56 protein-coding genes and 1 other RNA gene (2 of these 57 only partly in view) are annotated in these 57,164 nt (G+C 52.4%); 34 read left to right on the top strand and 23 right to left on the bottom strand.

Annotation, left to right across the window (positions count from 1 at the left end):
• The 3 genes from AC0Z7K_RS14335 to smpB all read right to left on the bottom strand — a co-directional run.
• A protein-coding gene (locus tag AC0Z7K_RS14335; protein WP_485614952.1) for an integrase domain-containing protein crosses the window boundary here: on the bottom strand, positions 1–529 show its beginning. Its footprint begins 671 nt before the window's first position; only the first 529 of its 1,200 coding nucleotides appear in the window; the start codon lies at positions 527–529; its stop codon lies beyond the left edge, outside the window.
• Between the two features lie 192 nt (positions 530–721).
• Positions 722–1,085: a transfer-messenger RNA gene (gene ssrA / locus AC0Z7K_RS14330) on the bottom strand.
• A gap of 49 nt (positions 1,086–1,134) precedes the next feature.
• Positions 1,135–1,617 (bottom strand): SsrA-binding protein SmpB, encoded by a 483-nt coding sequence (smpB, locus tag AC0Z7K_RS14325; RefSeq protein ID WP_112164228.1) that lies wholly within the window; start codon positions 1,615–1,617, stop codon positions 1,135–1,137.
• A 154-nt stretch (positions 1,618–1,771) separates the two neighbouring features.
• Between smpB and AC0Z7K_RS14320 the strand changes: the two genes are divergently transcribed.
• Together AC0Z7K_RS14320 and AC0Z7K_RS14315 are read left to right on the top strand one after the other, a co-directional pair.
• A complete protein-coding gene (locus AC0Z7K_RS14320; RefSeq protein WP_112164229.1) occupies positions 1,772–2,206 on the top strand; it encodes a type II toxin-antitoxin system RatA family toxin in 435 nt (144 codons plus the stop codon).
• Entirely contained in the window at positions 2,199–2,483 is a 285-nt protein-coding gene (locus AC0Z7K_RS14315) for an RnfH family protein (RefSeq protein ID WP_485614951.1), read from the top strand. Before AC0Z7K_RS14320 ends, AC0Z7K_RS14315 begins: the two co-directional genes overlap by 8 nt.
• Before the next feature lie 78 nt (positions 2,484–2,561).
• Here AC0Z7K_RS14315 and bamE read toward each other — a convergent pair whose 3' ends face one another.
• The 3 genes from bamE to nadK form a co-directional block, all read right to left on the bottom strand.
• Positions 2,562–2,906: an outer membrane protein assembly factor BamE gene (gene bamE / locus AC0Z7K_RS14310; RefSeq protein ID WP_413528283.1), complete on the bottom strand. Its 345-nt coding sequence runs from the start codon at positions 2,904–2,906 to the stop codon at positions 2,562–2,564.
• A 112-nt stretch (positions 2,907–3,018) separates the two neighbouring features.
• On the bottom strand, positions 3,019–4,680 hold the full coding sequence (gene recN, locus AC0Z7K_RS14305; RefSeq protein ID WP_485614950.1) for a DNA repair protein RecN: 1,662 nt from the start codon (positions 4,678–4,680) through the stop codon (positions 3,019–3,021).
• A 95-nt stretch (positions 4,681–4,775) separates the two neighbouring features.
• Positions 4,776–5,654 carry an NAD(+) kinase gene (nadK, locus tag AC0Z7K_RS14300; protein ID WP_485614949.1) on the bottom strand — a complete coding sequence of 293 codons (879 nt, stop codon included), beginning with the start codon at positions 5,652–5,654 and terminating at the stop codon, positions 4,776–4,778.
• Positions 5,655–5,791: 137 nt separating this feature from the next.
• On the opposite strand from nadK, the gene grpE reads away from it, so the two are divergent.
• Positions 5,792–6,379, top strand: a complete 588-nt coding sequence (grpE, locus tag AC0Z7K_RS14295) for a nucleotide exchange factor GrpE (RefSeq protein ID WP_056770817.1) — start codon at positions 5,792–5,794, stop codon at positions 6,377–6,379.
• A 63-nt stretch (positions 6,380–6,442) separates the two neighbouring features.
• Here the strand turns inward: grpE and ung are convergent, their stop codons facing one another.
• On the bottom strand, positions 6,443–7,126 hold the full coding sequence (gene ung, locus AC0Z7K_RS14290) for a uracil-DNA glycosylase (RefSeq protein WP_413528013.1): 684 nt from the start codon (positions 7,124–7,126) through the stop codon (positions 6,443–6,445).
• Positions 7,127–7,468: 342 nt separating this feature from the next.
• Here ung and grcA point away from each other — a divergent pair, with 342 nt between their 5' ends.
• Entirely contained in the window at positions 7,469–7,852 is a 384-nt protein-coding gene (gene grcA, locus AC0Z7K_RS14285; protein ID WP_112164236.1) for an autonomous glycyl radical cofactor GrcA, read from the top strand.
• Between the two features lie 88 nt (positions 7,853–7,940).
• Here grcA and srmB read toward each other — a convergent pair whose 3' ends face one another.
• A complete protein-coding gene (srmB, locus tag AC0Z7K_RS14280; RefSeq protein ID WP_485614948.1) occupies positions 7,941–9,269 on the bottom strand; it encodes an ATP-dependent RNA helicase SrmB in 1,329 nt (442 codons plus the stop codon).
• 156 nt (positions 9,270–9,425) lie between these two features.
• Between srmB and trmN the strand changes: the two genes are divergently transcribed.
• Complete coding sequence (gene trmN, locus AC0Z7K_RS14275; RefSeq protein ID WP_485614964.1) at positions 9,426–10,172, top strand: tRNA(1)(Val) (adenine(37)-N(6))-methyltransferase TrmN; 747 nt, start codon at positions 9,426–9,428, stop codon at positions 10,170–10,172.
• Positions 10,173–10,217: 45 nt separating this feature from the next.
• On the opposite strand, the gene nadB is transcribed toward trmN, so the two are convergent.
• Complete coding sequence (gene nadB / locus AC0Z7K_RS14270) at positions 10,218–11,819, bottom strand: L-aspartate oxidase (RefSeq protein ID WP_413528015.1); 1,602 nt, start codon at positions 11,817–11,819, stop codon at positions 10,218–10,220.
• Positions 11,820–12,033: 214 nt separating this feature from the next.
• On the opposite strand from nadB, the gene rpoE reads away from it, so the two are divergent.
• The 4 genes from rpoE to rseC are packed head-to-tail and all read left to right on the top strand — an operon-like array spanning position 12,034 to position 14,739.
• Positions 12,034–12,609, top strand: coding sequence for an RNA polymerase sigma factor RpoE (gene rpoE, locus AC0Z7K_RS14265; protein ID WP_485614963.1), 576 nt, complete (start codon positions 12,034–12,036; stop codon positions 12,607–12,609).
• 30 nt (positions 12,610–12,639) lie between these two features.
• Positions 12,640–13,287 carry an anti-sigma-E factor RseA gene (gene rseA, locus AC0Z7K_RS14260; RefSeq protein ID WP_485614947.1) on the top strand — a complete coding sequence of 216 codons (648 nt, stop codon included), beginning with the start codon at positions 12,640–12,642 and terminating at the stop codon, positions 13,285–13,287.
• The gene (gene rseB / locus AC0Z7K_RS14255) at positions 13,287–14,240 is read left to right on the top strand and encodes a sigma-E factor regulatory protein RseB (protein ID WP_485614946.1); all 954 of its coding nucleotides are present in this window, start codon (positions 13,287–13,289) and stop codon (positions 14,238–14,240) included. Before rseA ends, rseB begins: the two co-directional genes overlap by 1 nt.
• Positions 14,241–14,256: 16 nt before the next feature.
• Positions 14,257–14,739, top strand: coding sequence for a SoxR-reducing system protein RseC (gene rseC / locus AC0Z7K_RS14250; protein ID WP_485614945.1), 483 nt, complete (start codon positions 14,257–14,259; stop codon positions 14,737–14,739).
• Between the two features lie 62 nt (positions 14,740–14,801).
• Here rseC and AC0Z7K_RS14245 read toward each other — a convergent pair whose 3' ends face one another.
• Positions 14,802–15,617: a DUF6585 family protein gene (locus tag AC0Z7K_RS14245; protein WP_485614944.1), complete on the bottom strand. Its 816-nt coding sequence runs from the start codon at positions 15,615–15,617 to the stop codon at positions 14,802–14,804.
• A 420-nt stretch (positions 15,618–16,037) separates the two neighbouring features.
• Between AC0Z7K_RS14245 and lepA the strand changes: the two genes are divergently transcribed.
• From lepA to acpS, 7 genes are all read left to right on the top strand, one after another.
• On the top strand, positions 16,038–17,840 hold the full coding sequence (gene lepA / locus AC0Z7K_RS14240) for a translation elongation factor 4 (RefSeq protein WP_112164243.1): 1,803 nt from the start codon (positions 16,038–16,040) through the stop codon (positions 17,838–17,840).
• A 28-nt stretch (positions 17,841–17,868) separates the two neighbouring features.
• Positions 17,869–18,846, top strand: coding sequence for a signal peptidase I (lepB, locus tag AC0Z7K_RS14235; protein WP_485614943.1), 978 nt, complete (start codon positions 17,869–17,871; stop codon positions 18,844–18,846).
• A 273-nt stretch (positions 18,847–19,119) separates the two neighbouring features.
• Positions 19,120–19,800: a ribonuclease III gene (gene rnc / locus AC0Z7K_RS14230; protein ID WP_112164245.1), complete on the top strand. Its 681-nt coding sequence runs from the start codon at positions 19,120–19,122 to the stop codon at positions 19,798–19,800.
• Positions 19,797–20,702 (top strand): GTPase Era, encoded by a 906-nt coding sequence (era, locus tag AC0Z7K_RS14225; protein WP_112164246.1) that lies wholly within the window; start codon positions 19,797–19,799, stop codon positions 20,700–20,702. The genes rnc and era overlap by 4 nt, the downstream gene beginning before the upstream one ends.
• A gap of 11 nt (positions 20,703–20,713) precedes the next feature.
• Positions 20,714–21,451, top strand: coding sequence for a DNA repair protein RecO (recO, locus tag AC0Z7K_RS14220; protein WP_112164247.1), 738 nt, complete (start codon positions 20,714–20,716; stop codon positions 21,449–21,451).
• Positions 21,452–21,555: 104 nt separating this feature from the next.
• On the top strand, positions 21,556–22,287 hold the full coding sequence (gene pdxJ, locus AC0Z7K_RS14215) for a pyridoxine 5'-phosphate synthase (RefSeq protein ID WP_413528022.1): 732 nt from the start codon (positions 21,556–21,558) through the stop codon (positions 22,285–22,287).
• Positions 22,287–22,667 carry a holo-ACP synthase gene (acpS, locus tag AC0Z7K_RS14210; protein ID WP_413528023.1) on the top strand — a complete coding sequence of 127 codons (381 nt, stop codon included), beginning with the start codon at positions 22,287–22,289 and terminating at the stop codon, positions 22,665–22,667. Before pdxJ ends, acpS begins: the two co-directional genes overlap by 1 nt.
• Before the next feature lies 1 nt (position 22,668).
• On the opposite strand, the gene AC0Z7K_RS14205 is transcribed toward acpS, so the two are convergent.
• Complete coding sequence (locus AC0Z7K_RS14205) at positions 22,669–22,923, bottom strand: YfhL family 4Fe-4S dicluster ferredoxin (protein WP_413528024.1); 255 nt, start codon at positions 22,921–22,923, stop codon at positions 22,669–22,671.
• Between the two features lie 100 nt (positions 22,924–23,023).
• Complete coding sequence (locus AC0Z7K_RS14200) at positions 23,024–23,872, bottom strand: MurR/RpiR family transcriptional regulator (protein WP_485614942.1); 849 nt, start codon at positions 23,870–23,872, stop codon at positions 23,024–23,026.
• A gap of 154 nt (positions 23,873–24,026) precedes the next feature.
• On the opposite strand from AC0Z7K_RS14200, the gene murQ reads away from it, so the two are divergent.
• From murQ to yfhb, 3 genes are read left to right on the top strand one after another with little or no spacing between them, the layout of a single operon-like run.
• On the top strand, positions 24,027–24,920 hold the full coding sequence (gene murQ, locus AC0Z7K_RS14195; protein WP_485614962.1) for an N-acetylmuramic acid 6-phosphate etherase: 894 nt from the start codon (positions 24,027–24,029) through the stop codon (positions 24,918–24,920).
• Between the two features lie 28 nt (positions 24,921–24,948).
• Entirely contained in the window at positions 24,949–26,313 is a 1,365-nt protein-coding gene (locus tag AC0Z7K_RS14190) for a PTS transporter subunit EIIC (RefSeq protein WP_485614961.1), read from the top strand.
• A 4-nt stretch (positions 26,314–26,317) separates the two neighbouring features.
• Positions 26,318–26,956 carry a phosphatidylglycerophosphatase C gene (gene yfhb, locus AC0Z7K_RS14185; RefSeq protein ID WP_413528026.1) on the top strand — a complete coding sequence of 213 codons (639 nt, stop codon included), beginning with the start codon at positions 26,318–26,320 and terminating at the stop codon, positions 26,954–26,956.
• A 107-nt stretch (positions 26,957–27,063) separates the two neighbouring features.
• Here yfhb and yiaY read toward each other — a convergent pair whose 3' ends face one another.
• Positions 27,064–28,215 carry an L-threonine dehydrogenase gene (yiaY, locus tag AC0Z7K_RS14180; protein ID WP_485614941.1) on the bottom strand — a complete coding sequence of 384 codons (1,152 nt, stop codon included), beginning with the start codon at positions 28,213–28,215 and terminating at the stop codon, positions 27,064–27,066.
• A gap of 288 nt (positions 28,216–28,503) precedes the next feature.
• Here yiaY and tadA point away from each other — a divergent pair, with 288 nt between their 5' ends.
• Complete coding sequence (gene tadA, locus AC0Z7K_RS14175) at positions 28,504–29,055, top strand: tRNA adenosine(34) deaminase TadA (RefSeq protein WP_485614940.1); 552 nt, start codon at positions 28,504–28,506, stop codon at positions 29,053–29,055.
• Positions 29,056–29,064: 9 nt separating this feature from the next.
• Here the strand turns inward: tadA and mltF are convergent, their stop codons facing one another.
• On the bottom strand, positions 29,065–30,525 hold the full coding sequence (gene mltF, locus AC0Z7K_RS14170; protein ID WP_413528029.1) for a membrane-bound lytic murein transglycosylase MltF: 1,461 nt from the start codon (positions 30,523–30,525) through the stop codon (positions 29,065–29,067).
• Positions 30,526–30,803: 278 nt separating this feature from the next.
• On the opposite strand from mltF, the gene purL reads away from it, so the two are divergent.
• From purL to AC0Z7K_RS14140, 6 genes are all read left to right on the top strand, one after another.
• The gene (gene purL / locus AC0Z7K_RS14165) at positions 30,804–34,694 is read left to right on the top strand and encodes a phosphoribosylformylglycinamidine synthase (RefSeq protein ID WP_485614939.1); all 3,891 of its coding nucleotides are present in this window, start codon (positions 30,804–30,806) and stop codon (positions 34,692–34,694) included.
• 101 nt (positions 34,695–34,795) lie between these two features.
• Positions 34,796–35,419, top strand: coding sequence for a lipid IV(A) palmitoyltransferase PagP (gene pagP / locus AC0Z7K_RS14160; protein WP_485614960.1), 624 nt, complete (start codon positions 34,796–34,798; stop codon positions 35,417–35,419).
• Positions 35,420–35,773: 354 nt separating this feature from the next.
• Complete coding sequence (gene pagP, locus AC0Z7K_RS14155; protein WP_485614959.1) at positions 35,774–36,292, top strand: lipid IV(A) palmitoyltransferase PagP; 519 nt, start codon at positions 35,774–35,776, stop codon at positions 36,290–36,292.
• A gap of 173 nt (positions 36,293–36,465) precedes the next feature.
• Positions 36,466–37,767, top strand: a complete 1,302-nt coding sequence (agp, locus tag AC0Z7K_RS14150; protein ID WP_413528033.1) for a bifunctional glucose-1-phosphatase/inositol phosphatase — start codon at positions 36,466–36,468, stop codon at positions 37,765–37,767.
• A 171-nt stretch (positions 37,768–37,938) separates the two neighbouring features.
• Complete coding sequence (locus AC0Z7K_RS14145; RefSeq protein ID WP_485614938.1) at positions 37,939–38,946, top strand: fatty acid desaturase; 1,008 nt, start codon at positions 37,939–37,941, stop codon at positions 38,944–38,946.
• Between the two features lie 15 nt (positions 38,947–38,961).
• Entirely contained in the window at positions 38,962–39,759 is a 798-nt protein-coding gene (locus tag AC0Z7K_RS14140) for a phosphate/phosphite/phosphonate ABC transporter substrate-binding protein (protein WP_485614937.1), read from the top strand.
• A gap of 49 nt (positions 39,760–39,808) precedes the next feature.
• On the opposite strand, the gene sseA is transcribed toward AC0Z7K_RS14140, so the two are convergent.
• From sseA to AC0Z7K_RS14125, 3 genes are all read right to left on the bottom strand, one after another.
• Positions 39,809–40,654 (bottom strand): 3-mercaptopyruvate sulfurtransferase, encoded by an 846-nt coding sequence (gene sseA / locus AC0Z7K_RS14135; RefSeq protein WP_485614936.1) that lies wholly within the window; start codon positions 40,652–40,654, stop codon positions 39,809–39,811.
• A gap of 31 nt (positions 40,655–40,685) precedes the next feature.
• The gene (locus tag AC0Z7K_RS14130; protein ID WP_485614935.1) at positions 40,686–41,234 is read right to left on the bottom strand and encodes a GNAT family N-acetyltransferase; all 549 of its coding nucleotides are present in this window, start codon (positions 41,232–41,234) and stop codon (positions 40,686–40,688) included.
• A 130-nt stretch (positions 41,235–41,364) separates the two neighbouring features.
• Positions 41,365–42,156 carry a helix-turn-helix transcriptional regulator gene (locus AC0Z7K_RS14125; protein ID WP_485614934.1) on the bottom strand — a complete coding sequence of 264 codons (792 nt, stop codon included), beginning with the start codon at positions 42,154–42,156 and terminating at the stop codon, positions 41,365–41,367.
• A 139-nt stretch (positions 42,157–42,295) separates the two neighbouring features.
• Here AC0Z7K_RS14125 and AC0Z7K_RS14120 point away from each other — a divergent pair, with 139 nt between their 5' ends.
• Positions 42,296–43,066: a class I SAM-dependent methyltransferase gene (locus tag AC0Z7K_RS14120; protein ID WP_485614958.1), complete on the top strand. Its 771-nt coding sequence runs from the start codon at positions 42,296–42,298 to the stop codon at positions 43,064–43,066.
• A 52-nt stretch (positions 43,067–43,118) separates the two neighbouring features.
• Here the strand turns inward: AC0Z7K_RS14120 and AC0Z7K_RS14115 are convergent, their stop codons facing one another.
• Positions 43,119–44,036 (bottom strand): DUF808 domain-containing protein, encoded by a 918-nt coding sequence (locus AC0Z7K_RS14115; protein ID WP_485614933.1) that lies wholly within the window; start codon positions 44,034–44,036, stop codon positions 43,119–43,121.
• 404 nt (positions 44,037–44,440) lie between these two features.
• Between AC0Z7K_RS14115 and AC0Z7K_RS14110 the strand changes: the two genes are divergently transcribed.
• The 6 genes from AC0Z7K_RS14110 (at position 44,441) to ppnP (ending at position 49,028) form a co-directional block, all read left to right on the top strand.
• Positions 44,441–44,716: a YdgH/BhsA/McbA family protein gene (locus tag AC0Z7K_RS14110; RefSeq protein WP_112164265.1), complete on the top strand. Its 276-nt coding sequence runs from the start codon at positions 44,441–44,443 to the stop codon at positions 44,714–44,716.
• Positions 44,717–44,930: 214 nt separating this feature from the next.
• Entirely contained in the window at positions 44,931–45,509 is a 579-nt protein-coding gene (locus AC0Z7K_RS14105; RefSeq protein ID WP_485614932.1) for a class I SAM-dependent methyltransferase, read from the top strand.
• 263 nt (positions 45,510–45,772) lie between these two features.
• Complete coding sequence (gene aroL, locus AC0Z7K_RS14100; RefSeq protein ID WP_485614931.1) at positions 45,773–46,297, top strand: shikimate kinase AroL; 525 nt, start codon at positions 45,773–45,775, stop codon at positions 46,295–46,297.
• Between the two features lie 535 nt (positions 46,298–46,832).
• Positions 46,833–47,624, top strand: a complete 792-nt coding sequence (locus AC0Z7K_RS14095) for an IclR family transcriptional regulator (RefSeq protein ID WP_485614930.1) — start codon at positions 46,833–46,835, stop codon at positions 47,622–47,624.
• A 256-nt stretch (positions 47,625–47,880) separates the two neighbouring features.
• The gene (locus AC0Z7K_RS14090; RefSeq protein WP_413528043.1) at positions 47,881–48,558 is read left to right on the top strand and encodes an AroM family protein; all 678 of its coding nucleotides are present in this window, start codon (positions 47,881–47,883) and stop codon (positions 48,556–48,558) included.
• A 179-nt stretch (positions 48,559–48,737) separates the two neighbouring features.
• Positions 48,738–49,028, top strand: a complete 291-nt coding sequence (gene ppnP / locus AC0Z7K_RS14085) for a pyrimidine/purine nucleoside phosphorylase (RefSeq protein WP_413528044.1) — start codon at positions 48,738–48,740, stop codon at positions 49,026–49,028.
• A gap of 68 nt (positions 49,029–49,096) precedes the next feature.
• On the opposite strand, the gene rdgC is transcribed toward ppnP, so the two are convergent.
• Positions 49,097–50,011, bottom strand: coding sequence for a recombination-associated protein RdgC (gene rdgC / locus AC0Z7K_RS14080; protein WP_485614929.1), 915 nt, complete (start codon positions 50,009–50,011; stop codon positions 49,097–49,099).
• 209 nt (positions 50,012–50,220) lie between these two features.
• Here rdgC and mak point away from each other — a divergent pair, with 209 nt between their 5' ends.
• The gene (gene mak / locus AC0Z7K_RS14075; protein WP_485614928.1) at positions 50,221–51,141 is read left to right on the top strand and encodes a fructokinase; all 921 of its coding nucleotides are present in this window, start codon (positions 50,221–50,223) and stop codon (positions 51,139–51,141) included.
• Positions 51,142–51,208: 67 nt separating this feature from the next.
• On the opposite strand, the gene AC0Z7K_RS14070 is transcribed toward mak, so the two are convergent.
• From AC0Z7K_RS14070 to sbcC, 4 genes are all read right to left on the bottom strand, one after another.
• A complete protein-coding gene (locus AC0Z7K_RS14070) occupies positions 51,209–52,030 on the bottom strand; it encodes an ABC transporter ATP-binding protein (protein ID WP_485614927.1) in 822 nt (273 codons plus the stop codon).
• Positions 52,027–52,791, bottom strand: coding sequence for an ABC transporter permease (locus tag AC0Z7K_RS14065; protein ID WP_112164273.1), 765 nt, complete (start codon positions 52,789–52,791; stop codon positions 52,027–52,029). The genes AC0Z7K_RS14070 and AC0Z7K_RS14065 overlap by 4 nt, the downstream gene beginning before the upstream one ends.
• Positions 52,792–52,802: 11 nt before the next feature.
• The gene (locus AC0Z7K_RS14060; RefSeq protein WP_413528048.1) at positions 52,803–53,825 is read right to left on the bottom strand and encodes an ABC transporter substrate-binding protein; all 1,023 of its coding nucleotides are present in this window, start codon (positions 53,823–53,825) and stop codon (positions 52,803–52,805) included.
• Positions 53,826–54,061: 236 nt separating this feature from the next.
• On the bottom strand, positions 54,062–57,164 hold the 3' portion of the coding sequence (gene sbcC / locus AC0Z7K_RS14055) for an exonuclease subunit SbcC (RefSeq protein WP_485614926.1). The gene runs 146 nt beyond the window's last position; 3,103 of the gene's 3,249 nt are visible here — the last part of the coding sequence; its start codon lies beyond the right edge, outside the window; the stop codon is at positions 54,062–54,064.

Genomic DNA, 57,164 nt, shown 5'->3' with positions numbered 1-57,164 from the left:
GCTGAACCAACCGCCTGACCGTCTCTAATGCTCCGCGTGCTTTGATTGGTTCCAACACCTGGATCAAAGTGCGAGCTTTCAGCTCCTGAACAGGAATATTTTCAATACTGGGCAGTATGTCTTTCTCAATAGAACGCCAGATATCTTTAGCATGGTCAGCGCTGACGTGACTTTGCTTCAGCTCGAACCATTTACGTGCAACATTGACGAAGATGCTTTCCTGAGCGATTTGGAGCTTCTCTGCTTCTTCATCAGCTCTTGCTTGCGGGTCTATCCCTCGGACTAACATCGCAAGCTTCTCTGCACGCACTTCTCTGGCATCAGCCAGTGAAAGAGCAGGATAAGCGCCGAGGCTAATCATGGTGCGTTTTGAAGTACCAGGCACCTGGTAGCGAAAGCGCCAAATTTTCTTGCCGGTGGTTTTGACCAGGAGAAAGAGTCCGTCGCCGTCATGCAAAGTGAGGTCTTTATCTGTGGCTTTGGCTTTTTGTACTTCGGTGTGGGTGAGAGGGCGTGTAGTCCGCGCCATGCAAGGGTCTTCCCTAATTGGTATACGTTTATTGGTATATATCTTAGCGTATACCAATTCGTATACCAATAGACGCCGGTTTCAGGCGGATCTACTCGGACTTCTACAGACACAAAAAAGCCCGCAAACCTAGAAGGAATGCGGGCTTTCAGGACTTCTCCGGACTTATCTGGTAATAACCGGATCATTATTTGGTGGAGCTGGGGGGATTTGAACCCCCGTCCAGAATTACTACACCGTCGGCACTACATGCTTAGTCCAATCTTTACATTCGCCGGTTAGCTGCGGATGGACACGCCACTAACAAACTATCCTGATTGGGTTTAACGCTTTCACCCCAGGCAAGGTGTCCACGCGATCTCTTTTGGGTTTGACCTCTCTTGATCCCCGTCCTAAGAGCGGAGGCTAGGGAGAGAGGGCTCTAAGCAGGGTATTAAGCTGCTAGGGCGTAGTTTTCGTCGTTTGCGACTATTTTTTTGCGGCTTTTTACGAGGCCAACCGCCCCTCGGCATGCTCCTTGGGCTTCGCAAATCCTGTCGAATCCAGAATCAGCCCCAAGTACTATTTCGCAGTATACCAGCAAAACACCAAGCTAAGCCAGAGACTTAGCGATTTGCGTGCTTCATGATACGTGCTTTGTCTACTTTCCACTCACGATCTTTAATGTCATCGCGCTTGTCGTGCTCTTTCTTACCTTTAGCCAGACCGATCTTCACTTTTGACCATGCATTTTTCCAGTACATGGAAAGCGCGACGACGGTGTAACCATCGCGACTGACTTTGCCAAACAGCGTTTCTAACTCACGCTTGTTCAGCAGTAATTTTCTTGTACGGGTCGGGTCACAAACAATATGACTGGACGCCATGTTGAGAGGTTGAATGGTTGCGCCAAACAAAAAGGCTTCACCGTCGCGGAATGTGACGTAACTGTCAGTGATGTTTGCTTTACCAGCACGCATCGATTTGACTTCCCATCCCTGCAAAGCAAGCCCCGCCTCGAATTCATCTTCAATGATATATTCGTGGCGAGCGCGTTTGTTCATCGCGATAGTCGCGGAACCGGGTTTATGTGCTTTTTTCTTTGTCATAGTGATACTTATTATACTGTAAGCGTTGCCGAATGAAATCCCCACGCGTCTGACTCTGTTGTTTTTCCTTTTTTGGCCCCCTGTGCTTCGTAGTTTTTATTACCGGGCGGATAAATGGTATTATCTGTACGTTTTATGACACCTGGAAAATGATATGCCACAGATAAGTCGTTCTGCGCTGGTGCCTTTCAGCGTGGAACAGATGTACACCTTAGTGAATGATGTCGATGCTTACCCGCAGTTCCTGCCTGGTTGTACCGGCAGCCGTATTTTGGATAACAGTGATACGTCAATGACGGCAGCTGTTGATGTTTCGAAAGCGGGTATCAGCAAAACCTTTACCACGAAGAACACATTAATCAGTAATAAGCGTATTGATATGCAACTGGTTGATGGTCCGTTTCGTAAGCTGACCGGGGGCTGGGACTTCATCGAACTCAGTCCGGATGCCTGCAAAGTGCAACTCAGCCTTGATTTTGAATTTACGAATAAATTGATCGAATTAGCTTTCGGGAAAATCTTTAAAGAGCTCGCGGGCAGTATGGTTCAGGCGTTCACCCTGCGTGCGAAAGAGGTCTACAGTGTCTGAAATCTGCGTTGAAGTGGTCTATGCATTGCCGGAACGTCAGTATCTTCGAACCGTTAAGCTGGAGGAGGGAAGTAACGTCGAACAAGCGCTGCTGGCTTCCGGGTTATTGGAGTTGCGTAAAGATATCGATTTGAAAAAGAATAAGCTTGGGATTTATAGCCGGCCGGTCAAACTGGCTGATACCGTCAATGACGGTGACAGGATCGAGATTTACCGTCCGCTGATTGCGGATCCGAAAGAGTTACGGCGCATTCGCGCTGAACGTTCCAAAAAATAAGGCGCCTGAGGCGCCTTATTTTTTTACCCTGAAAGATGATTTTTGGGTTGTTACCAGCGACCATCACACCGGGGCGGTTTATTTCTGATCGGTCAACGTCGGCTTGTTATCAATGTTAGTCAGCGTATCTGAGCCGTTGAAGGTCAGTGTCAGTGTTTGCTGAGTGACGCCCTGATGGCCTGGTTCCTGACGGAACACGTAATACCAGACATCGCTGCCAAATGGATCGTGCAGCATCGGCGTGCCAAGAACATAAGCAACCTGTTGCTTAGTCATGCCGGTATGAATTTTTTGTACGTCAGCAGGGGATAAGTAGTTCCCCTGATTAATGTCAGGCCGATAAACCACCTTTTCCAGAGTGGAACAGCCCGCAGTAAGCATTACAAGAGCTACAGCGGCGGCAGTTAGCGTTTTACAGCGCATAGTCATTACATTCCTTTAGGGCATAAGATGCCGATGATAATAGACCTTTCATCAGTTTGAAACCTTTGCGGGGCACCTGTATGACCGCTGAACTGTAAAAAAGTTGAGCTTTTTACGCGGCGAGCAACTCTTTTGCATTGGCCAGGGTGTTTCGGGTGACTTCACTTCCGCCCAGCAAGCGCGCCAGTTCTTGCAAACGCGCCTTTTTATCGAGGCGATTCATTTGCGTTTCTGTCACTTCACCGTCAGTTTCTTTGCTAACAAAATAATGCTGATGGCCACAACCTGCAACCTGCGGTAAGTGCGTGACGCACATAACCTGGGTTGATTCACCCAACTGACGCAACAGACGTCCGACAATCGCTGCAGTCGGGCCGCTGATGCCAACATCCACTTCATCGAAGATCAGTGCGGGTGTTTCCATCTTTTGCGCTGTAATAACCTGAATCGCCAGCGCGATACGGGAAAGCTCGCCTCCTGAAGCAACCTTAGCTAAAGCCTGCAACGGTTGTCCCGGGTTAGTGGTGACCTGGAACTCCAGACGGTCAGCACCTTCTGCTCCCAAATGTTCCGGTTCGAAATGCACCTGAATTTGGAACTTACCGTGAGGCATGGAAAGAGCTTGCATGCTTTGAGTTATCAGCAGTGTCAGCTCATCAGCGAAGAACTGACGCTTATCGTGCAGCTCGGCGGCAATGGCGACAGCTTGCTGGTAATGCGCCTGTACTGCTTCACTCAGTTCTGCCTGATTGGTTTCCTGATCATCGAGCGCCTGCTGTTCTTCCAGCAACTGACGATGATGCTCGGGCAATTCTTCCGGTCTCACATGATGCTTACGTGCCAGATTCATCTGACGGGATAAACGCTGCTCCAGTTCGAACAACCGGTTGGGATCCATATCCAGACGTTCACTGTAATGGCGAAGTTCATCACTGGCCTCGCTGATTTGAATCGAGGCGTCGTCCAGCATGACGATCAGGTCATTCATTTTGCTGTCGAGCTCAGCCAGTTCAGTGAGCTGGTTGCGCGCACTGTACAGCAAACTAACAATATTTTGTTCTTCGCCATCGGCCAGCAGATGCAATGCACTCTGGCTCAGTGAGAGAAGCTGTCCGCTGTTCGCCAGGCGTTTGTATTCTTCATCGATTTGTTCATATTCGCCGGCCTGCGCAGAGAACTCATTGAGCTCTTTCAGCTGATATTGCAATAACTGACGGCGTGATTCACGTTCGTTCATCTGTTGCTGATACAGCGCCAGCTGACGGCAGCTCTGGTGCCAGTTCTGATACGCTTTACGCATTTCAGCCAGCAGGAGGGGCTGATCGGAGTAAGCATCAAGCAGATGTTTTTGGTGTTCAGGTTTGAGTAAAAGCTGGTGGGCATGCTGCCCGTGGATTTGGATCAGATGCTGGCCCAATTCGCGCAGCTGCGATAATGGCACCGGTGTCCCGTTGATAAAGCCCCGTGAGCGCCCGTCACTGCTGATGGTACGACGCAGCAGGCAGTCATGCCCTTCATCGAGTTGATTTTCAGCCAGCCAGAGTTTCGCGGAAGGGGTATCGGCTAAGGTGAAGCGCGCACAGATATCTGCGCGGCTTGCGCCGAGACGCACCATGCTGCCATCGGCGCGGTTACCCAGGCAAAGCCCGAGCGCGTCAATAGCAATGGACTTACCAGCACCGGTTTCCCCGGTGATTGCCGTCATCCCTGCATGAAAATCGATTTCTAACTCACGGACAATAGCAAAGTTACTGATAGTTAATTGCGCCAGCATGATCACCTTCCTGTACATAACAACAGACCTGTAATTACATACAGTATAAACTGGTTTTATATACAGTAAAGAGGCTGGCGAATTATTTTTTCAATTCAGAACAGTTTTTTTGACCATCCGAGTTTGGTGCTTAACGTATTGAAATAGCTGTAATCCTTTGGGTGGATCAGATTAAGATGGAACTCGCTGCGACGAATCACGACCTCTTCGCCGGGTTGGATAGGTAACGCAATCTGGCTGTCACAGCTGATTTCTAGATCAGTACTCATATGTGAGAATCGCAGGCAAATGGTGCTGTTACTATTAATAACCAGCGGGCGTGCCGAGAGCGTGTGCGGGAACATCGGCACCAGTGCAATCGCTTCTAATGTCGGCGTCAGGATCGGGCCACCGCCGGAAAGTGAATACGCCGTTGAACCCGTAGGTGTCGATATAATCAGGCCGTCGGAGCGTTGAGAAAACGCGAACTTGTCGTCGATATAGACTTCAAATTCAATCATGTGTGCGACTTTCCCCGGGTGGAGCACCACTTCGTTGATAGCCGTGCTAACGCGACATTGCTGATCTTTACAGCGCACCATCGCTTCCAGCAGAAAACGTTGCTCGCTGATATATTCGCCTTGTAAAACGTCATCCAGCTGCTGTAACGCGTTGTCCGGATCCAGATCGGTCAGAAAGCCCAAATTACCTCGGTTAATGCCGATAACTTTGATGTCATAGCGCGCCAGTACCCGCGCCGCGCCGAGCATATTGCCGTCACCGCCGACCACGACAGCCAAATCTGCCAATTTGCCAATTTCCGCCAGACTGCCGGTTTGCGCGCCTTCCAGGGCTAAATCTTGCGCCACCTGCCGCTCAACAATCACCTGATAACCCTTTGAGATTAACCAGTGATAAAGCATTTCATGGGTGGCAAGTGCGGAAGGATGGCGAGGGTGTCCGACTATCCCAATGCACTCAAATTTTTTATTCATCGCTGTGGTTATCCTCAGCAGGGTGTGATGACTCCTGCATTATGACCGGTTTCATTAAAAACCAAACCTTGAATCCCCGGTTTTGATCCCCATAATAAGCCAACTAGCAAGATTAATGCTAAAACGCGGAGATATTCATGAGTAGTAAAGAACATAAGACACCTGACGAGCAAGTCTCTGAAGAACTGAATCAGGAACAAGAGCTGCATGCGGAAGCGGAAACTCAGGCGGCAGATGTCGTTGACCCGCGCGATGAACGCATTGCTGAACTAGAAGCACAGCTGAAAGAAGTCCAGCAGCGTGAGCGTGACAGCCTGCTGCGTGCGAAAGCGGAAGTGGAAAACGTCCGTCGTCGTACTGAACTGGACATCGAAAAAGCACACAAATTCGCCCTGGAAAAATTCTCCGGCGAGTTGCTGCCAGTGATTGATAACCTGGAACGTGCGATCGATTTGGCTGATAAATCCAATCCTGAACTGACCGGTCTGATTGAAGGTGTTGAACTGACCCTGAAATCCATGCTGGATGCGGTTCGCAAGTTCGGTATGGAAGTGGTGGGCGATATTCACGTGCCATTTAATCCTGAACTGCATCAGGCGATGACCATGATGGAATCCGAAGAGCTGGAGCCTAATCACGTGATTATGGTTATGCAGAAGGGTTACACGCTGAATGGTCGTCTGTTACGTCCGGCGATGGTCGCGGTTTCTAAAGCGAAAGCCTGATTCTGTTTTGAACAGAGTAAGATGATGAAAGAGGCACCTTTGCTGGTGCCTCTTTTTTTTACGTCATTGCGCAGGTAATACCGGCACCCAATCAATGGGAGTCAGACCCTGTTTTTCCAACAAGGTATTCGCCTGAGAGAAATGTTTGCAACCCAGAAACCCGCGATGTGCCGAAAGCGGGGAAGGGTGCGGCGCTTTCAGGACATGATGGCGTTGCGTATCGATAATGTTACCCTTTTTCTGTGCGTGCGAACCCCACAGTAAGAAGACAATCCCTTCGCGATTTTCATTCAGTGCCGCAATCACCCGGTCGGTGAACGTTTCCCAGCCCAGCTTGGCGTGAGAGTGCGCCTGCCCACCTTCAACGGTCAGAACCGTGTTAAGCAGTAGCACGCCCTGATCGGCCCAGCTTTGCAGATAGCCGTGATTCGGACGCTCAAACCCCGGGATATCCGTGATCAGCTCTTTATACATATTCACCAGCGACGGTGGCGCAGGAATGCCGGGGCGGACGGAGAAGGATAAGCCATGAGCCTGATTTGGGCCGTGGTAAGGATCCTGCCCGAGGATGACCACTTTCACATCCGCCAGCTCTGCCGAGCGAAAAGCGTTAAACACATCCTGCTGTGGCGGATAAATGGTTTTTCCAGCAGCACGTTCAGCAGCAACAAACTTCAGAGTATCAACGAAGTAGGGCTGTTCTTTTTCCTGACCAATCACGTCATGCCAGGTGAGAGTTTTGGACATTGACGCTCTCCTTTTGAAGGTAATTTTATTGCGCGTAGCTTACCTGCTCGTCCCTTCGAGCGAAACCCGCACATCCTTTTGCTGATGTTTATCTTGGGTTTAACATTTCTGTATGCAATTTTTATTGATAATTTACAAAAATAATTTAAGCGCAGGGGTTGGAAAAATTGATATAAAACATAAATATGCCGGGAGTGGCAAATAACCACACTGAAAAGATTGATATTAGTCAAGGTTCGCGGGGTGTAGTGCTGTTATATCTGAGAGCAGAAATAACAGGTTGCCGTATGAACCTGACACTCAACCAATTAACAGTATCGTAGCCAATTATGGAGGCAACATATGATCACCGGGATCCAAATTACCAAAACTAATAACGAAGCCCTGAAAAATTCTTTCTGGCTGCTGGATGATGAAAAAGCAGAAGCGCGCTGCGTGTGTGCAAAAGCGGGTTATGCGGAAGACCAGATCGTTGCTGTCAGCGAACTGGGCCAGTTCGAATACCGTGAAGTGCCGATGGAAGTTCAGCCGACTGTACGCGTAGAGGGTGGCCAACATCTGAACGTTAACGTACTGCGTCGCGAAACGTTGGAAGATGCGGTTAAGCATCCTGAAAAATACCCGCAGCTGACCATTCGTGTGTCTGGCTATGCGGTACGTTTCAACTCACTGACTGCTGAACAGCAGCGTGACGTGATCACCCGTACCTTCACCGAAAGCCTGTAATCACAGCGCTGTTTCGCTGACTGAAGCCAATAAAAAACCGCCTGAGAAGGCGGTTTTTTTTCATCTGTATCAGGTGATTAGCTGATACTTATTTTGACGCGTCTTTCGCCGCATCAGGTTTTACGCGGCGTTTGCCCACGTTTTTACTGTCGCGATGGCGAACTTTCACTTTCACCTTCGATTTTTCCTGCGCGGCTTTCTGCTTCTCTTTACGCTTCGCCAGTACTTTCTTGGATGGCTTACCGGTGGTCTTCTCGCTTGGTGCTTTCGTTTTCGGACGCAGTTCGTCGATCACGCGAGGTTTCAGCGGCTCATTCAGATAACGGCCAATTTTGCCCAGCAGCAGATGGTCATGCGCTTCCACGAAAGAAATCGCCGTACCTTTACGGCCAGCACGGCCGGTACGCCCGATACGGTGCAGGTAGATATCAGCGGTCAGCGGCAGGTCAAAGTTGAAGACGTGGCTGATGTCGTTAATATCCAGACCGCGCGCGGCGATATCGGTGGCAACCAGCACATTCACGCGGTCTTCGACCATACGCTTCACGGCTTCGGTACGCTTAACCTGAACCATTTCGCCTTCGAGATAGCAGGAGTTAATTCCCGCTTCGCGCAACCATGCAACCAGTTCGTGCACACGCTCACGCTTACGCACGAAGATCACGGATTTGGTGACATCTTCCTGTTTCAGCAGGTGGATCAGCATCTGCGTTTTGTGTGGCACATCATCAACGCGGTAATACCACTGCAGGATTTTTTTACGTTCGCGGCGTGACGGATCGGCTTCAATTTCAACCGGTTCAGTCAGAATGCGTTCAGCGAATTCACGGATGGCTTCCCCTTCCAGCGTTGCGGAGAACAGCAACGTCTGTTTACGCCAGCGTGCTTCGGCAGAAATGGTTTCTATATCCTGCGCAAAACCCATGTCCAGCATGCGGTCAGCTTCATCGAGGATAAGCGTTTCGATGGCGCGGCAATCAAAGTTTTCTTCTTTAATATATTGCAGCAAACGGCCAGTCGTCGCGACGACAATGTCCTGGTTTTCGCTGAATACTTCGGCGTGGTTCATGTACGCCACACCGCCGGTGATCGTCGCGATATCCAGATCGGTATGCTTGGCCAGTTCGCGTGCCTGATCGGCAACCTGCATAGCCAGTTCACGCGTTGGCGTGAGGATCAGAATTCGTGGCGGACCAGATTTCTTACGCGGGAAATCCAGCAAATGTTGCAATGCAGGCAACAGGAATGCCGCTGTTTTGCCGGTGCCGGTAGGAGCCGAACCCAACACATCGCGTCCGTCCATTGCAGGCGGAATTGCCTCTGCCTGAATGACAGTCGGCCGGGTATAGCCTTTTTCGCCTAAGGCGTCTAGCAGGCGTTCATCGAGTTCGAGTTCGGAAAAATTCGTTACAGTCATGGTCTACCTCTACTTGGGGCGCCGATTATAGACGTGTTAGACGCGATCTTCACCTATTTAAGCGGTTTGCGTACCTTTTCCTCTGCATCTCTTTGCCCTATGCTACGTCAGTTTTCGTTCACAGGCCTGATGGCTGGCGCAATTACGGTGAAATTAGTGACAAAAGAAGTCAGTTCCTCTCAGCCTTTACGGCGTAATGGATTTACCTTTAAACAGTTTTTTGTGGCGCACGATCGGTGCGCGATGAAAGTCGGCACCGATGGCGTTCTGCTTGGCGCAACGGCATCAGTGAGCCATGCCCGTCGCGTTCTGGATATCGGCTGCGGCAGCGGACTTATCGCTATGATGCTGGCGCAGCGCAGCGGTCCTCAGACGCAGATTGATGCCGTAGAACTTGAGCCTGCCGCGGCATCGCAGGCGGCTGAGAATTTTGCCGAGTCCGTATGGGCACACAGAATGGCCGTGTATGCGCAGGATATCAATGATTACGCCGATCAACATCATGCAGCCTATGACCTGATCGTCAGTAATCCCCCTTACTTCGTATCTGCAATGGCCTGCCGCGATGAAGCGCGAAATGCTGCGCGGTACACTGAAACGCTGACCCACGACGCGTTGCTCGATTGCGCCGTTAAGCTCATCACGCCCGAAGGAATGTTCAGCGTAGTACTGCCGTATGATATTGGGATGACGTTTGAAGCGATGGCGCGTCAGAAAGGCTGGTTTAGCGCCTGGCGGATGGTGGTTCGCGATCGCCCCGGGAAACCCCTGAACCGTATGCTGTTAACTTTATCCCGACAACCGGCAGAGATTGTCGAACAGGAGCTGGCACTGCGGAAATCCGAAGGGATTTACAGTGAGGCGTTTTGCGCATTGATTACGGATTTTTATCTGAATTATTAAGATGGGCGAAAATTGAAAAGTGCGTTCCTTCGCACTTTGACGCCATTAAGGCTGGAGGATCGTGGGCTGCGGATTTTCCTGTAAATCAGGGTAATCCAGCGTGTAGTGCAGTCCGCGACTTTCTTTGCGTTCCATGGCGCTGCGGACGATCAGCTCTGCGACTAACACCAGATTTCGCAACTCCAGCAAATTATTGGAAATGCGGAAATTGGCGTAATATTCATCAATCTCCTGTTGCAGTGTCATGATACGACGCAGCGCGCGCTCCAGTCGTTTCGTCGTACGTACAATCCCGACGTAGTCCCACATGAACAACCTCAATTCATGCCAGTTATGTTGGATAACTACTTGTTCATCTGAATTGTCCACCCGGCTTTCGTCCCACTGCGGCACATGTTTCGCCAGTTTGACGTGAGGCAGTCGCTTAATAATATCTTCCGCCGCTGACCAGCCATATACCACGCATTCAAGTAAAGAGTTCGATGCCAGCCGGTTCGCACCATGCAGTCCGGTATAGCTGACTTCACCGATAGCATATAAGCCGTCGAGATCCGTACGCCCGTGCTGATCGACCATCACGCCACCGCAGGTATAATGCGCAGCAGGAACAATCGGAATGGCTTCTTTCGTGAGATCAATACCCAGAGAACTGAGCTTTTCATCAATCATCGGGAAGTGATGTTTGATGAATTCCGGCGGGCGGTGGCTGATATCAAGATACATGCAATCCGCGCCGAGACGCTTCATCTCATGGTCAATGGCTCTGGCAACGACATCGCGGGGAGCCAGTTCGCCACGCGAATCAAAGTCCGGCATAAAGCGCGAGCCGTCCGGGCGTTTGAGTACGGCGCCTTCGCCGCGCAGGGCTTCCGTCAGCAGGAAATTACGTGCCTGCGGGTGATAAAGGCAGGTCGGGTGAAACTGATTGAATTCGAGATTGGCCACGCGACAGCCTGCTCGCCAGGCCATTGCTACACCGTCGCCTGATGAAATATCCGGGTTGGTGGTGTACTGATACACTTTCGCCGCACCGCCCGTCGCCAGCACAACGGCTTTGGCTCGCAGTGTTTCGACATGTTCTTTGTCGCGGTTCCAGACATACGCGCCCACCACGCGCTGAGTCCCTGGTAAACCGATTTTGCTGGAGGTAATTAAATCAACTGCGTTATAGCGTTCCTTAACGCAAATATTGGCATGTGCTCTTGCTTTACCTACCAGCGTAGTTTCTACTTCTTTACCTGTCGCATCAGCAGCATGCAGGATCCTGCGGTGGCTGTGGCCACCTTCACGGGTCAGGTGATAACGTTCTTCTGAACTCGCGTTGGTTTCGGTATCAAACAGGACACCCTGATCGATTAACCACTGGACGCAATGACGTGCATTGCTGGCGATAAATTCAACGGCTTCTTTGTCGCATAAGCCTGCACCGGCGATTAAGGTGTCTTCGACGTGTGAGGCAATACTGTCTGCTTCATCGAAAACGGCGGCGATACCACCCTGTGCGTAGAACGTGGAACCTTCGTTGAGAGGGCCTTTGCTGAGAATAGTTACGTGACAGTGGTCTGCAAGTCGCAAAGCCAGAGAAAGGCCCGCAGCGCCACTTCCGATAATCAATACATCACTGACAAATTCAGATGAAGGTTGCATAACGTATGATGTTTGCAGAAGAAGAGGGAAATTCATGTTAGCCTAAACCTCCGTGCAAAAGCCACGGGCATGAGACTTCAATAGAAAAAACAATGGCGATGTGGAACTTAATGTTCCATGTGAACTCCAAGCTGTACTTGCTCAGGAATATAATGATGAAAGCTGGCAGTACTACTTTATGCGCGGAGATAGTTTTGGGGAGATTTTACCTCGGATGAGCGAGCAGTTAGCCGATCAGGTTCTGGTTGAGCGGGTCCAGAAGGGTGATCAAAAATCGTTCAATTTACTGGTTATCCGATACCAGCATAAGGTAGCGAGCCTTGTATCCCGCTATGTGCCACAGGGCGATGTGCCTGATGTGGTTCAGGAATCTTTCATTAAAGCCTATCGCGCACTGGATTCATTCCGTGGCGACAGCGCTTTTTATACCTGGTTGTATCGTATTGCAGTCAATACGGCGAAAAATTATTTAGTTGCACAGGGCAGGCGTCCACCCTCCAGTGATGTGGATGCAAACGAAGCCGAGAATTTTGAAAGTGGCGGCGCTCTGAAAGAAATATCGAACCCTGAGAACTTGATGTTGTCAGAAGAGTTACGGCAAATAGTTTTCCGTACTATTGAAGCACTCCCGGAAGATCTTCGCATGGCGATCACTCTGAGGGAGTTGGATGGATTAAGCTACGAAGAGATAGCGACCATCATGGATTGTCCGGTGGGTACGGTGAGATCCCGAATTTTCCGTGCCCGGGAAGCAATTGATAATAAAGTTCAACCGCTCATCCAGCGTTAGAGATGACGGACACAGGAAGGGTACTTAGGCATGCAGAAAGAAAAGCTTTCCGCTCTGATGGATGGTGAAGCCATTGATAATGAACTGTTAAGTTCCTTATCAACAGATCCTGCGCTTCAGCAAAACTGGCAGAGTTATCATTTGATCCGCGATACCTTGCGTGGTGATATTGGGAATGTGGTGCATCTGGATATCGCAGATCGTGTGGCCGCTGCGCTGGCAAACGAGCCGGTTAAACTGGTTCCTGGGTCTGCTACCGAATCGCAACCTCAGCCTCATACCTGGCAAAAAATGCCGTTCTGGCAGAAGGTTCGCCCTTGGGCAAGCCAGCTGACTCAGGTCGGTGTTGCAGCCTGTGTATCGCTGGCGGTGATTGTCGGTGTTCAGCACTACAATCAGCCTGATGCCTCTGGTGCTTCACCAGAAACACCGGCGTTCAATACTCTGCCAATGATGGGTAAAGCTTCTCCGGTTAGCTTCGGCGTACCGAGCGAGGGTAATACCGCCAACGGGCAGCAGAACGTGCAGGAACAACGCAAGCGTATCAATGCGATGTTGCAGGATTACGAATTGCAGCGCCGCTTGCACTCCGAGCAGCTTCAACTTGAACCTGTTACGCCACAACAAGCCGCTGTTCAGGTCCCTGGTACTCAGTCTTTAGGAACGCAAACGCAGTAATGAAGCAAATTTGGTTTGCCGTTTGTTTAGCGACAGGCAACCTGCTTTATTCAGGTATCGCCTCGGCAGAGACATCTACCGAGGCGTTATTACAGGATATGGGCAAAGCCAGTCAGTCGCTGAATTATGAAATGGGTTTTATCAACATCACGAAGCAAGGGATTGATTCCTATCGCTATCGTCATGCTATCTCTAACCGAACCTCGCTGGCACAGCTGGTTCTGATGGACGGTCCGCGCCGTGAAATTGTCCAGCGTGGAAAAGACATCAGTTACTTTGAAACCGGCCTGCAACCCTTCACGCTGGATGGCGATCACATCGTTGATTCGTTGCCCTCAATTGTCTTCAGTGATTTCTCCCTGCTCTCAAAGTATTACGACTTTATTGCCGTTGGTCGAGCGCGTGCAGCTGACCGTTTGAGCCAGGTGATTCGTGTGGTTTCACGCGATGGCACGCGTTTCAGCTATGTGATTTGGGTGGATGAAGAGACCAAATTGCCAATGCGCGTTGATTTGTTGGATCGCGATGGTGAGACGCTGGAGCAATTCCGGGTGATTGGTTTTAATGACGTTGATAAAGAAGTCATCAGCTCACTGGCCGACCTCGAAAAAGCCAATCTTCCTCCTGTGCTTTCCTTACCGGCTTCCGAGCAGGTGAAGTTCACCTGGCAGGTGAAATGGCTTCCGGCAGGTATCACTGAAGTGGCCAGCAGTCGCAGAACGTTGCCAAATATGCCCGTTACGATAGAATCACGGTTATATACCGACGGATTGTTCAGTTTCTCAGTCAACGTCACTGCAACAACTAACGGCCCATCTGAGCAGTTGATCAGGCAGGGGCGCAGAACGGTGCAAACAGAAATACGTAATGGCAATGAAATTACTGTCGTCGGCGAATTGCCGCCTTCCACGGCCAAGCGTATCGCTGACAGCATCGTGTTCTCTGCAAAATAAATTTGAGGGCAATCACATGATGAAAGAATGGGCCACCGTGGTCTCGTGGCAAGATGGTGTCGCATCACTGCGTTGTGAAACGCAGGCGGGATGCAGCAGCTGCCATTCACGTTCAGGATGTGGTGCCCGCGTACTCAATAAACTGGGGACGCAAACCGAGCATAATCTGCAGGTAAACATTTCTGAGCGTCTTGAGCCGGGACAAAAAGTCGAACTGGGGATTCCTGAAGGAAGCCTGCTACGTTCGGCATTTTTGGTTTATATGACGCCGCTGTTTGGCGTGATCCTTGGCGGTGGTCTGCTACAGGCGCTGTTGAAAGCAGATGTTTATGCGGTAGTCGGTGCGGTGCTGGGGGGCGGGCTGGGCTTTTTAATCGCCAAAGCGCTGGCGACGAAAGTTGATGGTCAGTCTGGTTATCAGCCTGTCGTCTTGCAGGTAGGCTTACCACCAAATGCATTCCGGTATTCTGTTGAGTCAGAACCGAACCTTCCTTCCTGATATAAAGCCGCTATCTCTGAGAGATAACGGCTTTTAATTACGTCCTTGTCATCCTGCCCATTCTAATGTCTGACCGGTATTCGGTTCTGAATCATATGCTCAATCAGCGCAATAAAAAGATCGGCGCTGGAAAGCGATGTATACGGAACGGAGAATAAAATTCTGCCATGTTTATCAAGCAATCTGACCAGCGGGCTGTTGCTGCCTCCGCTGATAAACTGAATATCCTCTACCGGCACGATTTTACCTTGGTCGGGCGTGAGCGCCAGCGCGCTCAGTCTTATCTTTTTCTCATTCATCATGAGCTTACTATTGAAGAAATGTTTCAGGCCACAGCGAGCATGCGTCGTGCTGGTGAAGTGAATGTCACCGCCCTGGGCAAGGGTATTGAGTGCCCACGGGCCACGAAACATCAGTTGCTCAGTTTTTATGATCTCAATTAATCGTTCAGAGTTAGCGATGTTTGGCGTGATATGGTGCCAGGTTCGGCTATTCTCTTCACGAAATAACATGGTATTTAAAATCCGCCGTGAATATTTCCCTGTCCTGAAACGATATATATCCATGATCCTTTCAAACGGAATGAACCTGTTTTTTTTGTCTTCCTGGCTTATCACTAAAATGCCATTTTCATGCAACTGATAGATCTGATGAGGCCGGATCAGGCGTCTCAAAAACATCAGGACAACACCCAAAGCAATGCTCAAGAGTGCCGTAAAAAACACGCTATAGAGGCTGTTTGCCGGGTGATCAACGGTCAGCAGAAAGGCGAGTTGTATTGCCCCTGCGACCAGTAAGAGAATTGACAGGACCAGTGTGATCCACGAGTTGGCTTTGGCAAAGCCATGCTGACTGAGCAGCCGCCCTTCATTGATCATGTTGATAACCTTGTGACCGGATTGAGTTAAAAAATAAAAAAGCTTAAGGAAGAATGGAGATTGAAATTGTTATTTTTGGAATCAAATTTTCTTTTTATAACAATATATTAAGAACAGATCGTGGTTTTTGTATATGGGGATTTTCCTAAAGCAGTAAAGGCCGATGAATGTCGATAATCTTAGGCACGGAACATGCGAAAGTATCTGCTGGCAGAAGGTGGCGTGGATAACTGAAGTAAATGTCCGTTCTGGCTTTGAGGAAAGCACGCATAATGTGGAGTAAAGGGATGTGGAGACTAGGTTTTCACGGTGCTGACATGTAGAATGCTGCCACTTAGGCGAAAGACAGCCAACCTACAAACCGTCGCTGCATGTTCATGGCGAATGATCCAGAAATACCAAGGCAGAAAAACTTTTATAATGAAGCATATACGAAATTTCTCCATTATTGCCCACATTGACCACGGTAAGTCGACGCTGTCCGACCGTATTATTCAAATTTGCGGTGGATTGTCCGACCGTGAAATGGAATCACAGGTCCTCGACTCGATGGATCTTGAGCGCGAACGCGGCATTACCATCAAAGCTCAGAGCGTAACTCTCGATTACAAAGCGAAGGATGGGCAAGTTTATCATCTGAACTTTATCGATACTCCCGGGCACGTTGACTTCTCCTATGAAGTTTCCCGTTCTCTGGCTGCTTGCGAAGGCGCATTGCTGGTCGTGGATGCGGGGCAGGGCGTAGAGGCTCAGACTCTGGCTAACTGCTACACTGCGATGGAAATGAATCTGGAAGTCGTACCGGTTCTCAATAAAATTGACTTACCCGCCGCTGATCCCGATCGCGCAGCGCAGGAAATCGAAGACATCGTCGGTATCGACGCGACAGATGCGGTGCGTTGCTCTGCGAAAACCGGCGTCGGTGTTCCGGAAGTTCTGGAACGTCTGGTGCGCGATGTTCCGCCACCCGAAGGCGATCCGGATGCCCCTCTGCAGGCGCTTATCATCGACTCATGGTTCGATAACTACCTGGGCGTTGTGTCTCTGGTCCGTATCAAAAACGGTACCATGAAGAAGGGCGACAAGATTAAAGTGATGAGTACCGGACAGGTTTATAACGCCGATCGTCTGGGTATCTTTACGCCGAAACGCGTTGATAAAGATATTCTGAACTGCGGTGAAGTAGGCTGGCTGGTCTGTGCGATAAAAGACATTCTGGGCGCACCGGTGGGTGACACCCTGACGCTGCAACGTAATCCTGCGGATAAAGTTCTGCCTGGTTTCAAGAAAGTGAAACCACAAGTTTACGCCGGTTTGTTCCCTGTCAGCTCCGACGATTACGAAAACTTCCGCGATGCGCTGGGTAAACTCAGCCTGAACGATGCGTCGTTGTTCTACGAACCAGAAAGTTCAACCGCACTGGGCTTCGGTTTCCGCATTGGCTTCCTCGGCCTGCTGCATATGGAAATCATTCAGGAACGTCTGGAGCGCGAATACGATCTTGACCTGATTACCACTGCACCAACAGTTGTTTATGAAGTGGTGACTACCGGTAACGAAATCATCTACGTTGATAGCCCGTCTAAGCTGCCAGCGCTGAATAATATTCTGGAATTACGCGAACCTATCGCTGAGTGTCATATGCTGATGCCTCAGGAATATCTGGGTAGCGTTATTACACTCTGTATTGAGAAACGTGGCGTACAGACGAATATGGTTTACCACGGTAACCAGGTTGCACTGACCTACGAAATCCCCATGGCAGAAGTGGTTCTCGATTTCTTTGACCGTCTGAAATCAACTTCCCGTGGTTATGCTTCACTTGATTACAATTTCAAACGTTTCCAGGCTTCTGACATGGTACGCGTTGATGTTCTAATCAACGGCGAACGCGTGGATGCCTTGGCGCTGATCACTCACCGTGGCAACTCGCAAGGTCGTGGGCGTCAACTGGTTGAGAAGATGCAGGAGTTGATCCCGCGTCAGCAGTTCGACATTGCTATTCAGGCGGCGATTGGTGCACATATCATTGCCCGTTCGACTGTGAAACAGTTACGTAAAAACGTTTTAGCTAAGTGCTACGGCGGTGACGTCAGTCGTAAGAAGAAACTGTTGCAGAAGCAGAAAGATGGTAAGAAACGCATGAAGCAAGTGGGTAACGTTGAGTTGCCTCAGGAAGCGTTCCTGGCCATTCTCCATGTGGGTAAAGACGGCAATAAATAAATCCTTAATTGAGTTGTAGGGAGTATGCATGGCTAACATGTTTGCCCTGGTTCTGGCGATTGCAACGCTGGTTTCAGGGATTATCTGGTGCCTTGATCGTTTCAAGCTTGCACCCGCTCGCCGGGCTAAAATTGCCAAAATCAAGGCCGAAACGGGTGGTGCCGTAGACGATACCACGCTGAACAAAGTGGCGAAGCAGCCGGGTTGGGTAGAAACCTGTGCTTCGGTATTCCCGGTCTTGTTAGTCGTGTTTGTGGTGCGTTCATTCATTTATGAACCCTTCCAGATCCCGTCAGGCTCCATGATGCCAACGCTGTTAATCGGCGATTTCATCGTGGTAGAAAAATATGCCTACGGTCTGAAAGATCCCATTACTCAGACTAAACTTATCGAAACGGGCGAGCCGAAACGCGGTGATGTCGTGGTGTTCAAATATCCGCTGAATCCAAAAGTGGATTATATTAAACGCCTTGTGGGCTTACCGGGCGACCGGGTGACTTACGATCCTTTCAGTAAGCGAGTCACCATTCAGCCCGCCTGCAAAAGCGGCAGTAATTGTAATATCGCGCTGGCCGTGACTTATGATACCGGCGCTGCCAGTGATTTCGTTCAGACCTTCGCTCAGGCCTCCGGTGGGGAAGCAAGCAGCGGATTTTTTGAAACCCCGCCAACGGAGAATGTCCCTCAGGATGGCGTCCGTTTGGTTCAGTTCAATGAAACGCTGGGCAATGTAACGCACCACATTCTGACCGTGCCCGGCGCGCGTGACCAGCTAGGGGCTTATTATCAGCAACCGGGCCAGCCGATGGGCACCTGGGTTGTTCCGGCCGGCCATTACTTCATGATGGGCGATAACCGTGACAACAGTGCAGATAGCCGCTATTGGGGCTTTGTGCCAGAAAAGAACTTAGTGGGTAAAGCTTCTGCCATCTGGATGAGCTTTAAAAAACAAGAAGGTGAATGGCCTACCGGTGTTCGTTTAAGCCGTATCGGTGGAATACATTAATTCTTGCTATTGCTGCCCGGAATAATTCGAGTTGCAGGAGGTGAAAGCCCCTGCAACTTCAATAATGACGGGCATATTAGCGCAGCATTAAATATCCACACGTTGTAGAATAACCCTTCGGGCGATAAAAGTTGGCTCTTCGGATTTTTATTTCATATTGAAAATGCACTGAGAGAGCCACTGCAAACGAAACAGCTTTGGATTGGCTTAGGGCGAAGCAGGCCTGTTCCGTATGCTGAAGTTTTTGACGCATTCTTGATCTATTGGTAACTCATGAATCCCATCGTAATAAACAGGCTTCAGCGGAAGCTGGGCTACACTTTTCAACAGCAGGAGCTTTTATTGCAGGCACTGACTCACCGCAGCGCAAGCAGTAAACACAATGAGCGTTTAGAGTTCCTGGGTGATTCCATTCTTAGTTATGTGATTGCTAACGCACTGTACCAACGTTTTCCTCGGGTAGACGAGGGCGATATGAGTCGCATGCGTGCCACGCTGGTGCGCGGAAATACGTTAGCTGAAATGGCACGTGAATTCGATCTTGGTGAATGCTTGCGTTTAGGGCCGGGCGAATTAAAAAGTGGTGGTTTCCGCCGTGAGTCAATTCTTGCGGATACGGTGGAGGCACTCATTGGCGGCGTATTCCTGGACAGTGATATCCAGAACGTCGAAAAGCTGATTCTCGATTGGTACCGTAGTCGTTTAGACGAAATCAGTCCCGGTGATAAGCAGAAAGACCCAAAAACCCGTTTACAGGAGTTTTTGCAAGGTCGTCATCTGCCGTTGCCTTCTTATCTGGTTGTGCAGGTTCGCGGTGAAGCACACGACCAAGAGTTTACCATCCACTGCCAGGTCAGTGGCTTGAATCAGCCGGTTGTAGGAACCGGGTCAAGCCGCAGAAAAGCCGAGCAGGCGGCAGCGGAACAAGCGCTGATACAGCTGGAGCTTGAATGAGCGAAGAAAAGAATTACTGTGGTTTTGTAGCAATCGTTGGCCGTCCTAACGTCGGTAAATCAACCTTGCTGAACGAATTATTGGGGCAGAAGATCTCCATTACTTCGCGTAAACCGCAAACAACACGTCACCGTATTATGGGTATCCATACAGAAGGCCCTTATCAGGCGATTTACGTGGACACCCCAGGGCTGCACATGGAAGAAAAGCGGGCGATCAACCGCCTGATGAACCGTGCAGCAAGCAGTTCGATCGGTGATGTGGAACTGGTTATTTTCGTGGTTGAAGGCACCCACTGGACGCCGGACGACGAAATGGTCGTGAATAAATTGCGCGACATTAAGGCGCCGGTTCTGCTGGCTATCAACAAAATCGATAATGTCACTGACAAATCGAAGTTGTTGCCACACTTGCAGTTCCTCAGCGAACAGATGAACTTTATCGATATCGTGCCAATGTCTGCCGAAAAACGTATCAACGTAGATACCATCGCCAGCATCGTGCGTAAGCGTCTGCCGGAAGCGATTCATCATTTCCCTGAAGACTACATTACTGACCGCTCACAGCGTTTTATGGCCTCTGAAATCATCCGTGAAAAACTGATGCGTTTCCTGGGCGAAGAACTGCCTTACTCCGTGACCGTAGAAATCGAGCGATTTGTGAGTAATGAACGTGGCGGTTACGATATCAATGGCCTGATTCTGGTAGAACGTGAAGGCCAGAAGAAAATGGTTATCGGTAACAAAGGCTCAAAAATCAAGACGATCGGTATCGAATCTCGTCAGGACATGGAAAACATGTTTGAAGCGAAGGTTCATCTTGAATTATGGGTTAAGGTCAAATCCGGTTGGGCAGACGATGAACGTGCGCTGCGCAGTCTGGGTTATACAGACGACTTATAAGGTCCGCGCCTATGGAAGGCTGGCAACGCGCATTTGTATTGCATGGGCGACCTTACAGTGAAACCAGTCTCATGCTGGATCTTTTCACTGAAGGACAAGGGCGGGTGCGTATACTGGCTAAAGGTGCGCGTGGCCGCCGGTCCAATCTGAAAGGCTGCTTGCAGCCTTTTACCCCTTTACTGGTTCGCTGGAGCGGGCGGGGAGAAGTGAAAACCCTGCGTAACGCTGAGCCGGTTTCTCTGGCTCTTCCTCTCTCCGGTTTGATGCTTTACAGCGGCCTGTACGTTAACGAACTGGTTTCCCGCGTGCTTGAACAGGAAGCCAACTACTCCTCGTTATTCTTCGATTATCTCAATTGTCTGCAAAACCTCGCGGGGGCGACCGGCTCTCCGGAATATGCGCTGCGTCAGTTTGAACTCGCACTGCTGCATCATCTGGGCTACGGCGTGGATTTTTTGCATTGTGCGGGCAGTGGCGAAGAAGTCAGTGACACCATGACCTATCGTTATCGCGAAGAGAAAGGGTTTATCGCCAGTCTGGTGATCGACAACTCAAGCTTTACCGGTAAAGATTTGAAAGCGTTGGCTAGCCGTGATTTCCCCGACGTAGCCACTCTGCGCGCCGCCAAACGTTTCACCCGTATTGCGCTCAAGCCCTATCTCGGCGGTAAACCGCTGAAAAGCCGTGAGCTGTTCCGCCAGTTTCAGGTCAAAAAGCCTGTCGCACCTTCTGACAATTCTGCCAGCTAATTTTTTCCCCAGACTACACGCCACCGTACCCTAGGGTGTAAACTGCGGAAATTGGCTTTTTTGATCCACTCTTAAATCAATCCATTCTTAAATCTGGAGCTGTTATGGCTGAGTTGCTGTTAGGCGTTAACATTGATCATGTCGCAACACTGCGTAATGCACGCGGTACGGCTTACCCTGATCCTGTTCAGGCGGCGTTTATCGCTGAACAGGCGGGAGCTGACGGGATCACCGTTCACCTGCGCGAAGACCGTCGCCATATCACCGATCGTGATGTCCGTCTTCTGCGTCAGACCATCCAGACCCGCATGAATCTCGAAATGGCGGTGACCGATGAAATGGTCGGCATTGCCTGTGAAGTTCTGCCGCATTTCTGCTGCCTGGTGCCGGAAAAGCGTGAAGAAGTCACCACCGAAGGCGGACTCGACGTTGCCGGGCAGATCGACAAAATGACCGTTGCCGTCTCCCGTCTTAGTGAAGCGGGTATTCTGGTTTCCCTGTTTATCGATGCAGATCTGCGCCAGATAGACGCTGCCGTTGCCGTGGGTGCGCCTTATATCGAAATTCATACCGGTGCGTATGCCGAAGCGAAAACTGACCTTGAGCGCCAGGCCGAGCTTCAGCGTATTAAACAAGGTGCCGCTTATGCCGCGGGCAAAGGGTTGAAAGTGAATGCCGGTCACGGGCTGACTTACCACAACGTACAGCCGATCGCAGCGATGCCAGAGATGCACGAGCTAAACATTGGCCACGCAATCATTGGTCAGGCCGTGATCGATGGTTTATCGGGTGCCGTGCGCGAAATGAAAAACCTGATGCGGGAAGCACGCCGTTAATGAGTATTTTAGGTTTAGGTACGGATATCGTTGAGATAACCCGTATCGAAGCAGTGATTGAACGCAGCGGCGACCGGCTGGCAAAACGTATCTTGTGCGCCAATGAATGGGCTGTCTACCAGCAGCATCAGCAGCCGGTTCGCTTTCTGGCAAAGCGTTTTGCGGTGAAAGAAGCCGCGGCGAAAGCGCTGGGCACGGGGATCCGCAACGGGCTGGCGTTTGAACAGTTTGAAGTGGTGAACGACGTGCTGGGAAAACCGGGGCTGATATTTCACGCCCGTGCCGCAGAAATGGCGGCGGAGCTGGGCGTGAAACACGTCCATGTGACGCTGGCCGATGAGCGACGTTACGCGTGCGCCACGGTGATTATCGAAAATTGAATTACACGGTGTGATGCAGTACGACGAATTTGTCCCAGAGCTGCTCGTTGGATTCGGTGTGTTGCGGATTAATGATGATCGTGTTGTCGATCGGGCAGACGCTCTGGCAGGTCGGCTTGTCGTAATGGCCGACACATTCCGTACAGCGATCGCTGTCAATTTCGTAAATCTCATTGCCCATCGAGATCGCCTGATTCGGGCACTCCGGTTCGCACATATCGCAGTTAATGCATTTGTGTGTGATCAGCAGGGCCATAACATCTCTCGTATCTTCAATAATCAGGGCGCGCAGTATACCAGAATTGCGCTGGCATAGTTTCCGCGCCAGCGCCTTTCCACGCCTGAACTGATCCTGATCAAATCAGCTTTTTTACTAATTCTTCGCTGTGGCGGATCCGCTCCGGCGCATGTTCTGTATCCTGCTGAACCAGTGCAACAAACAGCAGATCGGTCAGTGAATATTGCGCGGTGGTTGCCGAGAGCGCTGCACCACGCGTGGCCGGTAATTCGGCGACGGTATAGAGACAGTGGTCAGCCTGCTGTTGCAGCGTATTGGGTGTAAAACCGGTGATCGCCAGTACTTTCGCACCGCTCTCTCGTGCGACCCGCGCTGCCAGATTGATTTCACTGCGTTCACCGCTCGATGAAATCGCCAGCAGCAAATCCTTTTTAGACAGCGCCTGCACGGTGGCGATAAGCACGTGAGTGTCGGATTCGGCGATGGCAGTCACGCCGATTTTTAGCAACTTATACGCCAGATCCCTCGCCACCAGACCGGATGCCCCGATGCCCGTCAGCACAATTTTTCTGGCATCGGTCAGCATGGATAAGCCAATTTTTAACCGGGGTTCACCGTTGATATCCAGCGTAGCGCGCAATGCCGCCTGTTTTTCTGCCAGCAATTTCTCCCCGACCACATGCAAACTGTCCGTGCTGAGGATCTGATTGTGCACCGTCACAGGCGCATTATTTTTCGGGGAGGCCAGCGATTCGCTCATCGCCAGTTTCAGTGCAGGAAAACCTTTATATCCTAATTTTTGTGCGAACTTTACGACGCCCGACTGGCTGACGCCTGCCATTTCCGCCAGTTTTTGCGAGCTAAGATGGCGTGCTTTATCCGGCTGATCCAGTAAGAAATCGGCCAGCTTGCGGTCATTTTGTGCCAGCCTTGGGTAGAGCTGGCGGATCCGAATCATACAACTCATGCTGGGTTTTCCCCGTTCCTCAAAATACCGACATCACGTTTTACTGATTATGTTCTTTAAAGTAGCAAATATTCCTCGCATTGATGAATAAAATATTCAAGTATTGTGCAATTATTTTGAATTAAAAATTCAGGAGTGTGTAATGAACCTTACGATGAACTTAGGTGCTCTGGTTTCAGAGAGCCGCAACCCGGATACGATGAATCTGGATGAAATGTCCACGCTGGATCTGGTGACCTGCTTCAACCATGAAGACCGCAAGGTGCCGGAGGCTATCAATAAGGTGCTGCCGGAAATCGCCCTGGCTGTCGACAAAGCGGCTGCCTCATTTAAAGCCGGAGGTCGCCTGATTTATCTCGGCGCAGGAACCAGTGGCCGTCTGGGCGTGCTGGATGCATCAGAATGTCCTCCAACGTTTGGCGTCCCACACACTATGGTCATCGGCCTGATTGCCGGTGGGCCGGGTGCGATGCTTAAAGCGGTGGAAGGCGCGGAAGACAACGAAGCGCTGGGCGTTGAAGATTTAAAAAATCTCAGTCTGACTGACAAAGATACGGTAGTAGGTCTTGCTGCCAGCGGGCGGACACCTTATGTCATTGGTGCGCTGCGTTACGCTACGCAGCTCGGTTGTGCCACCGTTGCGATTTCCTGTAACCCGGATTCGCCGATTGCCCGTGAAGCCAGTGTCGCGATTTCGCCGGTCGTCGGTCCGGAAGCGCTGACCGGTTCCACTCGTCTGAAATCCGGCACGGCGCAGAAGCTGGTGCTGAATATGATTTCAACCGGCGCGATGGTCAAAACCGGCAAGGTTTATCAGAACCTGATGGTGGATGTGAAAGCGACCAACGTTAAGCTGGTCGATCGCGCCTGTCGCATTGTAGTGGAAGCCACTGGAGCTGCGCGGGAAGCCGCTGAACAAGCTTTGTCAGAAACCGAATTCGAAGTGAAACCGGCGATTCTGATGTTACTGGCGGGAATCGATGCGCAGCAGGCCATTGCGCGCCTGACAAAACACAATGGATTCCTGCGCGCAGCTCTGGCGGATTAAAGCAAAGGGGATAAGCATGGCGACGGCGATGAACAAAACTCACCTGCTGGCTTCGAAGATCTTGCAGGGTGTGGGCGGTGAAGCAAATATCAGTAAGCTGGAAAACTGCATGACCCGCGTACGCGTGGAAGTGTACGACGATGGGCTTCTGGATCTGGCCAACCTGAAAACGCTGGAAGGTATCAAGGGCTATCTTAAGCAGGGCGAGCAGCATCAGTTTATTGTCGGTCCGGGTGCGGCGGCAAAAGTTGTGGATGCCATGCGGTTACAGCTCAGCCCGGTGCGCACGGGCTCCGGTGAAAGCGACATCGCACGCAACAAAGCCGATGCGAAAGCCAAATATTCCGCCCCAATGAGCGGGGCGCTGCGCAAACTCGCAGATATCTTTATCCCGCTTATTCCGGCATTTATCGCCTCAGGCCTGATCATGGGCATCATCAATCTGCTTAAACGGCCTGATATTGCCGGTTCGATTGCGACAGATTATCCGAATATTCTCGGGCTACTGGCGGTATTCGGCGGTGCGGTGTTTGCCATCATGAATATTCTGGTCGGTGTGAATGCTGCGCGGGTTTTCGGTGGTTCTCAGGCGATGGGTGGCGTGATGGCAGGGATCCTATCGAGCCCGGCGCTGGCGCAAATCACCTTATTCGGGGAAACACTTCAACCCGGCCGTGGCGGCGTGATTGCTGTGTTGCTGGTGGTTGCGCTGATGTGCTGGCTGGAAAAACGCCTGCGGCAGTGGTTGCCGGAATCCGTTGAGCTTATCCTCAATCCGCTGATCACCACGCTAATTACCGCAACGCTGGCGATCATTATCCTGCAACCGCTTGGCGGAATTATATCTGACGGTATCGCGCACGGCGTGAATATCGCCATCGACAAAGGTGGTTTGCTGGTCGGCGCTATTTTAGCTGGGGCGTTTCTGCCGCTGGTGCTCTCAGGTTTACATCAGGGGCTGGTGCCGATCCACGTCGAGCTGATTCAGGCGCACGGTTCCAATCCATTATTGCCGATCCTGGCGATGGCCGGCGTAGGGCAGGTGGGCGCGGCGATTGCGGTCTATATGAAAACCCGCAATGCCCGGTTGAAAAAAGTGATTAAAGGCGCCTTGCCGGTCGGCATTTTGGGCATCGGTGAGCCGCTGATATTTGGCGTGACATTGCCACTCGGGCGACCTTTTATCGGCGCATGTCTGGGCGGAGCCGTCGGCGGTGCGCTAATCTGTTACTGGAAAGTCGCGACGGTGATCACTTTTGGTATTTCAGGATTGCCGCTGGCGCTGACCATTGTTTCCGGCAAAGTGATGTTGTATCTGGCAGGTTTAGTCATTACGGTATTAGCTGGTTTTATATTTACCTGGATGATGGGGTTCAACGATCCCGAGGAGTAACGGATTGACTACGAAGCCTGACCGACGGGTAGTATTTTTTGATCTTGACGGCACGCTGCATCAGCAGGACATGTTTGGATCCTTCTTACGCTTCCTGCTTTGGCGTATGCCGCAAAATCTGATTCTGGTGGTGCCTTTGCTGCCACTGATTGGGCTGGGATTATTCTTTCAGGGGCGTGCGACCCGCTGGCCGATGAGCCTTTTGCTTTGGGCGATCACCTTTGGGCACAGCGAGGCGCGACTCAAGGCGCTGGAATTGCAGTTTGTGAATGCGTTCCGCCAGAAAGTGGTGGAATTCCCGGTGGTGCAGCGCCGTTTGCGGGAGTATCTCGACAGCGATGATACCGAAGTCTGGCTGATTACCGGATCGCCGGAAAATCTGGTGAAGCAGGTCTATCACGAATCGCTGTTTTTACCGCAGGTGAAACTGGTAGGCAGCCGGATTAAACGGGCTAAAGGTGGTTGGGTTTTACCACTGCGTTGTCTGGGCGAAGAGAAAGTAGTGCAACTGGAAAGCCGCATCGGTTCGCCGCTGAAACTTTACAGCGGTTACAGCGACAGCAAACAGGACAACCCATTGCTGTATTTTTGCGAGCATCGTTTTCGCGTCAGCAAACAAGGTGAGCTACAGCAACTGGAATGACGCTTCCGGTTCTGCGCCTCATAAACAGAAAAGGCCGGATTTCCGGCCTTTTCTGTTTTTCTATTGCCTGACGCCCCCGTCAGGGTTAAGAAATTTTCCTGAGAGGGTTACATTGCCGCTTTGAAAATCGCAACAATGTCCTGATGTGTGCCCTGAATCGGGTTAGTGAGCGCACAGGCATCGTTAAGTGCGTTGGTCGCCAGCGTACTGAAATCTTCCTCTTTCACATTCAAATCACGCAGTCCGGCCGGAATGCCGACGTCGCGTGCCAGCTGGCGGATCGCATCGATACAGGCTTTGGCACCTTGCTCGTCCGTCATGCCAGCGACATCAATGTGCATCGCGGCAGCGACGTCTTTCAGGCGCGGGCTGGCCACGCGGGCATTATATTCCTGCACGAAAGGCAGCAGCACCGCATTACAGACGCCGTGCGGCAGATTATAGAAACCGCCCAGCTGGTGCGCCATCGCGTGAACATATCCGAGGGACGCGTTATTAAACGCCATCCCCGCCAGGAACTGCGCGTAGGCCATGTTTTCGCGCGCCTGCATGTTGGCGCCTTCGTTGACGGCGGTGCGCAGCGAATCGGCAATCATGGTGACCGCTTTCAGCGCACAGGCATCGGTGATCGGATTCGCGGCGCTGGAAACATAGGCTTCAATCGCGTGCGTCAGTGCGTCCATACCGGTTGCCGCTGTCAGCCCTTTTGGCATACCTGCCATCAGATGTGGATCGTTGACGGACATCAGCGGTGTCACATTCTTATCGACGATGGCCATTTTGATATGGCGTGCTTCATCCGTGATGATGCAAAAGCGGGTCATTTCGGATGCCGTACCGGCGGTGGTGTTAATGGAGATCAGCGGCAACTGTGGTTTAGCAGAACGGTCAACGCCTTCGTAATCTTTGATGTCGCCACCGTTAGTGGCGAGCAATGCTATCCCTTTTGCACAGTCGTGCGGCGAACCACCGCCGAGGGAAATCACGCAGTCACAGGCATCACGTTGCAGAATTTCCAAACCTTCACGCACATTGCGGGTGGTCGGGTTGGGATGTGTTCCGTGGTAGACGCTGCTTTGCACATCACTTTGCGCCAGTAATTCCTGAACCTGTTTTACGACGCCGATATCGAACAGCACTTTATCGGTAACGATCAGGGCGTGGTGGAAACCGTGCTGCGCGATGGCAGACGCTGCATCGTTGAGTGCGCCTGAACCAATCACGTTGACAGATGGGATGAAGAACGTTGCGGTAGTCATAATGTATATCCTTATAGTTAATTCTTAGTAGGTACAAACAAAGCTTATGATTGTTACCGGTAACATCATTTGATCTACCACAATAATTTTTGAATTTAAGAGCAATAAATAAATTACCATTATGAATTGAAAGGTTATTGCGATTGGCTTTGATTTAAGGGAGATGAATTCATTGATAAATACCGATGAGGTAAACTGTTCAATTAATACTATGAATAGTTTTCTTGAGTACGTCCTGCTGTCGTGGGCGCGTATCCGGAAGAAAGGTATAATGACGGCCGGTTAAAAATGATCGAGGTTGAAGTGGCAGACGTTGAGTTGGCAGAAGTAAAAGATGATGAGTTCTGGATGCTCCATGCCATGAATCTGGCACTTAAAGCACAGGATGAAGGTGAAGTGCCTGTGGGTGCCGTGCTGGTTTTAGATAATCAGGTCATTGGCGAAGGCTGGAACCGTTCCATCGGCCATCATGATCCCACTGCACATGCCGAAATTATGGCGCTGCGGCAGGGCGGCAACGTCGTGCAAAACTATCGCCTGATCGACGCTACGCTGTATGTCACGCTGGAGCCTTGTGTGATGTGCGCGGGCGCGATGATCCATAGCCGGATCCGCCGCGTAGTGTATGGCGCGGCAGACGCCAAAACCGGGGCTGCCGGTTCCCTGCTCGATGTGCTGCGCCATCCGGGCATGAATCATCAGGTAGAAATTACGTCCGGCATACTGGCCGATGCCTGTTCGGAACAGCTGAGCGCTTTCTTTCGTTACCGACGCAGTCAGAAAAAAGCGCTGCGGCTGGCGCAGCGTGTTGCTGAAAGTGGCGCATCGCCGGAAGAATAATCTGCACGCTTACTCCGCCAGCGCTTCCTTCGCATCCACCACCGGATAGCCCTGGCCTAACTGAGCTTGCAACGCCGCCTGCTGTGCCTGTTGTTTATCTCTTTCCACCAGATACCCCACCAGACTGAGCTGATAGCGGCGGATGTTTTCCACGTAGTTATACGCCTGTGTTCCGCGTGCATAGCCGTAGGTTGTTCGGCCGATATAGCGTTTTTGATTCAGCATCGGCAAACGCTGTTTTACATCAGCCCAGCTGTCGGGATTGGCTTTCTGCTGCGCCGTCAGCTTACGGGCATCCAGCATGTGTCCGTAACCCATGTTATAGGCGGCAAGGGCAAACCAGATTTTCTCATCCTGCGGAATGCTTTCCGGCATCTTTTCCATCAGCCTTGAAAGATAGAGCGCACCGCCGCGAATACTTTGCTCTGCATCGGTCCTGTCATCCACGTCCAGCCCTGAAGCTGTTGCACGGGTTAGCATCATCACGCCGCGCACGCCGGTGGGTGATTTAGCCTGCGGATCCCAGTGTGATTCCTGATAAGCAATCGCAGCCAGCAACCGCCAGTCGATGTCCTGCGCGTACTTTTCAAACAGCGGCTGCAGATCCGGCAGCGTTTTGTCGATGGCATTGAGGAAGGTGCGGGTATCGACGTAATCGAAGTCGCCTACGTGGCCGAGATATTTTTCCTCGAGTTTCTCCAGCGTACCGTCGTCGGCAATCTGGCTAAAAAAATCCAGCATGGCGGCGGAGAGGCTGTCATCGTCCGGCTGCTTGCGGTAATACCAGGTGACGGGTTCATCTTCGGTAACGTCAAAAGCAACGGCCAGACGCGGATATACGCGCTGCATCAGTGCAATAGTGACGGAATCGCCCAGAGTGTAATCCAGCTTGCCGTTTTCTACCTGTTGCAGCAGGTCGCGCGGCGACATCTTGTCGGTGGTGCTCCACGTCAGGTTAGGGAATTTTTTGCCAGCGGCTTCGAGCGTCGGGATGTGCGCGGTGCCGGCGGAAACCATCAGCGTGCCTTTAATGTCGGCGAAGCTTTTCGGGCGCGCGGCACCCTGCCGGTAAACCAGCTGCTGCGAGATGGAATAGTATTCAGGCCCGGCCCGGTAGTTTTTCAGCCGTTCATTGTTGTACACCAGACCCGAAGCCAGCATGTCGGCTTTATCGTGGTCCAGTTCACTGAACATGGCGTCTACGGTAGTGTGCTGAGAGACGACCAGTGTCACGCCCAGATAATCTGCAAAGCGTTTCGCCAGCTCGTAATCGAAGCCGAGATTACCTTCCGGGGAGTCCATAAAAGTCAGTGGAGAATTGAGCGTGCTGACGCGCAATTCTCCACGGGATTTTATTTGATCCAACTGGTCGCCTTCACCCCTGTGCCATGGCACGGCAGGCCATAAGGCCAGCGCCAGCAACAGGGCGGCAATCCCCATCAGGACATAGTTAATTTTTAGTCGCGTCAAATAGTTATCTCGCTGCGGCGCTCTTATTTTTTTACGATATGCTGTGCAGTTAGTATGGTTATATCCCCAGTGCTGACGCATTTTGCTCAACAAAACGGCAGTCTGCAACTTTATTCATAATACCCGCACAAATTATCAGTCTATAAATGAATATCAATATTCCCTGCGCAAACGGTTTCGTCGGGCGATGGCTTTCTTTATAATAGGCCGCGTTTTCCCCCTGTTGCGCCCAATGAAGCACTGTGGTCAGTGTCTTCGAAGACGAGAGATCTGTGATTATGGAAATACTGCGTGGTTCGCCCGCTTTGTCGGCTTTTCGCATTAACAAATTGTTGTCCCGCTGTCAGGATGCCCACCTTCCGGTCAGCGATGTCTACGCCGAATATGTACACTTTGCCGATGTCAGCGCACCGCTGAGTTCGGACGAACAAACCAAGTTACAACGCCTCCTGAAATACGGTCCTTCTCTCGCTGAACACGCTCCAACTGGCCGCTTACTGCTGGTCACTCCACGTCCCGGCACCATTTCTCCGTGGTCTTCCAAAGCCACTGACATCGCGCACAACTGCGGTTTATCTCAGGTGCTGCGTCTTGAACGCGGTCTGGCATTTTACGTACAGGCACCGCAGCTGACCGAAGCGCAGTGGACGCATCTGGGCGCATTGCTGCATGACCGGATGATGGAAACTCTCTTCGGTAAGCTCGAAGACGCCAGCGCCTTGTTCGCGCAGCATCAGCCCGCGCCAGTGCAGCATGTCGATATTCTTGGCGAAGGCCGCAGCGCGCTGGAAAGCGCCAACACCAAACTGGGTCTGGCGCTGGCGCAGGATGAAATTGACTATCTGATGGAAGCCTTTACGTCGTTGGGGCGCAACCCGACTGACATCGAACTCTATATGTTCGCGCAGGCTAACTCTGAACACTGCCGCCACAAAATCTTCAACGCAGACTGGGTGATCGACGGTGAAACGCAGCCGAAATCCTTGTTTAAGATGATCAAGAATACCTTCGAACAGACGCCGGACTACGTGCTTTCTGCGTATAAAGATAACGCCGCCGTGATGGAAGGTTCGCAGGTCGGTCGTTTTTACGCCGATGCGAAAGACGGTCTGTACGATTTCCATCAGGAGCAGGCGCATATCCTGATGAAGGTCGAAACCCATAATCACCCGACGGCGATTTCTCCGTGGCCGGGCGCGGCAACGGGCTCCGGCGGTGAAATCCGTGACGAAGGTGCAACCGGTCGCGGTGCAAAACCTAAAGCCGGTCTGGTCGGTTTCTCGGTTTCCAACCTGCGTATTCCGGGCTTTGAACAGCCGTGGGAAGAAGATTTCGGCAAGCCGGATCGCATCGTTACCGCGCTCGATATCATGACCGACGGTCCGCTGGGCGGGGCAGCGTTCAACAACGAATTTGGTCGTCCGGCGCTGTTAGGCTACTTCCGCACTTACGAAGAAAACGTCAACAGCCACAATGGTCCTGAGCTGCGTGGTTACCACAAACCGATCATGCTGGCGGGCGGTATCGGTAACATCCGGGCCGATCATGTACAGAAAGGCGAAATCACCGTTGGCGCGAAGCTGATTGTCCTCGGCGGTCCGGCGATGAATATCGGTCTGGGCGGCGGTGCGGCTTCTTCTATGGCCTCTGGCCAGTCTGATGCGGATCTGGATTTTGCTTCCGTACAGCGCGATAACCCGGAAATGGAACGCCGCTGCCAGGAAGTCATCGATCGCTGCTGGCAGCTCGGTGAAGCCAACCCTATTCTGTTTATCCATGACGTTGGCGCCGGCGGCTTATCCAATGCCATGCCGGAACTGGTAAGCGACGGCAACCGCGGCGGCCGCTTCCAGTTGCGCGATATCCTCAACGACGAACCGGGCATGAGCCCGCTGGAAGTCTGGTGTAACGAATCCCAGGAACGTTACGTGATGGCGGTTGCACCTGCTCAGCTCGAACAGTTCGATGCCATCTGTAAACGCGAGCGCGCGCCTTACGCCGTGATCGGCGAAGCGACAGAAGAAATGCATTTGTCTCTGGAAGACAGCCATTTCGACAACCAGCCGATCGATATGCCGCTGGACGTTCTGCTTGGCAAAACGCCGAAAATGACCCGTGACGTCACGACGCTGAAAGCGAGCGGCGATGACCTTAACGCGGAAAATATTCAGATCGCTGAGGCCGTAAACCGCGTTATGCATCTGCCTGCAGTGGCAGAGAAAACCTTCCTGATCACGATCGGCGACCGTACGGTTACCGGCATGGTTGCGCGTGATCAGATGGTCGGCCCGTGGCAGATCCCTGTCGCTGACTGCGCCGTCACCACCGCCAGCCTCGACAGCTATTATGGCGAAGCGATGTCTCTGGGTGAACGTGCCCCGATTGCGCTGCTGGACTTTGCTGCTTCCGGGCGCATGGCCGTCGGCGAAGCGCTTACCAACATTGCGGCGGTGGAAATCGGCAGCCTCAAGCGCGTGAAGCTTTCTGCTAACTGGATGTCAGCGGCCGGTCATCCGGGCGAAGATGCTGGTCTGTACGCGGCGGTGAAAGCCGTGGGCGAGGAGCTTTGTCCGGCGCTGGGTATCACCATTCCTGTGGGCAAAGACTCTATGTCGATGAAAACCCGCTGGCAGGAAGGCAACGAACAACGCGAGATGACGTCACCGCTGTCTTTGGTAATCACCGCGTTTGCCCGCGTCGAAGACGTGCGTCATACCGTGACACCACAACTGCACACCGATAAAGGCGACACTGCGCTGCTGCTGGTGGATCTGGGAGCCGGTCATAATGCCCTGGGTGCAACGGCGCTGGCACAGGTTTATCGTCAATTGGGTAACACTCCTGCTGACGTACGCAGTGCAGAACAGCTCGGGGGCTTCTTCAACGCGATGCAGGCGCTGGTCGCTGAGCAGAAACTGCTGGCTTATCATGACCGTTCCGACGGCGGTTTGCTGGTCACGCTGGCAGAAATGGCCTTTGCTGGTCATTGCGGCCTGACGGCTGATATCGCTGCACTCGGCAATGACGCTCTGGCTGCACTGTTCAATGAAGAACTGGGTGCGGTGATTCAGGTTCGCGCACAGGATCGTGATGCCGTTGAGCAGACGCTGGCGAAGTTTGGTCTGGCGAATTGCACACATTATCTCGGCACAGTGGAAACCGGCGACCGTTTCATCCTCACTCATGGCGACAAGCCGGTGTACAGCGAAAGTCGCACCACCTTGCGTACCTGGTGGGCGGAAACCACCTGGCAGATGCAGCGTCTGCGTGATAACCCCGAATGCGCCGATCAGGAACATCAGGCGAAAACCAATGATCTCGATCCGGGTCTGAACGTCAAACTGACGTTCGCACCTGATGAAGACGTTGCCGCGCCTTATATCGCGAAAGGTGCACGGCCAAAAGTCGCTGTGCTGCGTGAGCAGGGCGTGAACTCTCACGTGGAAATGGCAGCCGCCTTCCACCGTGCAGGTTTCGACGCGGTAGACATCCACATGAGTGATCTGCTGGCCGGTCGCCGTGATTTGCAGGATTTCCACACGCTGGTGGCGTGCGGTGGGTTCTCTTACGGTGACGTGCTGGGCGCAGGAGAAGGCTGGGCGAAGTCTGTCCTGTTCAATGAGCGCGTGCGCGAAGAGTTCGCGGAGTTCTTCCATCGCCCGCAAACGCTGGCGCTGGGCGTGTGTAACGGCTGTCAGATGATGTCTAACCTGAAAGAGCTGATTCCGGGCGCAGAACACTGGCCGCGCTTCGTGCGCAACCTGTCTGACCGCTTTGAAGCGCGCTTCAGTTTGGTCGAAGTGACCGCCAGCCCGTCGATGTTCATGCAGGGTATGGCAGGTTCACATATGCCAATTGCGGTTTCACACGGTGAAGGCCATGTGGAAGTGCGGGACGCTGCGCATCTGGCACAGATCGAGCACAGCAATCTGGTGGCGCTACGCTTTGTGGATAACCACGGTCAGGTCACGGAAAACTATCCGGCGAACCCGAACGGTTCACCGAACGGCATTACTGCGGTCACTAACCTTTCAGGTCGGGTCACCGTAATGATGCCGCACCCTGAGCGTGTCTTCCGCACTGTCAGCAACTCCTGGCACCCGGAAGAGTGGGGCGAAGACAGCCCGTGGATGCGCATGTTCCGTAATGCGCGTAAACAGCTGGGCTGAGTTATAAAATAGCTACAGTAATAAAAATCCGCAGCGCGAAAGCCTGCGGTTTTTTTTACGTTATATGATGCCCTGGTCAATTCAACAGGGCGCTCATGCCAATGAAAAATATAAAATTCGTGAATATTCGCGCGGTACTCTCTTTTTCTTTTTTTGCTATTTCCCTAATTGGCACTAACACAGCGCAAGCTGAAGAAAGTGTTATTGTTCCACAAGCTAAAACAGTTTCAGAGCAAGGGAATAACGAAAGTTTATGGTCTGCATATAAAAATAATATTGCGGTAACCTGGAATGCGCCACAGCATCAGGATCTCTTTCTGCCCGTATTAACACGCCACAATCGTCATACCCACAGTAAAAAACAAATCGATGGATATAATGAACATCCATGGGGTGGTGGTTACGGCGTTTCTCGCTATGACGAAAAAGGAAACTGGCATGCCCTTTATGCTATGGCATTTAAAGACTCCTTTAATAAATGGGAACCTGTTGCCGGTTATGGTTATGAAAAAATATGGCAACCGCTGAATGATAAAGAATTCCGATTAGGTGCAGGGTATATTACTGCTGTATCGGCGCGTGATAATTATGATTATGTTCCTTTACCGATGGTCTTGCCTCTGGTTTCAGCAGGCTATTCCCGGTTGACGTTCCAGACAACCTACGTGCCAGGCACCAACAGCAAAGGCAACGTTCTCTTTGATTGGTTCCGTTTTCAGTTTTGATAATTAATTTAATTACTTTAGTTAAATAATGAGATAATTCCCGCAGCATCTTTGCGAATATTCTGAGTGTTATGGGAGGTTCGGGTGGGAGTTGTATAAACAAAAACTAAATCATTTAAGGATAATTCTGATAATACAGAATTTAAATGCTGTAAATTCATTAAATTAACTGTGGCGAGGTTTTTTCGTTATACCTACGTTTACTTTATTGAGCCAAGCTTTGTTTATGATACTACCTCAATGCAGGGAGTTATTGTGAAAATGCTAATCAATAAAGTATTAGGTTGTTGGGTAGTGGTATTAACGTTGTGTTTGAGTTCGCCTGTCTGGGCAACCACCAGCGGACTGGATCCGATGAGCACCCCCAATAAAGATGGCACGGAGTCCATTTTTCCGGGGATGTGGGATTCTTTCAAAGAGAACGTGTCCGATACCTGGAACGATTCTGATTCGCAGGATATCTATCTGCCGGTCATAACCTGGCACAACCGCCTGACTTATGACAAAGAAAAAACTGACAGATATAACGAGCGTCCGTGGGGCGGAGGTTATGGTATTTCCCGATATGATGAGAAAGGAAACTGGAACGGCATCTATTTTATGGCGTTTAAAGACTCACATAATAAGTGGCAACCGATCGGGGGGTATGGCTGGGAAAAAATATGGCAGCCAATCAATGATAAAGATTTTCGTTTAGGTTTAGGATATACGGCGGCGGTCACCGCGCGCGATGACTATAAATATATTCCTATTCCGATCGTATTACCGCTGGCTTCGGTCGGCTATAACAAACTCACTTTTCAGGCGACCTATATTCCCGGTACCCATAATAATGGCAACGTGTTCTTTGCCTGGCTGCGTTATCAGTTCTGAGTCAGTTTCTTTGTGACTGAACAAAGTCCCGGGCGCAGGTTGTGAACCTGATCCCCCACTTCTGGTGAATATTCCACTATGCTAGAAATTCATCGCAGGAATCAATCTGTTGGATCCTGCGGTGATTTTTTATTTCAGGGAATCTACAAAACTATTCATCAAGAGGATCACTCGTGAAAAAAGCATCCCGTTTTCTTGCATTGTCTGCACTTGCCTGCGTTTTGCCGCTCTCCGTGCCTGTCGCTCAGGCTGCTCAGTCCGATAATTTAGAACTGCAACAGGTGCTGGTGCTCAGCCGTCACGGTATCCGTGCGCCGCTGGTCAATTATGGAGATGTGCTGGCCGAATCCACCACGCATACCTGGCCTGTCTGGAAAACCGAAGGCGGCTTACTGACGCCGAAAGGCGGTCAGGTTTCCGAACATATGGGTCATTATTTCCGCGCGTGGCTGGCGAAAGACAAACTGCTGCCTGCCGCCGGATGCCCTGCAAACGCGCAAGTTTTCACTTACGCCAACAGTTTGCCGCGCACCATTGATACCGCGAAACACTTTACTGCCGGCGCTTTCCCCGGCTGTGATGTACCGGTCATCAACCGCGTAGAAGTCGGTAAAATGGATCCGGTATTTAACCCCATTATTACTGCCGAAGTGAACGATACCTTCAAAACCAGCGCGCTGAATTCTGTTAATCAGCATGCCGGTGAGGGGGGTCTGGCGGGGCTGAATCAGCGTCTGAAACCGAATTACCAACTGCTGGAAAGTATTCTCGATTACAAAAACAGCAAAATGTGTAAAGAGAAACAGCAGTGTGATCTGGCGTCGCAACCGTCGGATGTCGTGCTCACTCAGGGCAAAGAGCCGGGCATCACCGGGCCTCTGCGCATGGCGACCGGTGCCACCGACGCGTTCATGTTGCAGTATTACGAAGGTTTCCCGATGAAAGACATCGCATGGGGAAAAATCAGTACGCCTGAGCAATGGACGAAGCTGGAAACTATCAAAAATCTGTATCACGAGACCCTGTTCGGTTCGCCAACGATTGCGGCGAACGCGGCTAAACCGTTGCTCACCTTTATTGCCGGCTCACTGGATCCAAAACTGGCGAATACCGCTGATGAGAAAGCGGCACAGCAGTCAAAACTGGCCGTGCTGGTCGGGCATGATTCGAATATCGCCTCGCTGCTCGCCGCGTTGAAAACGCAGGACTACACCTTACCGGGTCAGTACGAACGTACGCCAATCAGCGGCACCGTTGTTTTCCAGCGCTGGCATGACAAGAAAGCCAATAAAGATCTGATGAAGATTGAATACATTTATCCGACCGCGAAGCAAATCCGTAACAATGTTGCGCTGAGTATCAAAAATCCTCCTGAGCGTGTGACGCTGCAAATCGAAGGCTGTGCCGTCGATAAACAGGGTTTCTGCCCGATGGACGAATTTACTCAGGCCGTGCAGAAAGATCTGCAAGGATAAGCTGAGTCATAAGACGTCTCCAGCCCGCTCCGGCGGGCTTTTTTACGCCTGAACTTTGCCGAAGGGCCTTAGCGCTGAACTGGCAATAGAATGCATTTTAAGTCAGTTCGCCAAAGTGCCGGGATGCGGGATAATTTGCCGAAGCCTTTATCATCAGCAGCGCGGAAAATTATGGCGTCGACCCCGTATTACCTCAGCGCCCGACAGCGGGCAGACATCGTGGCCCGTTCCCGTCGCCTCCTGTGGCGGCTGGAATTACCGACGTGGGCGCTTATCGTTGCTGTCTACAGCGGCTGGTTTACGGTCGTCATATTCTGGACGTCGCTCGGCGTGTGGATCGGCACGCCACTGCTGATTTGGTTCACCACATGGTATATGTCGCTGCAACATGAACTCATTCACGGCCACCCGACCCGCAAACCGTGGTTTAACCAGCTGATGGGCACGCTACCGCTGGCGGTCTGGTATCCGTACGGTTTGTATCGTGATACCCATTTGCAGCATCACGTTAACGAACATCTCACGCTGCCCGGCGATGATCCTGAAGGTTATTACTTCAGCCGTGCCCGCTGGGAAACGCTTTCACCCACAATGAAAGCGCTGGTTCGGTTACGCAATACCCTGCCGGGCAGAATGCTCCTCGGCCCGCTGCTGGATATTTGCAGCACGCTGACTGGCGCATTCATGGCGGTGTTTCGCGGTGACGGGCGGGCCGTCACGATGTGGCTGACGCACGGCGTTTTGCTGGCGGGATTGCTGTACTGGATGGCGCAGCACGGTTTATCGCCTGCCTTTTATATTCTGGCAGTGAGCTATCCGGCACTCAGCCTGACTAAAGTCCGCTCTTTCTTCGAACACCGCGCCGAACATGGGCCTGAGGCACGTTCTACCCTGAATGAAGCCGGTCTGGTGTGGCGGATTTTGTTCCTCAATCTGAATTACCATCTGGTGCATCACGATCTGCCAGGCGTCCCGTGGTTTGCATTGCGTCAGGTGTATGTCGCCGATCGTGAGGGGTACATTACGCGAAGCCAGGGTTTTTTGGTGAAAGGTTACCGGCAGTGGTTTCGCGATCACTCCAGGTCGGCGGTCATTGTCGAGAGTCATCCTTTTGCGCCGGAGGGAATGCCAGCGCAACCGTCCCGCAGCGACTATGATTATCAGCAGGACACCCTCTGAAGGAGTCGCCAAATCATGCTGATGTCTTTACCGATGTACGCCATCACCCCGCCCGACGTTGAGGCCTTCGCCAGCGTGTTGCGTGAAAAGCTCCGCCGGCTCGGCCTGCCCGATACGCCCGACTCTCTGAGCTGGCCGCAGGCGTTGCTGGCGCACTGGCAACTGCCGGATTTACTGCTCAGTCAGACCTGTGGATTCCCGCTGATGGAAAGCCTGCCGCAGGTGCAGCTGGTGGGATTATTCAGCTATCGTGCCCCCGGCTGCGACGGGTTCCGTTACCGCAGCTTTTTAGTTGTGCGTGAGGAGGATGAAGGGCGATATCTGGCCGATTTCCGCCACCGGCGTCTGGCTTTCAACAGCACCGATTCACAGTCCGGTTATAACAGCCTGCGCGCACTGGTGGCACCGCTGGCGGACGCAGGGCGGTTTTTTTCAGAGGCCTCAGCGACGGGCAGCCACCGCGAATCCCTTCATTTTATTCAGCAGAATAAAGCCGATATTGCGGCGGTAGATTGCGTGACGATGGAATTGCTCAAACGCGCGGAACCTGAAATCCTCACCGGGCTGGTTATTATCGGCCAAACCGCCGCCGTGCCTGGTTTACCGCTGATTACGTCAGCGCAAACCTCACCCGAACAGCTGGCGATTTTACGACAGGCATTGCATGAAATCGCGCATGAACCCGTCAGCGAGCCGTTACTGATCGAAGAGTTCACTGAAGTGCCGCGACTGGCCTACGGTGTGATCACGCTGATGAAGGAGATCGCGCAGTCGTTCGGCGTGAGCGAACTGACGCTGCAAAAAACGGCATAAAAAAACCGGGCTTCTCAGCCCGGTGGTTTTGATCCCTCACACTCTACTTTCAGTGCGTTTCAATAGGAAAATCTTCGTTCACGTCCCCCCATTCTGCCCACGAACCGTCGTACAGCGCGACATCTTTCACGCCCAGCGCGTCCAGTCCGAAAGCCAGTGCTGCGGCAGTGACGCCCGAGCCACAGCTGGTGATCACCGGTTTATTCAGATCCACGCCCAGCTTTTCGAACGTTGCCTTCAGGGCTTGTGGCGCTTTCAGATGGCCGTCCTGCGTCAGTTCGGTAAAAGGCACGCTAAGGCTGCCCGGAATATGGCCGCCGTGTAAACCCGGACGCGGCTCCGGCGCTTCGGCCCTAAAGCGCGCCAGCGAGCGGGCATCGATGATTTGCACTTTGCCCAGTGATTCTTTGACCTGCTGTGCCGAGACGACCACCGGACGCACCAGCTTCGCATTGAACGTTGAAGGCACGCGGGTGTGTTCACCGCTTTGAGTCGGCTTACCTTCGGCAACCCAGGCGTTCAGGCCACCGTCCAGCACGCGGACGCTTTTCGCGCCAAAACTGGTCAGCATCCACCATACGCGCGGTGCAGAGAATAAATCGCCTTCATCGTAAAGCACGATAGTTTGGGTATCGGCCACGCCGAGACGGCTCATTGAGGCGGCAAATTCTTCCGCTGTCGGCATCATATGCGGCAGGCCGGTGGAGCAGTCGGAAATACTGTCGACTTCCACATAGATCGCGTTGGGGATATGCGCTTCCAGATATTTGGCATGAAAATCAATCGGCGGGGTGATGCCCGGTTTGGATTTCCGACAATCGATAATGACCACGTCCGGTGAATTCAGATTCTTCGCCAGCCAGTCGGTAGATACGGTATGGGTAGAAAAAGTCATGTTCTGTGCCTTATCTTTTTGTGAAGCCAGCTCAGAGATCGCCCGGGATCAGGGAGTAGACCCAGGCGTCGCGCGGCTGACCGTGATAATAAAGACGATTGCGATGCAGGCCCTCGGAAGTTGCACCCGCTTTTTCCGCGACGCGGCGGCTGCGGGCGTTGCTTTCCATCGCCACAATTTCCAGCCGCGTGAGTTCAAGCTCGGTAAAAGCAAAACGGGCGGCCGCTCTGACCGCCAGCGTCGCCAGATTCCGGCTCGTATACCCGGTGCGGATCCAATATCCGAGATTGGCGAACTTATATTCCTGCACGATGCGGTTGATGCCCACGCTGCCAATCAGATCACCGCTGGCGCGATCGAACAAACAGAAATTGAATTCTGCGCCGCGATGGCGTTTTTGCTCGCTATCGGTCAGATACTTACGGCTGTCCTCCAGCGCGTATTTTTCGGTGCACCAGGTTTCCCATGCGCCAATTTCTTTTACTGAGGCCTGAACGGCTGCAAAGTGCAGCACGGCCTCCAGTTCGGTTGCAGTACGGATTTCGATTTCTTCGTCCTGATAAATCTGGCGTGTCATCATGATTATCATCCGTCAGTGTAGAAATGATTGGGGAAAGCAATCAAATCAGCCTCACACATACAGCATCAATATGTCAATTGGCGGCAGGGCTAATTAAGTGTGAAAAAACAGCGCTGTCTGGCCCGCAGTCTTACTCCTGTGGCACCAGCATCACCAGCTTGCAATCGGCATATCCTGCCGGGAAAAAAGTCTGCTGACGGTAACTTTTTTCACCTTCCGCCGGATGATTAAAGCGCCGTTCGCCCCCCTCCCGCGACAGAACTTCCTGCTGCGTCCACCACTGATTGAAGTCTGCGCTGCGCTCGCGCAGGCTGATAACGGTCTCTCGTACCGCATCGGAATGCGCATAGTGACTGGTTTCGGCGCGAAATTCTGCGACTACGCGCTTGGCGCGTTCAGCCCAGTTAGTCACCAGTTTACGCGCCAGCGGATGCAGAAACATGAAGTCGAGCAGGTTGGGTTGCGGATCAACTCCCAGCCAGCCGCTGAACAGGGTTTCGGCCTGAGCATTCCACGCCAGTACGTTCCAGCAGCTGTCGAGCAGATAAGCCGGGCAGGTGAACTGATTCACGCAGTTTTTCAGGTTAACGTCCGGCGCGCCGGAAATGTGCACGGCCTGCGGATCTTTTACCGCCGCTAAGCTGAACAGATATTCGCGCGCGGCCGGTTCCATCCGCAATGCGTTAGCGAGATTATCGAGTGTAGCAGCGGAAATAGACACATCACGCCCCTGTTCAATCCACGTGTACCAGGTGGCGCTGATGCCACTGATTTGCGCCAGCTCCTCCCGCCGCAGCCCGCTGGTTCTGCGGCGCGATGATCCTGGCAGCCCGACCATTTCCGGCGTAACCCGCTCACGGTGTGTGCGTAAAAACAGCCCCAGTGCCTTCGGGCCGGTGAGCGACTCTGCGTTATCTATCATTCTTATCTCTGAGACTGGGAGTAACTGATACCAGTATAAACGCTCATATTGTACCCGTATAGAACAATGCCTATAGTGATTTTGAGGTCGTTTGAAACCCGAAATTATCCCCATAAAAACAAGACAGGCAGGAGCAATGATGAACATGAAGAATACTCACAGTCAGGCGGTTGATAAGCAGTTTGGTTCGCAGGCGCAGGATTATCTGACCAGCGCCGTTCATGCGCAGGGCGCAGATTTACAGCGTCTGGCGGCGTTGCTGTCACCACACAAAGAGGCGCATGTTATTGATCTGGGCTGTGGTGCAGGCCACGCCAGCTTCGTGGCGGCGGGGGTGGTGAAAAGCGTGATTGCCTATGATTTGTCTGCGCAAATGCTGGAGGTCGTGGCGCAGGCGGCGAAGGATAAACAACTGGAGAACATCCGCGTACAACAGGGCGTAGCGGAATCATTGCCGTTTCCCGACAGCAGCGCCGATATCATCATCAGCCGCTATTCTGCGCATCACTGGCACGATGTCGGGCAGGCACTGCGCGAAGTGGCACGCGTGCTGAAGCCGGGCGGGGAATTTATCATGATGGACGTCGTGTCACCGGGGCATCCGCTGCTGGATATCTATCTGCAAACCATCGAAGTGCTGCGTGATACGTCGCATGTCCGTAACTATTCGCCTGGCGAATGGCTGGGCATGTCGTCGGAAGCCGGACTGATTGCCCGCGAAGTCACCACTGACCGCCTGCCGCTGGAGTTCACCAGCTGGATCGCACGTATGCGTACACCGGAACACTTCTCCGTGGCGATCCGCGAGTTGCAAAAAGTGATGTCAGACGACGTTGTTCAGCATTTCGAGATCCAGCCCGACGGTTCTTTCACCAGCGACATAATGATGCTGGTGGCGTCGAAGAACTGAGCGTCGTGAAGGTATGGAGTGCGCCCTCCGGTAAACCGGGGGCGCTGTTGTTTTACTTCTTCCCGAACATCTTTTGCCCAAGCAGAACGACACCCAGAACAGCTGCGCCGACGATCAGGCCTACGCCCAAATCGGTGGCTCCGGTGATCAGCGTATTCACCCAGCCCTGATGGCCGTGGGTGAATTTTTCCAGCAGGCTGTGCATGAACGGCAAGCCGTGGCTGATAATACTGCCACCGACCAGGAACATGGCGATGGTGCCAACGACCGACAACGTTTTCATCAGCCAGGGCGCGAGATTGACAATGCCGCGGCCAAAGGCCCGCACGCCGTTCATGACGCCGCTCTCACCGGAGAGTTTGCTCAGATACAAACCCGCATCGTCGATTTTTACAATCGCGCCAACCAGACCGTAGACGCCGATGGTCATGGCGACAGCAATCAGTACCATGACGGTGACCTGATTGAGGAACGGCGCAGCGGAAACGATACCCAGAGAAATCACGATGATTTCAGCCGACAGAATGAAGTCGGTGCGCACTGCGCCTTTCACTTTTTCTTTTTCGAGCTTTTTCGCGTCAGCATCGCTTTTTACCTGCTCCGCTGCCGGTTTTTCTTCTTCCTGATGTTTGCCGGGCATCAGCTTGTGCGCGACTTTCTCAAACCCTTCATAACATAAGTACGCGCCGCCAATCATCAGCAGCGGCGTGATAGCCCATGGAATGAAGGCGCTTATCAGCAGCGCCAGCGGCACCAGTATGGCTTTGTTTAGCATGGAACCTTTCGCCACGGCCCAGACGATCGGTAATTCCCTGTCAGCTTTTACGCCCGTGACCTGTTGTGCGTTCAGCGCTAAATCGTCACCGAGCACGCTGGCGGTTTTTTTCGCCGCGACTTTACTCATTGCGGCCACGTCATCGAGAATCGATGCGATATCATCGATTAAGGCCAGAAGGCTACCACCCGCCATAATGTATGCTCCCCATAAAAACGTCCTTAGTTTCTTGTTTAAATGAGCCACCGCCCGCGCGGAGGCCCGAATCTGCGACCCTGACTGTGCAGGTGATCAAGGAAGCAGAAAATTCATAAAAAATAATCATATCAGTGATTGCACTACGGCGTCGATTTGTGCGAATGTTGTGCGGGCTATAAATATCTTTGAAAACTCTCCATCATTTCTCCATTAAATATCGTTAATTCTCTTGCAGTTATCATTGACGAAATACTTACTTTCATTCTCTCCTTATTTTTACCACAATGGTTAAACTTCTTTACGTTGCATTACGCCCCCTTTCATTGTTTCAACGATAATTATTTCAACGGATTGCTTCCGCTCCATTAATTAACGAAACTAACGAAAGAAAGGTGCGTAATATGAAACTCTTACCTGCAATTACAGCTGTTGCTATTACTGTTGCTTCATTCTCAGCGCTGGCGGCATCGCCAATTACTGCGCAAGAAGCACAAAGCGGGACTTATCAGTCACTGGGAATGGTGTCTGTGAGTGCGCCAAGCACCGTTCCGGGCAGCATGAAAGATGCGCTGAACCAGATTGCCAGCGATAAAGGCGCAACACACTATCGCGTTGTCGGTGCCGGTACACCGGGTGATTCAAGCCTGAACCGTGCAAATGTTGAGCTGTATAAATAAAATCTGACTGATTTCAGATTGAGTATGAGAAGGCCAATGTCATCTGACATTGGCCTTTTTTTATTTATCCATGACCACGGCATAATGCTTTTTTTGGGAGTTATCCCATGTGATTTGTTTTTAATTAGCCTCTGTGACATTTATTCCCCTTATTAATCATTTCTTAAGAATTTTTCTGTTATATAAGGGTCTATGTCTTCAGGAGGTCGTTAATATGTTGAATGCCGCAAGAATGACGATTAAGAACACCGGTCTTTCGATCCAGAATCAGTTTTTTTATTTGCAGAATTTTATCAGCTCACCACGGACAATGGGGACGCTGATGCCGTCGTCACCCTGGCTGTGTCACGCGATGCTCAGCCAGATCGACTGGACAAAGTCTCTGGATATCGCCGAGTTAGGCGCGGCTGATGGTGTGCTGACGCGGCGGATCCTTAACCGCATGCGTGCAGATGCACGGCTGGATGCTTTTGAGATTGAGCCTGCGTTTATCCGCAAGCTGAATCTGTTCGACGACCGGCGGTTGCAGGTCATGGCGCATTCGGCCGAGCACCTGACGGGGGATTATGATGCGGTATTTTCTTGTCTGCCGCTGCTGTCGATGCCGACGCGTATCAGCATGAAGATTTTGCAGAAAACGCAGCAGCAACTGAAGGCGAAAGACGGTGTGCTGGTGCTCTTCCAGTACAGTCATCTTTCCGAGAAAATGTTCTCCCGCTACTTCACCTGGAAAAAAATCCGCGTCGTTAAAAATTTCCCCCCGGCACTGGTCTATATTTGTAAACCACGCTGATACAGCACTTTAGCGGTCGAACCCGCTGAGAACATTGCGCTGTAAGGATTTATCAGTATGATGCCACGGGTGGCGTAAATAAAACGCTACAGAAGCTTCACCGGCAGGTGACAAAAATCTGCCAGTGAGGCTTTTTTGTTGTACTATCTTGCGAGTACGTTTTGGCGTCAGATCAGCAACTATTTTGACATTCATGCTTCAGGTAAATGATGGATTTTCATCAGATGAGCAACGAGGCTCCCGGGGAATTAAGGACAGCGTTAATGACACAACCCATTTTCATGGTAGGCGCGCGTGGCGCGGGTAAAACGACAGTTGGAAGTGCTCTGGCCAAAGTGCTGGGCTATAAATTTGTCGATACCGATCTCTATCTGCTGCGTACCTCCGGGCTCAGCGTGGCCGATATCGTTGACCGTGAAGGCTGGGCGGGTTTCCGCCGTCGTGAAACTGAAACGCTGAAGGCGATAAGCTCGCCGCTGACAGTAATCGCCACCGGTGGTGGAGTGGTGTTGTCGGCGGAAAATCGTGATTTTATGCGCCAGACCGGCACGGTGATTTATCTGCGTTCACCAGCCTCCACGCTGGCAAACCGTCTGGAAGATGCCCCGATGGAGGATCAGCGTCCGACGCTGACCGGTAAGCCGATCACCGAAGAAATGATGCAGGTGCTGAACGAGCGCGAAGCGTTGTATCAGCAGGCCGCGCATCACGTTGTCGACGGTACGCAGGATCCGGCGCAGGTCGTCAATGCCATCATGGATGCACTGGCATTGCCGATGGCACGCTGACAGGCGTGATGATGTAAAACGACGAGTCCGGGTGGCTCGTTTTTTTATGTCTGCGGTGAGGGAAATTTCGGAAAGCGTAAACAAAACGGGCCACATTAAGTGATCGGTATCACATAGGGTGACTTATTGTTCTTACGAATAAATGGGAGTAATGTAATAACTCAGGTGATTACTTTAACCTCCATTACGGACCCCACGATGAAACCCCTGATGTCGTTCTTTCACCAGCACAGCAAAGCGATGCCGGCTGTCTGGTCGATCACTATCATCCTCCTAGAAGCCTCTATTGCGTTGTATATTTTGCGCAATCTTTAATCGCTATAATCTGCTGGGTTTGACGCGCTTCACCTCATAAATACTCGGCAATTCATTTCCCTTTCTCTTAAATAAATGGCTTTAGGATTATCTTTAAGCATATTTATTAAGTGCAATTTTATTCCGTCCAAAATAAACGCCTTGACGCTGACACGTATCAGCACTATTTTTCAATTAACTTTACAGGAACCTTGTTCCGCATAATGGAACTCTTCTCTTTATGAGCACTTTAGAGAATGCGACGGCAGTACTGAAGTTATTTTCAAGGCAGGGCGTCAGCCAGGGGCATCCGGGGCTGTCATTTAGCGATGTGGTGAGCAATTTAGCCTTGCCAAAAAGTACCGTTTCCCGATTGTTAATGACCATGGAAAGTGAAGGCTTATTAGAGCGCGATCCGGACAGTCGTTTATATCGAATCGGAAAATTATTACTGGCGATATCCAGCCACTATTTATCGACGCCGCTGGTCGATGCGACAACGCCGTATATGACGCAACTGAGTCAGCTGACGCAGTGCACTGGCTATGTCTCGATGCTCGAAGGCTGCGAGATAATGATCATGCGGATGTTCCCCGGCAGAACCTATCTGCAGGTGGTGACACCGGCGGGTAGTTTATTACCGGCGCATGAAACGGCCATTGGCCGGGCGATTCTGGCTCGCTACAGCGACGACGAAGTTCGCGAACGGTATCGCGGCGCGTATCAGGTCAAATCGGCCAATTCGCCGAAAAGTATCGATTTATTATTAGTGCGACTGGCTGAAATCCGGCAAACCGGTTTGTCTTTTGCCAATAACGAAACGTTGCAGGGGATCAGTTCTTTAGCGACCAGCATTTTTAATAAGCACAGAAATGAGATTGTGGGGTTGGGCCTGTCTTTCTCTTCGCCCGCCGAAGGAAAGGGCATACCGGATGGAATAAAGGACGGCCTCACCGCCGTGACCCGAAAAATTGCTGAAAAGCTGGGTGATGATGACTGGATTAATCATCAGCATCTTCCCGGCTTGCAGTAAACGCATCAGGCAACTGATGCAGAAAGTGAAGTGAGTACCAGACCGACACCAGGGCTTATTGTCAGCCAGCACTAAACAATGACTGTTCCACGATGAACAGCGTTCGTAACCGTTTTTAGCTCATGCGCTTTTGCGCCGGTTACGTGGTTTAAGAGGACTTTGTGATGAGTGTACAAAACACATTTACGATATCTGCGTTTTATCCTTCCTTGCGTCATTCAGGGGTGACCGACCTGAATGGCCGGACATCCTGCTTATGATGACTTCTTTTGCTACCCTCACCATTGGACAGGCGCCGCGCAGCGATATAACACCGCTGCTGATGGCGCATCTGCCGGACGAACCCGTCACGCACGTCGGGTTACTGGACGGCCTTAGCAGGGAGCAAATTGAGCAGCGTTATGCGCCGCAAGAGGGCGAAGCTGTGCTGGTGGCACTGTTGCTGGATGGTTCGCAGGTTTTACTTGCTGCGGCCGGCGCCGAGCGAGGATTGCAGGAAAAAATCTACCAGCTGGAAGCGCAGGGATGTGCCACCATTCTGCTGCTGTGCGGTGGGGAATTCAGCGGCTTACACGCCGACAGTGCATTGCTTATCGAACCGGAGCGGATGATCCCGCCACTGATTGGCGCGATGGTCGGAACGCATCGGGCAGGCATTGTGGTGCCGGTGGAATCCCAGATTGGCTGGCAAACGAATAAATGGCGCAAGCTGGAACAGGCACCGTGTTTTGCAGTGGCGAGCCCGTATTTACCTGATGACCAGGCACTGACTGACGCGGCGATGCGCTTTGCTGAGCAGGGTGCGGAAGTGGTGGTGCTTGATTGCTTCGGCTACAACCATCATCACGTTGAAGTGTTAGAACAGCATCTCGATATTCCTGTATTACTGGCGAATGTGCTGATGGTGCAACTGGCGGCTGAACTGGTGGCGTAACCGGGGTTGTGTGCGGGCGTGACTCCCCACAATGGCACTGTGCAGACGTAAAATCAAATCAGTCATTGCGGTTTGCGGGCGGTGTCGCCGGGTGGGGAGAAAGCTATAATAATCAGTGACAGCGGCGGGTTTTTGCCCCTAATATGAAACCTCTGAAAATTATCGCTAAGGGCCAATCTATGTTGAAAAATAATGAGTATTTTGACGGGAAAGTAAAATCGATTGGTTTTGACAGCGAAAGTACGGGTGCCGCCAGCGTTGGCGTGATGGCCGTTGGCGAATACACGTTTAGCACGGCAAAACCGGAAGAAATGACGGTCATCAGTGGTTCACTGAAAGTGCTGATCCCAGGTTCTCCGGACTGGCAGGTCTTTAAGCCCGGCGAAACGTTCTACATTCCGGGTAAAAGCGAATTCAACCTGCAGGTCGGCGAAACCACTTCGTACCTGTGTAAGTATCTGAGTAAATAAACCGTTCAGACACAGTACCAATAGAAAAGGCGCCAATGAGCGCCTTTTTTACATCCGGAGTTTGCCGGTTATTTTTGGGCTTCGCCGCCCAGCGCTTCGATCAGGTTTTGAATCAGCGCTGCCAGTTCACCGGTCATCAGGATGAAATCCGCATCGAAGCGACCAGCGAAATCTTCGCGGTCGATATCTTCGTTTTGATCGCGGATCACATCGCTGAATTTCAGACGCTTGATGCTGCCGTCATCGGCCAGCACCACGGCGATACGTTCTTGCCAGTCCACCGCCAGTTTGGTTACCAGTTTGCCATTTTCAATGTGCGTGGCGATTTCGTCACTGACCAGCGCCTGTTTTTTACAGCGGATCACGCCGCCTTCTTCCAGAATCGCTTTCAGCTCAGCTTCGTCCTGCAACGTGAAACCGGCTGGGGTAACGCCTGAACGCACCCATTCGGTCAGCGTCAGTTCGATCGGGCTTTCCATGGTCAGCGGCACCACCGGCAGCGAGCCGAGGCTTTTGCGCAGCAGTGCCAGCATATCTTCTGCTTTCTTGGCGCTGGCAGCATCGACCATAATCAGGCCGTTAACGGTGTCGATCCACATGAAGGTCTGGCTGTAGCGGCTGAAGGCGCGTGGCATCAGGCTGTGCAGCACTTCATCTTTCAGGGAATCTTTTTCGGTTTTCTTCAGCTTGCGATGCTGTTCACCTTCGAGCTGGTCGATCTTGGCCTGTAACTCCTGCTTGATCACCGGAGAAGGCAGAATTTTTTCTTCTTTACGGGCGCAGATGAGGATCTGGCCGCAGTTGACGTGAGTCAGCGCGTCGCCACCGTGGGAACCCATCGGTGAAACCCAGCCGGTTTTCGCCATGTCCTGGCTGCCGCACGGGGTAAAGGTGAAAGCGCTGAGCTGTTTTTCCATTTCGTCAGCAGATAACGAAACTTCACGGCTCAAACGGTATACCAACAAATTCTTAAACCATAACATGGCGTTATCCCTGTCCCGGCGCACTCGTGGTACGCTGATTAAATGAATACAGGGCGGCATGATACCCAATTGGGCGTCAGCCGTCGTTAAGAAATCGCCCCTGTGCGAAACATTGCATAACACCTTATTCTGGTGGTTGCCGCTTCAGGCTTCTAAACTGGATTAATGATAAAAAACTGACCCTACCCGATGTGACAGGAGAAGAAAACGTGCGAATTGGCATTGATTTAGGTGGCACAAAAATAGAAGTCATCGCGTTATCCGACGAAGGCCGCGAGCTGTTTCGTAAACGCGTGGACACGCCAAGGAATGATTACGAACGCACGCTGAAAGCGATTGAAGGACTGGTGCTGGATGCAGAGAAGGCCACCGGCCAGCGTGGCAGCGTCGGTCTGGGTATTCCCGGCACGCTTTCTCCGTTCACCGGTAAAGTGAAAAATTCAAATTCGGTATGGCTCAACGGCCAGCAGCTGGATGAAGATCTGGCGCTGCTGCTCAACCGCGAAGTGCACATTGCCAACGACGCCAACTGTCTGGCGGTGTCTGAAGCCACCGACGGCGCTGGCGCAGGCCGTAATACGGTGTTTGCGGTGATCATCGGCACCGGCTGCGGTTCCGGTGTGGCGCTGCACGGTGCTGCGCACGCGGGTGGTAACGGCAATGCCGGTGAATGGGGCCACAATCCGCTGCCGTGGCAGGATGAAGAGGAAAGGCTGTTTGCCAGCGAAGTGCCGTGTTATTGCGGAAAATCAGGCTGCGTCGAGACGTTCGTTTCGGGCACGGGTTTTGCGGAAGATTATTTCCGTCTGTCCGGCCAGCGCCTGAAAGGGCCAGAGATTATCACGCGGGTGGAACAGGGCGATGAAACAGCGGAGCTGGCGCTGGGGCGTTATGAACGTCGTCTGGCGAAAGCACTGGCAAACGTGGTGAATATTCTCGATCCCGACGCGATTGTGCTCGGCGGTGGCATGAGCAATGTCGATCGCCTGTATGACACCGTTCCGCTGCTGGTGAAGCAATGGGTGTTTGGCGGCGAATGCGAAACGCCGATCCTCAAAGCCGTTCACGGCGATTCCAGCGGCGTACGCGGTGCGGCATGGCTGTGGCCGCAGTCGAGGTTTGCGCTTTAATCGTTTTTAATTCTCTGAGAAAGTCTCGGGCGCGGAATTTGCAAAAATACCGCGCCCGTTCTTTCAGTCAGAGCGCCATCTCCCGCTTAAACACTTCCAGCGTATGCGCCTTCACGCGGATAAATTCCGGGTGGCTCATGATTTCTGAACCGCGCGGGCGGGGGAGATCGAAGGGGACGATTTCCGCCACCTGCGTCGGGCGTCGCGAGAGCAGTAAGATTTCATCCGCCAGAAATACCGCATCCTCCAGATCGTGAGAGACAATCAGCATAGTGACGCCGGTCGCCAGCTGCACTTCCTGCAATTTATCGCGAATAAATAGCGTCATTTCGAAATCCAGCGCCGAGAAAGGCTCGTCGAGGAACATGACTTCCGGCCGCGTCGCCAGTGCGCGCATGATGCACACGGTTTGCTGCTGCCCGCCGGAAAGCTCGTACGGATAACGTTTGAGATCGAAGCGGATATCAAACATCTGCGTCAGTTCATCGACGCGGGCGTTCACCTCGGCCTTACTCATGCCCTTGCGCACCAGCGGATAGGCGATGTTGGAACGTGCACTCATCCACGGAAACAGCGCATCGCGGTAGTTTTGAAACACATAGCCGATAGTCGTCTGCGCCAGCGTTTTGCCGTCGAAAAGAATGTCGCCTTTGTCTACCGGGATAAGTCCGGCGATCATATTCATTAAAGTAGATTTCCCGCAGCCGTTCGGCCCGAAGATCGACACAATTTTGCCGCGCGGCAGATCCAGATTCAGATCCGTATACAACGGCTGCCCGGCAAAGGCTTTAGTCAGCCCGCGAATAGTGACATGGGTATCCGGGCGCGTGGCGTACTGCGGCAGCTGAGGGCCTTTGTAATCCGGTTTCAGCGAGAGAGGTTGCGTCATGCTTTGCTACTCCAGTGGACGGTTTTTTTCTCGATCAGCAAAAAAGCCAGATTCAGTAAATAACCCAGTGCGCCGGTGATAAGGATCGAGGCGTACATGTCTTTGATATTGAAGACCTGCTGCGCGTCAATGATCCGATGCCCGAGGCCGGTTTCCGACCCAATAAACATTTCGGCGACGATAACGATCACCAGCGCGATCGACACACCGGTGCGCAGGCCGACGAACGTCTGCGCCAGACTTTCCATCAGCAGGATGTCTTTGAAAATATGCCAGCGGGAAATACCCATCACTTTGGCCGCCATCAGGCGGGTTTTCTTGGCATTCATTACGCCGTAGGCGCTGTTGAACAGGATGACCAGTACAGCGGCAAAGGCGGCGATGGCGATTTTGTTGGCGTCAGTGATGCCGAAAATCAGCATGAACAGCGGGATCAGCGCCGATGACGGCGTCGAACGGAAGAAGTCGATCAGAAACTCCAGGCTGCGATACACCTTTTCGTTGCTGCCTAAAATCACGCCGAGCGGGACGCCAATCACCGCCGCGAAGCCAAAGGCCACCAGTGTGCGATACAGCGTCGCGCCGATGTCAGTGCGCATTGAGACATCCGAAAACGACTGGAACATGAAACCCAGCGTTTCGACGGGCGAAGGCAGCAGCACCGGATTCAGCCATTTGGCGCTTACCGCCAGTTGCCAGAACAGAAACAGCAGCACCGGCCCAATCAGCGGCAATAATCTCGAAGACCAACGTGACGTCATATTAACTCCCCTTATCCCTGATATATCAGCGAAGCGACATCCACCGGTTTGCTGAAGATTTTTCTTTCCGTAAAGACGTCATAAAATTTCTGGAACCATTGCAGGTTGTCGCCCTTTAGGTCGGGATACATCACGAAGCCGGGCAGTGGCACTTCTTTCACCAGCGCCGGTTCGATACTGGTATAACCCGCCACGTTTTCCCGCGCTTTGTCAGGATTGGCCGCAATAAATTCCACGGCTTTCTGATAGGCGGCGATAAACTTTTTCGCGGCGTCAGGATTATTTTGGATGAAAGTGGCGTTAAGCGCCGCTGCACCGCCGAACCACGGGGCATCGGCGTTACCGAGTACGTATTTGGAAATGACGCCGGTTTCCAGCGTGCGCGACAGGTGTTTCATACGCCCGACGGTGCCGGTCGGCTCCAGGGTATAAACGCCGTCAATTTGCCCGGCGGCCAGGGCAGGGGCGTGCTGACCGACGGGGAGTTCGATTACTGACGGATTAGTGAACCCGTTTTTCTCCAGAATGATTTTCGCCATGGTGACGTTCTGGATGCCTGGCCCGCAGGCGATTTTCTTGCCTTTCAGATCGGCAATGGTTTTCGCCGTGCTGTTCAGCGGTACCAGAAATTCATCTAACACCAGCGTGTGATTGGAGGGATTCGAGCAGATGATTTTGAACAGGCCTGGCGACGTGATCGCGCCTAACCCCAGTGCGCCGGTGGCCGTGCCGTTGGCACAGCCGTGGATCCTGCCGGTGATCATCCCTTCGACAATTTGCTGTGCACTGGCAAATTTGACGCCTTTGACGTTCAGCCCGGCCTCTTTGAAAAAGCCCTGCTCGAGCGCGACATACAACGGCAATCCGCCGACGATTGGCCAGTAGCCGATGCGAATTTCATCGTCGTCTGCGGCGAAAACGGTAGTGGGGATCATTCCGCCCAGCGTCATCACACCGCCGGTGATCGCCAGCCATTTCATCATCTGACGGCGTTGTTTATTGAACGGAAGGATTTCAGGTTTGTCGTTTTTCATCGGCGTTCCCCTTGGCTGTTATGCAGGCTGTGCAGCTTGTACTGCAACTTGTATACATAACGTTAAGCACAGGGCGTGCCAGATCGGCGGTTTAACGAAATAACCGAATATTCATCAGGTTGTCAGGAGCGCGCGCACTGCAACGGTGCGATTTTTGTGCGGGTGCTCACAGAAAGGATCCACCACAGGGCAAGGCGATAGCATGATTGCTAGCGGCTTGCCCTGCGACTTTGCGGTCAGACTTTAAATTCACTGCTCAGGCGGCTGATGCCCAGCCCGTTCACTTTAGTGACTTTGATTTGCACCGGAATGCGGTCTTTCATGGCCTCGACGTGGCTTATCACGCCGATGGTTTTACCGGAGGCGTTCAGGCTGTCTAGGGCGTCGAGGGCGGTGTCCAGCGTGTCGGCGTCAAGCGTGCCGAAACCTTCATCGAGGAACAGCGAATCGATGCGGGTTTTGTCGCTGACCAGATCGGACAACGCCAGCGCCAGTGCCAGACTCACGAGGAAACTCTCACCGCCGGAGAGCGTACGGGTATCGCGAACCGCATCGGCCTGCCAGGTATCGACTACCTGTAACTCCAGCGCGTCGCTGGTTTTACGCTGTAACAGATAGCGGCCGTGCAGTTTTTCCAGCTGACGGTTCGCCAGATACACCAGATGATCCAGTGTCAGCCCCTGTGCGAATTTGCGGAATTTCGCTCCGTCGCTGGAGCCGATCATCTGGTTGAGATAGCCCCAGTCGTCGCAGGTCTGCTGTGTCTGTGCAATCTGACCGATCAACGCCTGTTGCCCGCTGTGCCGTTCTTTATCGAATTTCAGTTGATTGCTGACTTCACCGAGCTGCTGCTGTAACGCTTTCAGCTGTTGCGCCAGCGTCGCCTGTTCTGCGGTGAGCTGGGTGAGGTCGATTTCGCTCTCGCGCAGATGCGCAGGGCGCGCCAGACCGTGAGCTTCCAGCGTCGCACCGGCATCACTCAGCAGCGCCTGGGCCTTCGCCAGCTGTTGTTGCAGACGTTCTTTTTGCAGCTGGAGTTGCTGACGCAGCCCGTCATCGAGCAGGGCGAGTTTCACCGCCTCTTCGTCAGAGAATTCGCTGGCGGCCAGCGCCAGTTGCCACTCATTTTCAGCCTGTTGCAGACGTTCCGTAGCCTGCTGATGTTGCTGCTGCGTGCTGGCCAGCTGACCGGCCAGTTTATCGCGCTGTTCCTGCGCTTTGTTCAGTGCTTCGGCTGCGTCGCTGACCGCTTTCTCTGCGGCCAGTTGCTGCTGATGTAAGTGCTCGCGAACCTGCGCAATCTGGCGATCGCCGAACAGACTGCGACGCTGCGCATTCAGCTCTGCCAGCGTTTTCTCACCCTCGGTAAACTGCTTTTGCAAGTGCTCCATCTGTTCCTGAAGTTTGACCTGACTTTGCCCGATAAGCGTAAAGCGTTCGGTCAGCAGGGCAGTCTGCTGCTGCACTTTTTGCTGCTCATTCACGGCATCATTCAGTGCATCTTTCGCCTGTTGCAACGCCCGCGCCAGCTGTTCATGCTCACCCAGCAGATCCTGGGACTGTTGCTCTTCGCGATCGCGTTCCGCCAGCCATTGCTGAACGGCATCCGTATCCTGCAATACGAAGGTCAGATTCAGCGGCGCGCTCAGTTGCTGCCAGCTCTCGAGTTGCGCATTCAGCTGTTGCTGATCCTGCTCCAGCTGGGTTTGCAGGCGCGTCTGCTGCTCTTTCAGGTTTTTAATCTTCGCCGCCAGCTCAATGCCGCTGGTTTTTGCCGTATCGAATTCGGCCTGCATTTTCTCGACGCGCTGCGCGGTTTCTGACGGTTTCACGTCCTGATAGCTTTCCACCGACGGATGCGACGTCGACCCGCACAACGGGCACGGCTTACCACTTTGCAGATTCGCGCGCTCGGCGGTGAGGCTGACGATCAGCTCTTCACTTTTCAGGCGGGCTTTGACGTCATTGAGATGTTCCAGTTGCTTCTGACATTGCAGACGGATCGCGCCCAGTCGCTGTTCTTCCTGCAAGACCTGCGTCTGGATCTGTGTGAAATCGGCATTTTGCTGCACCACCCGGCGGTTCAGTGGAGGATAAAGTTGCGCGAGCGAATACAGCTGCTGGCGTACCGGTCGCAGGTGTGTCAGTTCAGCCTGCCGTTTCTGCAACACCGCCAGCGGATGCTGATTTTCCAGCGCTGCCTGACGTTGTTGCTGCACGGTCAGCGCCTCGGTCAGGGCAGTGTGCCGCGTCTGGTGCTGGCGGCTTTGCTCTTCAAGCTTCTGACGTTCGGCGGTCAGCTGTTCAAGTGCGAGATTTTGCTCGCTGACCTGTTTCTGTACGTCATTCAATGACTGTTGCGTATCGGTTTGCGCTTTCCGCCACTGGGCGATGCTGTTATCCAGCGGCAGGATTTGCTCTTCAATGAGTGTCTGCTGCTGTCGCTGTTCTTCCACCTGTTTCTGGCGCGCACTTTGCGCCTGTTCTGCGGCCTGCTTCAGCGGCGTCATCTGCGCCAGCTGGTGTTCCTGCTGCTGGATCAGCTGCGCGGTCTGCTGTTGCAGATTCAGTGTTTCCTGCTGGCAGCGCTGGCGATCGTTAAGACGTGAACGGAGTTTTTCCGCCGGTTCGCTGAGTGCAAGCTGCTGCAACTGCGGCGCAGCCTGCGCCATTTCCTGCTCCGTCGCTGCCAGCTGTTGCACTGATTGCTGATGTTTTTGCTGCACCTGCTGCCAGTGTTGCAGCCAGTTAAGATCCTGCTGACGCTGCTGCGCCCGCTGGCTAAGGCTGATTTCCTGCGCGTTGAGTTCTTTAAGCTGCGTTTCCAGCGCCTGACGCTGTTCTTCGCTGAGCAGTTCGATACCAGCCATGCGCTGATGTAAACCGTCGAGCGCTACGCGCGCTTCTTTATGCTGTTCGAACACGCGTTCAGACAGGAGGCCGTAGATTTCCGTGCCGGTAAGTTCTTCCAGCAATTCTGCGCGGTCATTGGCATCGGCATTGAGAAAGGCGGCGAATTGTCCCTGTGACAGCATCATCGATTTGGTGAAACGGCCAAAATCCAGCCCGGTCAGTTCGGCAATCGTGTCAAGTTTATCGCGTACTTTATCCGCCAGAATTTTGCCGTCCGCCAGCAATGCCAGCTCGACTTTCGGTGCCTGTAAATTGCCGTCCGGTGAGTTTTTCGCCCGGCGCTGGCTCCAGAAGGCACGGTAGCCAATGCCTTTCACTTCAAATTCCACTTCGGCCAGTGATTCGGCGGTGTGGCGGGTCATCAGTTCGTTCTGGCTGGGGGTGACGTTCAGACGCGGCGTCTGGTGATACAGCGCCAGACAGATG

The organism is Rahnella sp. 1L-D-7-B-C2 (assembly GCF_057290995.1).
Note: the sequence above shows the minus strand (reverse complement) of the source record. Positions and strands in the feature narration are given on the sequence as shown.

Bases quoted from the DNA above. Each gene is read 5' to 3' on its own strand.
- pdxJ (WP_413528022.1), top strand. From the start codon at position 21,556: ATGGCTGAGTTGCTGTTAGGCGTTAACATTGATCATGTCGCAACACTG.
- AC0Z7K_RS14095 (WP_485614930.1), top strand. From the start codon at position 46,833: ATGAGCACTTTAGAGAATGCGACGGCAGTACTGAAGTTATTTTCAAGG.
- acpS (WP_413528023.1), top strand. From the start codon at position 22,287: ATGAGTATTTTAGGTTTAGGTACGGATATCGTTGAGATAACCCGTATC.
- AC0Z7K_RS14115 (WP_485614933.1), bottom strand. From the start codon at position 44,036: ATGGCGGGTGGTAGCCTTCTGGCCTTAATCGATGATATCGCATCGATT.
- AC0Z7K_RS14110 (WP_112164265.1), top strand. From the start codon at position 44,441: ATGAAACTCTTACCTGCAATTACAGCTGTTGCTATTACTGTTGCTTCA.
- rseC (WP_485614945.1), top strand. From the start codon at position 14,257: ATGATGAAAGAATGGGCCACCGTGGTCTCGTGGCAAGATGGTGTCGCA.
- rseA (WP_485614947.1), top strand. From the start codon at position 12,640: ATGCAGAAAGAAAAGCTTTCCGCTCTGATGGATGGTGAAGCCATTGAT.
- pagP (WP_485614959.1), top strand. From the start codon at position 35,774: ATGAGCACCCCCAATAAAGATGGCACGGAGTCCATTTTTCCGGGGATG.
- tadA (WP_485614940.1), top strand. From the start codon at position 28,504: ATGATCGAGGTTGAAGTGGCAGACGTTGAGTTGGCAGAAGTAAAAGAT.
- AC0Z7K_RS14125 (WP_485614934.1), bottom strand. From the start codon at position 42,156: ATGATAGATAACGCAGAGTCGCTCACCGGCCCGAAGGCACTGGGGCTG.
- nadK (WP_485614949.1), bottom strand. From the start codon at position 5,654: ATGAATAAAAAATTTGAGTGCATTGGGATAGTCGGACACCCTCGCCAT.
- AC0Z7K_RS14145 (WP_485614938.1), top strand. From the start codon at position 37,939: ATGGCGTCGACCCCGTATTACCTCAGCGCCCGACAGCGGGCAGACATC.
- AC0Z7K_RS14190 (WP_485614961.1), top strand. From the start codon at position 24,949: ATGAACAAAACTCACCTGCTGGCTTCGAAGATCTTGCAGGGTGTGGGC.
- grcA (WP_112164236.1), top strand. From the start codon at position 7,469: ATGATCACCGGGATCCAAATTACCAAAACTAATAACGAAGCCCTGAAA.
- grpE (WP_056770817.1), top strand. From the start codon at position 5,792: ATGAGTAGTAAAGAACATAAGACACCTGACGAGCAAGTCTCTGAAGAA.
- AC0Z7K_RS14205 (WP_413528024.1), bottom strand. From the start codon at position 22,923: ATGGCCCTGCTGATCACACACAAATGCATTAACTGCGATATGTGCGAA.
- AC0Z7K_RS14060 (WP_413528048.1), bottom strand. From the start codon at position 53,825: ATGAAAAACGACAAACCTGAAATCCTTCCGTTCAATAAACAACGCCGT.
- sseA (WP_485614936.1), bottom strand. From the start codon at position 40,654: ATGACTTTTTCTACCCATACCGTATCTACCGACTGGCTGGCGAAGAAT.
- AC0Z7K_RS14105 (WP_485614932.1), top strand. From the start codon at position 44,931: ATGTTGAATGCCGCAAGAATGACGATTAAGAACACCGGTCTTTCGATC.
- ppnP (WP_413528044.1), top strand. From the start codon at position 48,738: ATGTTGAAAAATAATGAGTATTTTGACGGGAAAGTAAAATCGATTGGT.
- pagP (WP_485614960.1), top strand. From the start codon at position 34,796: ATGAAAAATATAAAATTCGTGAATATTCGCGCGGTACTCTCTTTTTCT.
- lepA (WP_112164243.1), top strand. From the start codon at position 16,038: ATGAAGCATATACGAAATTTCTCCATTATTGCCCACATTGACCACGGT.
- aroL (WP_485614931.1), top strand. From the start codon at position 45,773: ATGACACAACCCATTTTCATGGTAGGCGCGCGTGGCGCGGGTAAAACG.
- rnc (WP_112164245.1), top strand. From the start codon at position 19,120: ATGAATCCCATCGTAATAAACAGGCTTCAGCGGAAGCTGGGCTACACT.
- murQ (WP_485614962.1), top strand. From the start codon at position 24,027: ATGAACTTAGGTGCTCTGGTTTCAGAGAGCCGCAACCCGGATACGATG.
- purL (WP_485614939.1), top strand. From the start codon at position 30,804: ATGGAAATACTGCGTGGTTCGCCCGCTTTGTCGGCTTTTCGCATTAAC.
- nadB (WP_413528015.1), bottom strand. From the start codon at position 11,819: ATGCAACCTTCATCTGAATTTGTCAGTGATGTATTGATTATCGGAAGT.
- rpoE (WP_485614963.1), top strand. From the start codon at position 12,034: ATGAGCGAGCAGTTAGCCGATCAGGTTCTGGTTGAGCGGGTCCAGAAG.
- yiaY (WP_485614941.1), bottom strand. From the start codon at position 28,215: ATGACTACCGCAACGTTCTTCATCCCATCTGTCAACGTGATTGGTTCA.
- AC0Z7K_RS14200 (WP_485614942.1), bottom strand. From the start codon at position 23,872: ATGAGTTGTATGATTCGGATCCGCCAGCTCTACCCAAGGCTGGCACAA.
- AC0Z7K_RS14120 (WP_485614958.1), top strand. From the start codon at position 42,296: ATGAACATGAAGAATACTCACAGTCAGGCGGTTGATAAGCAGTTTGGT.
- rdgC (WP_485614929.1), bottom strand. From the start codon at position 50,011: ATGTTATGGTTTAAGAATTTGTTGGTATACCGTTTGAGCCGTGAAGTT.
- smpB (WP_112164228.1), bottom strand. From the start codon at position 1,617: ATGACAAAGAAAAAAGCACATAAACCCGGTTCCGCGACTATCGCGATG.
- AC0Z7K_RS14130 (WP_485614935.1), bottom strand. From the start codon at position 41,234: ATGATGACACGCCAGATTTATCAGGACGAAGAAATCGAAATCCGTACT.
- AC0Z7K_RS14245 (WP_485614944.1), bottom strand. From the start codon at position 15,617: ATGATCAATGAAGGGCGGCTGCTCAGTCAGCATGGCTTTGCCAAAGCC.
- bamE (WP_413528283.1), bottom strand. From the start codon at position 2,906: ATGCGCTGTAAAACGCTAACTGCCGCCGCTGTAGCTCTTGTAATGCTT.
- AC0Z7K_RS14140 (WP_485614937.1), top strand. From the start codon at position 38,962: ATGCTGATGTCTTTACCGATGTACGCCATCACCCCGCCCGACGTTGAG.
- recN (WP_485614950.1), bottom strand. From the start codon at position 4,680: ATGCTGGCGCAATTAACTATCAGTAACTTTGCTATTGTCCGTGAGTTA.
- AC0Z7K_RS14090 (WP_413528043.1), top strand. From the start codon at position 47,881: ATGATGACTTCTTTTGCTACCCTCACCATTGGACAGGCGCCGCGCAGC.
- AC0Z7K_RS14320 (WP_112164229.1), top strand. From the start codon at position 1,772: ATGCCACAGATAAGTCGTTCTGCGCTGGTGCCTTTCAGCGTGGAACAG.
- recO (WP_112164247.1), top strand. From the start codon at position 20,714: ATGGAAGGCTGGCAACGCGCATTTGTATTGCATGGGCGACCTTACAGT.
- rseB (WP_485614946.1), top strand. From the start codon at position 13,287: ATGAAGCAAATTTGGTTTGCCGTTTGTTTAGCGACAGGCAACCTGCTT.
- era (WP_112164246.1), top strand. From the start codon at position 19,797: ATGAGCGAAGAAAAGAATTACTGTGGTTTTGTAGCAATCGTTGGCCGT.
- AC0Z7K_RS14065 (WP_112164273.1), bottom strand. From the start codon at position 52,791: ATGACGTCACGTTGGTCTTCGAGATTATTGCCGCTGATTGGGCCGGTG.
- srmB (WP_485614948.1), bottom strand. From the start codon at position 9,269: ATGACTGTAACGAATTTTTCCGAACTCGAACTCGATGAACGCCTGCTA.
- lepB (WP_485614943.1), top strand. From the start codon at position 17,869: ATGGCTAACATGTTTGCCCTGGTTCTGGCGATTGCAACGCTGGTTTCA.
- AC0Z7K_RS14070 (WP_485614927.1), bottom strand. From the start codon at position 52,030: ATGACGCAACCTCTCTCGCTGAAACCGGATTACAAAGGCCCTCAGCTG.
- ung (WP_413528013.1), bottom strand. From the start codon at position 7,126: ATGTCCAAAACTCTCACCTGGCATGACGTGATTGGTCAGGAAAAAGAA.